Source organism: Caballeronia fortuita (assembly GCF_001544835.2).
GTDB classification, from domain to species: Bacteria; Pseudomonadota; Gammaproteobacteria; order Burkholderiales; family Burkholderiaceae; genus Caballeronia; species Caballeronia fortuita.
In genome coordinates this window covers 171465-227749 of the sequence record NZ_FCNX02000008.1, presented here as the reverse complement: position 1 = coordinate 227749, position 56285 = coordinate 171465, and the positions used below count along the sequence as shown (strand labels likewise).

Genomic DNA, 56285 nt, shown 5'->3' with positions numbered 1-56285 from the left:
CGCTCCGCATCCCGATTCCGCCCGCGCCCGCATGACCTTTCTCACTTCGCATCCCGAACTCGCCTGGACCCCGTCGGACGGGCCCGATCCCTTCATCGGCCTGGAAGCGCTCGACGACGCCCGCGTGCAAGCCTGGGTCGACAGCCAGAACCGCCGCACCGAAGCCGCGTTCGGCAGCACGCCCGAAGCGCGCGCGCTCGCCGAACGCCTCGAAAAAGCGTACACGTCGAAAGACCGCATCGTGTCGTGCTCGCGCTATGGCGACTGGGCCTACAACACCTGGCAGGACGACGCGCATCCGCTCGGCATCGTGCGCCGCACGCCGTGGTCCGCGTGGCTCGACGGCAAGCCCGCGTGGGAAACGATCCTCGATGTCGACGCCCTCGACCTGAACACGCAAAAGGACGCCGAATCCCGCTGGGCGCTCGCCGACTTCGACATGCGCTATCCCGACTACGACCGCGCGCTCGTGAGCCTGTCGCCGGGCGGCTCGGACGCGTGCATCGTGCGCGAGTTCGATATCCCGTCGAAAGGCTTCGTCGACGATGGCTTCGCCCTGCCCGATGTCGGCAAGCACGATATCTCGTGGATCGATCGCGACACGGTGTATGTCGGCTGGGACGACAGCAAGACGAACCCGCGCCCCGCGCTCACCACATCCGGATTTCCGCGCCAGGCGCGTCGCTGGAAACGCGGCACGCCGCTCGCCGATGCCCCCGTCGTTTTCGAAGGCAACCGGCGCGACGTATCGGCGGGCGTGGACTACGATCCCCTCGAAAAGCTGCATCTCGCATCGCGCGCGGTCACCTTCTACGACACGCTCAACTACTGGCTCGACGAAGCCGCGAACGAATGGCGCCAGTATGATCTGCCGTCGCACGTGGACATCGAGCACTGGAACGGCTGGCTCTTCGTCACGCCACGCAAGTTCTGGAACGCGGGCGGCCGCCGCTACGCGCCCGGCACGCTCACCGTCATCCGCCGCGACGCGTTTCTCGCCGGCTCGCGCCAGTTCACCGCGCTCTTCACGCCCGCCGATTGTCTCGTGCTCGCGGGCATCGATTTCACGAAACAGTTCCTCATCGTCTCGCAGATGGACGACGGCACGCCGCGCGTCACGCTGCTGCGCCCGGGCGCGAATCCGGATGATGCCTGGCACGCGCGCGAGTTCGCGCTGCCCGAAGCGAGCCAGTCCTGGGTCGATTCGATCGACAGCGAGCGCGACGACACCGTGCTCATCCACGTCGAACATTTTCTGATGCCGCCGTCGCTCTATCACGCGGATCTCGAAAGCAATGCGCCCTGGCAACTGCTCGCGCGCCTTCCCGCGCAATTCGATGCAAGCGGTCTCGCCGCCGTGCGCCGCCACGCGATCGCGCCGGACGGCGAGCGCATTCCGTACTGGCTGATCGGGCGGGACGTCGAATCGAACACGAGCACGCGCCCTTGCCTGCTCTACGGCTACGGCGGCTTCGAGGTCGCGCTCGATCCCGGCTACGACGCGACGACCGGCATCGCGTGGCTCGAGCGCGGCGGTCTTTACGCGGTCGCGAACATTCGCGGCGGCGGCGAGTTCGGGCCGGCGTGGCATCAGGCGGCGCTGCGTGAAAACCGCCAGATTTCGTTCGACGATTTCATCGCGGTCGCGCAGGCGCTCGTCGAGAGCGGCATCACGACGGCGAAGCAACTCGCCATTCGCGGCGGCAGCAATGGCGGCCTGCTCACCGGCGCGTGCATGGTGCAGCGGCCCGAGCTTTTCGGCGCGGTGCTGTCGGAGGTGCCGCTGCTCGACATGGCGCGCTTTCACTTGCTGCTGCAAGGCGCATCCTGGATCGACGAATACGGCGACCCCGACGACGCCGCCGATCTGCGCTATCTCATGATGTACTCGCCCTACCAGAACGTGAAGGCCGAGGTCGCGTATCCGCCGGCGCTCTTCACGTCATCGACGAGCGACGATCGCGTGCATCCCGGCCACGCGCGCAAGATGGCCGCGAAGATGCAGGCGCAGGGTCACGCGCGGGTCTGGTATCAGGAGACGGGCGAAGGCGGTCATGGCGCGGGCATCGAACCGGACGCGGTCGCGCAGGCCGAAGCGGCGGCCTTCGCGTTTCTCGCGGCGACGATCGGGCCGCTCGTCTGACTCTGGCTCAGACCTTCACGGGCGCCGCATGCGAGCGCAGCACCAGCGTGCGCCCGGCGAAGGTCAGCACGCCGGACACGCCGATCACGATGCCCATTCCGTGCGGCGATACATCGTGAAAAAGCCCGACGGCGAGACTCGCAAGCGCACCGAGCGCGAGCTGCATCGCGCCGAACACGGCGGCGGCCGCGCCCGCGTTGTGCGGATAGCGATGCATCAGCTCGGTCGTGCAGTTCGCCGACAGCAGACCCACGACGCCGACGACGAAGAACAGCGTCACGACGATCGACCACAAGCCGCCCCATCCCGTCAGCGACACGAGCGCAACCGCGAGCGCCGCCGCCACGCTCACGAACGACGCGGCCGAGATCATCTTCATCGCGCCGACACGCCCGACGAACTTCGTGTTGAGCACGTTCCCCGCGATGATGCCGACGATGTTCAGCCCGAACAGCAGCCCGTAGTACTGCGGCTTCACGTGAAAGTAGTCGATATAGACGAACGGCGTCGCGGTGATGTACGCAAACATCGACGCGAACGCCATGCCGCCGCACATCATGTGGCCCCAGGTGACCGGATCGGTCAGGAGATGCCCGTATGCGGCGAACGACTTGCCCACGGCCGCGCTCGCACGCTTCTCCTTCGGCCACGTCTCGGGCACGCGCAGAAACGCGGTCACCGCGCAGGTCAGGCCGAAGAGCGTGAGCGCGACGAACACCACGCGCCAGCCGCCCAGCAACAGCAATTGCCCGCCGATCAACGGCGCGAGCAACGGTCCGATCGATGTGACGATGGACAGCATCGACAGCACGCGCGCCGCGTCGGTCGGTTCATGGGCATCGCGGGCGATGGCGCGCGCGAGCACCGACGCCGCGCCCGCGCCGAGCGCCTGCAGAAAGCGCACGAAGACGAGCGCATCGATGGAATACGCCGCCGCGCAAGCGATGCTCGCGAGCGCATACAGCGCGATGCCGCCGAGCAGCACGGGCCGGCGTCCATAAGCGTCCGACATCGGGCCATAAAGCAGCATGCCGAACGAGAAGCCGAACATGAAACTCGTGAGCGTGCTTTGCGCGGCGGCCGGGCTCGTGCCGAACGAAGCGGCAAGCGTCGGGAGGCTCGGCAGATACATGTCGATCGACAGCGGGCCGCACGCGGCGAGTGCGCCGAGCAGCAGGATCAAACGGCCGTCGGGCCGGCGCCGTGGGGTGTCGGACATGGATTCGGGAAACGGGGAGAAGTGGATGCGACGCAGTTCATTTGCGGCGCGAGCGAGGGCTCATTGTACGCGACGCGCCGCCGCGATCCGGCCCTGAGCGCCGCGTTGCGCTAAGCTCGTCGCTCGTCTTCCGCTGATCCACCGTTCATCCGATGACCGCCTTCTTGCTGATCTGGAGCCCGAAAAAATGGCCGTGGCCAGAGTTGCCCGAGTTCGCGCGCCGGGTGGCCGCGGGCGAGGCCGTCGCCGACGCATGGGGCTGCGGCACCGCGCGCGGATTGCTGCCGGGCGATCGCGTGTTCGTGCATCGCGTGTCGCAGGAGCCGAAGGGCGTGTTCGCGTCGGGCTGGGTGACGCGCGCGCCGTACGAAGTGCCGGATGCGGGGTCGAAGCGCGGCTATCGGCTGTGTATCGACTTCACGTACGACTGGCTCGTCGATGCGCACGAGCAGGTCGTTGTCACGCGCGACGAATTGCGGGCGCATCCGTTTTCCGTGCAAACCTGGGACGCGCAGATGTCCGGCACGCTCATCAAGCCGATGGCCGAGGGCGCGCTGGAGAAACTCTGGGCCGAACGCACCGGACGGCGCGCGGCGCCGCGCTAGTCCGGGACGGCCCCCTGGCAACGACTCCGGTACAATTTCAGCATCGTTTTTCGCGTCGGACGGCGCGTTCCTCGCGACTCCCGCATTCACTTTTTCAGCGCAGGTCTTCATCCATGTCCAAGAATCAAGAACTCTTCGAACGCGCGCAGCGGACCATTCCCGGCGGCGTGAACTCGCCGGTGCGGGCGTTTCGCTCGGTCGGCGGCACGCCGCGCTTCATCGAGCGCGCGCAAGGCGCTTACTTCTGGGATGCGGACGGCAAGCGCTATATCGACTACATCGGCTCGTGGGGCCCGATGATTCTCGGCCACGTTCATCCCGAAGTGCTCGATGCCGTCCAGCGCGTGCTCGCGAACGGCTTCTCGTTCGGCGCGCCGACCGAAGCCGAAATCGAGATCGCCGAGGAAATCTGCAAGCTCGTGCCGTCGATCGAACAGGTGCGGATGGTGTCGTCCGGCACCGAAGCGACGATGAGCGCGCTGCGCCTCGCGCGCGGCTTCACGAACCGCAGCCGCATCATCAAGTTCGAAGGCTGCTATCACGGTCACGCGGACAGCCTGCTCGTGAAAGCGGGCTCGGGCCTGCTCACGTTCGGCAATCCGACGTCCGCGGGCGTGCCCGCCGATATCGCCAAGCACACGACCGTGCTCGAATACAACAACGTCGAGCAGTTGAACGAGGCGTTCAGCGCGTTCGGCGCGGAGATCGCGTCGGTGATCGTCGAGCCGGTCGCGGGCAACATGAACCTCGTGCGCGCGACGCCCGAGTTCCTCAACGCGCTGCGGGAGCGCTGCAACGAATACGGCTCCGTGCTGATCTTCGACGAAGTGATGTGCGGCTTTCGCGTCGCGCTCGGCGGCGCGCAGCAGGTCTACGGCATCAAGCCGGACCTCACGTGTCTCGGCAAGGTCATCGGCGGCGGCATGCCGGCGGCGGCATTCGGCGGACGCCGCGACATCATGGCCCATCTCGCGCCGCTCGGCGGCGTGTACCAGGCAGGCACGCTGTCCGGCAATCCGATCGCGGTGGCTGCCGGTCTCAAGACGCTGCAACTCATCCAGCGCCCCTGTTTCTACGACGACCTCGCAAAACAGACGCGCAAGCTCGTCGACGGCCTGACCCGCGCCGCCCGCGATGCGAAGGTGCCCTTCTCCGCCGATTCCATCGGCGGCATGTTCGGCCTGTATTTCATGGACAGCGTGCCGGGCAGCTTCGCGCAGATCCAGCAAGGCGACACGAAGCGCTTCAACGCGTTCTTCCATGCGATGCTCGACGCCGGCGTGTACTTCGCGCCGTCCGCGTTCGAGGCGGGCTTCGTGTCGAGCGCGCACGACGACGGCATCATCGATGCCACCGTCGACGCCGCGCGCGGCGCGTTCGCGTCGCTCGCCGCCTGACGCCGCCGGGCCGCGCCGATGTTCTCCCAAACCGACTTCACGCACATGGAGCGGGCGCTCGCGCTCGCCTCGAAGGGCATGTACACGACGACGCCGAATCCGCGCGTCGGCTGCGTGCTCGTCAAGAACGGCGAAGTGATCGGCATGGGCTTCACGCAGCCCGCCGGCCAGGATCACGCCGAAGTGCAGGCGCTGAAGGACGCCCGCTCGCGCGGCAAGGATCCGCGCGGCGCGACGGCTTACGTGTCGCTCGAACCGTGCAGCCATTTCGGGCGCACGCCGCCGTGCGCGCACGCGCTCATCGATGCGCGCGTCGAAAAGGTGATCGCCGCGATGGAAGACCCGAACCCGTCGGTGTCCGGGCGCGGTCTCACGATGCTGCGCGATGCGGGTATCGATGTGCGTTGCGGGCTGCTCGCGAACGAGGCGCACGAATTGAACATCGGCTTCGTGTCGCGCATGACGCGCCGCCGTCCGTGGGTGCGCATGAAAGTGGCCGCGACGCTCGACGGCCGAACGGGTTTGCCGACGGGCGAAAGCCAGTGGATCACCGGCGAGGACGCGCGCGCCGATGGTCACGCGTGGCGCGCCCGCGCCTGCGCGATCCTCACCGGCATCGGCACGGTGCGCGAGGACGATCCGCAACTGACCGTGCGCGCGGTCGACACGCCGCGCCAGCCGCAACGGATCCTGATCGACAGCCGGCTCGACGTGCCGATGCACGCGCGCATTCTCGATGGCGCGCCGCCGTGGATTTTTCATTCCGCCGACGCCGATCCGGAGCGCATCGACGCGCTGCGCGATAAAGGCGCGGAGCTGGTCGAGCTGTCGAACGAGCACGGCAAGGTCGACTTGCCGGCGATGCTCACGGCGCTCGCCGATCGCGGCATCAACGAATTGCATGTCGAAGCGGGCCACAAGCTGAACGGTTCGCTGCTGCGCGAAGGCTGCGTCGACGAACTGCTGGTCTATCTCGCGCCAAGCCTGCTGGGCAGCGCGCCCGGCATGTTCGATTTCGCGCCGCCCGACACGCTCGATGCGCGTCCGCATCTGAAATTTCATCGCATCGACCGGCTCGGCGACGATCTGCGCATTCTCGCGCGCTTCGCGCACGCCAACGTCACGCGCTGATCAACGACTCGAGGAAAGAAGCCGATGTTCACAGGAATCGTCGCGGCAGTGGGCCGCATCGAAAAGGTCTCGCCGCTCGGCACGGAGCCGGACGCGGGCGTTCGTCTGACGGTCGCCGCAGGCAGTCTCGATCTCGCCGATGTCGAACTCGGCGACAGCATCGCGATTCAGGGCGCATGCATGACGGTGGTGCAGAAATCGGCCGGCGCGTTCGATGTCGACGTGTCGCGCGAGAGTCTCAACAAGACCGTCGGCCTCGGCGATGCGGGTGCGGCCGTGAATCTGGAGAAGGCGTTGCGCGCCCACGACCGGCTCGGCGGACATCTGGTGTCGGGTCACGTGGATGGCCTGGGCGTCGTGTCGAAGTTCGAGCCCGTGGGCGAATCGCACGAGTTGCGCATCGTCGCGCCGAAGGACATCGGCAAGTATCTGGCTTACAAGGGTTCGGTGACGGTGAACGGTGTGAGTCTCACGGTGAATTCCGTGAGCGATCGCGCCGACGGCTGCGAGTTCTCCATCAACCTGATTCCGCATACCGTCGAAGTCACGACGCTCAAGGCGCTGGTTGTCGGCGCGAAGGTGAATCTGGAGATCGATCTCATCGCGCGGTATGTCGAGCGGATGATGAGCGCGGGGTGATTTGCGGAGTTGCTGCGAGCCAGGGCGTCAGGCGGTCGAATATCGAGCTTCCGGCGAGCGCAGCACGTGAGTCTCGAAGGCCGGTTGCCTGACGTCCTGCGGCCAACGTCTCGTCCGCGAGGGCGGGGACGATAAGTCTCCGATAGCGCGCCGAGGAAACGCCGTCCTATCGCCGGGAAAGATCGAAGCACCGGAAGCGCATCTCCACGCAATTCGTCCGAAAGGCATAGGCAAACTTCCCGCCCGCCTGCCCGCCGATTTCACCGACGCTCCATCAGCCGTGGCGTAAAATACGCGCTTTCCCCAAACCGGACCCGCACGGGACGTCATCATGTCGCTCGCCTCCACTCCTGAGATCATCGCTGAACTGAAAGCCGGCCGGATGGTGATCCTGGTCGACGAAGAAGACCGCGAGAACGAAGGCGATCTCGTGGTCGCCGCCGAATTCGTGACGCCCGAAGCCATCAATTTCATGGCGAAGCACGGGCGCGGCCTCATCTGCCTCACGCTCACGCAGGAACGCTGCAAGCAACTGAATCTGCCGCTCATGACGCATCGCAACGGCACGCAGTACGGCACGGCGTTCACGGTGAGCATCGAAGCCGCCGAAGGCGTGACGACCGGGATTTCCGCCGCCGATCGCGCGAAGACCATCGCCGCCGCGGTCGCGCACGACGCGCGTGCCGAGCACATCGTCCAGCCCGGCCACGTGTTCCCGATCATGGCGCAGCCCGGCGGCGTGCTCGTGCGCGCGGGCCACACGGAAGCCGGGTGCGATCTGACCGCGCTCGCGGGCCTCACGTCCGCCGCGGTGATTTGCGAAATCATCAAGGACGACGGCGAGATGGCGCGCCTGCCCGATCTCATCGAATTCGGCGAGCAGCACGGCATCATGATCGGCACCATCGCCGACCTGATCCATTACCGCAGCCGCACCGAATCGATCATCGAGAAAGTCTGCGAGCGGACCATGCAGACCGCGCACGGCGCGTTTCGCGCGGTGCTGTACCGCGACGAACCGACTGGCTCGCCGCACATCGCGCTCGTGCGGGGCACGCCGCGTCCCGACCGCGACACGCCGGTGCGCGTGCACGAACCGCTTTCCGTGCTCGATCTGCTCGAAGTCGACGCATCCACGCACTCGTGGACCATCGACGCCGCGATGAAGGAAATCGCCGCGCGCGATCTCGGCGCGATCGTCATGCTCAATTGCGGCGACACGAAAGAACACCTCGTCGACGTGTTTCGCGCGTTCGACCAGCAAGACAAGGCGGCGGAACTCAAGCGCCGCCCGATCGACTTCAAGACCTACGGCATCGGCGCGCAGATTCTGCGCGATATCGGCGTCGGCAAGATGGAAGTGCTCGCGAATCCGCGCAAGCTCGGCAGCATGTCGGGCTATGGGCTCGAAGTGACCGGCTTCGTGCCGATGCCCGGCTGCCCCGCCACCGCCGCACCCGCCGATACGAGCATCACGCAATTGCGCTCGGCCTGAACGCCAAAACCTATCTGACCCAACGGAAATCATTCATGGAAATCGGACAATACCAGCCGAACCTCGACGGTGACGGCTTGCGCATCGGCATCGTGCAGTCGCGCTTCAACGAACCGGTGTGCAATGGCCTCGCCGACGCCTGCATCGAGGAGCTGGAACGCCTCGGCGTGATCGGCGAGGACGTGCTGCTCGTCACCGTCCCCGGCGCGCTCGAAATTCCGCTCGCGCTGCAAAAGCTCGCGGAATCCGGCCAGTTCGACGCGCTGATCGCGCTCGGCGCCGTCGTGCGCGGCGAGACGTATCACTTCGAACTCGTGTCGAACGAAAGCGGCTCGGGCATCTCGCGTATCGCGCTCGATTTCGGCATTCCGGTGGCCAACGCCGTGCTGACGACCGAGAACGACGAGCAAGCCGTCGCCCGCATGACCGAGAAAGGCCGCGACGCCGCACGCGTGGCGGTCGAAATGGCAAACCTGTCCGTCGCGCTCGAGCAACTCGGCGGCGACGATGAAGACGAAGACGAAGAAGACGAGGACCGCGCATGAAAAGCGCACGACGCCGTTCGCGCGAACTCGCGACGCAAGGGCTTTACCAGTGGCTGCTGTCGGGCGCGCCCGCCGGCGAAATCGACGCGCAGCTGCGCAATTCGCAAGGCTTCGACAAGGCTGACAAGGACCATCTCGATGCGATCCTGCACGGCGTGATCAAGGAATCCGACGCGCTTTCCACCGAACTGCAGCCGTGCCTCGACCGTCCGATCGAGCAGTTGTCGCCGGTCGAGCGCGCGGTGCTGCTCGTTGCCGCGTTCGAATTCAAGCATCACATCGACGTGCCGTATCGCGTCGTCATCAATGAAGCGGTCGAGCTGACGAAAACCTTCGGCGGCTCGGACGGTTATAAGTACGTGAACGGCGTGCTCGACAAGCTCGCCGTCGTGATGCGGCCGGCCGAAGCGCAGGCGCGAGGACGCGGTGCCTGAATGAACCACGCGTCGGAACCGCTGGTCAGGCTCGCGTCGCGCGTCGGCGCAATCGAGCCGTTCTATGTGATGGAGCTGATGAAAGAGGCTCAGGCGCTTGAGCGCGCGGGCCGCGACGTCATCCACATGAGCATCGGCGAGCCGGATTTCACGGCGCCGGAGCCGGTCACGAACGCCGCCGCCGACGCGTTGAAGCGCGGCGTGACGCAATACACCAACGCGCTCGGCATTCACGCGCTGCGCGAGGCGATCGCGCGGCATTATCGCGATACCTTCGGCCTCACGGTCGAGCCGGAGCGCATCGTCGTGACGGCGGGCGCGTCGGCGGCGCTGCTGCTCGCGTGCATGGCGCTCGTCGATAACGGCGACGAGGTCCTGATGCCCGATCCGTGCTATCCGTGCAACCGGCACTTCGTGTCGGCAGCGGATGGCAAGCCGGTGCTGATCGCGAGCGGCCCGGCCGAACGCTTCCAGCTGACCGCCGAGCATGTCGAGGAAAACTGGAGCGACAAGACGCGCGGCGTATTGCTCGCGTCGCCGTCGAATCCGACGGGCACGTCGATCGAGCCGGACGAGCTTCGCCGCATCGTCGATACGGTGCGTGCGCGCGGCGGCTTCACGATCGTCGACGAAATCTATCAGGGCCTGAGCTACGACGCGAAACCGGTATCGGCGCTTTCGTTCGGCGATGACGTCGTCACCGTGAACAGCTTCTCGAAGTACTTCAACATGACCGGCTGGCGGCTCGGCTGGCTCGTCGTGCCGCACGCGATGGTGAGCGCGGTCGAAAAATTGTCGCAGAACCTGTTCATCTGCGCGTCGGCGCTCGCGCAGCACGCGGCGCTCGCGTGCTTCGAGCCGGAAACCATCGCGATCTACGAAGCGCGGCGGCTGGAATTCAAGCGGCGGCGCGATTACATCGTGCCGGCGCTGCGCTCGCTCGGCTTCGGCGTGCCGGTCGTGCCCGACGGCGCGTTCTACGTCTACGCCGATACGACGACGGTTCATCATCCCGCCGCCGGCAACAGCGACGCCCTCACGCACTCGATGCTCCACGACGCGGGCGTCGTGCTCGTGCCGGGCGCGGATTTCGGCTTCCATGCGCCGGAACGCTACATCCGGCTGTCGTACGCCACATCGCAGGCGAAGCTGGAGGAAGCGGTTCAGCGGCTGGGCGCGTTGTTCCGTCGATAATCCGGGCGGCACGCGCAACAAAAAGGGCACCCTCGGGTGCCCTTTTCTCTTCGCGTCCGCCAATACTTACGCGCCGAATTCCGCCGATGCAACGTGCTTCGCGTCGCCTTCGCCGTCTTCCTGCGAGGCCGATTTCTTCGACGGATCGATGGTCGCGTGCACACGCTTGTCCGCCGCGACGGACGCCAGAACCTGCTTCGGCGCAGCTTGAACCGGTGCTTGCGGCGCGTTGATCGGCACGTTGCGGCCGCGGGCGACATCGCGCAAACGCGTGCGCTCGGCCAGCACTTTTGCACCGTAACCGCCGTCGTCCTGCGTCGTCGAACCGACGTAGTAGCGCAAGCCGCCCGCCACCGAGCCGCCGCGCGCGATGCAATCCTTCAGCACCAGCGCGCCGACCTTGATGTTCGCAAGCGGATCGAGCGCCGCGTGCGAGCCGCCGAAGTACTCGAATTTGTCGGAATGCACCTTCGACATCACCTGCATCAGGCCCTGCGCGCCGACGCCGCTCTCGGCGTAAGGATTGAAGCCCGATTCGATCGCCATCACGGAGAGCAGCAGAAGCGGATCGAGGCCGACTTCCCGGCCGGTGTCGAACGCAGCGCGCACGAGCTCGGCGACCGGCTCTTCCGCGACACGATACCGCCGCGCGATGAAGTTCGACACGAGCTTCTGCTCGCGCGTCGAGACGAGCACGCGGTCGTCGCGCGCATCCGCGACGACGCGTTGCGCCGGAATCAGGCTCGCCAGCATGCCGACGGACGGCATCGTGCGCGGGTCGAGCCCGTTGGGCGACACGGCGAGGCTGATCCCGCCGGTGAGCTGGCGCACGCTGGCGTCGTCGCTGGCAGCGGCGCCGAGCGACGGCGTGAGGGCGGCAGGCGCCTTGACGTTATCCGCGGGCGGCGCGCTGGCGGCGACCTTCACAGGCAGCGCGGCATCGCCGGCCGGGCGATGCACCGCCGAAAACGGCGGAAGCGGCTGACCCGCGAGCAGACGCGCGGGTCCCGCCTGCACGGCGGCCGACACGAACGGCATGATCTTTGCGGCGAACGTCGTGCGCCACGAAGGCGCGAGCCAGAGCGCGAGCGCGCTGACGACGGCCGCGCAACCGACCACGGCGAAGAGATGGTGACTCAAACGGCGTCCGCGACGTAGCGCTACGCGCACGATCTGCGCGGCGCGGGTGTCGGAACCCCACCAAACCGAAGCGCTCATCGATACTCCCAATGTTGCATGATTTGGGCAGATGAATACGAATGAAGCACGTATTCGATACACAAATCAGACACCGCTCACTCTCGGTAAGCGTCAGCGGCATCGGGGATACGGCATGTGCCGTCTGGAAAGCCGATCCGGCTAAAACCGCCGGGTTGCGCGGCACGAACTGCATGCCCTGAACGCGCACGTGGCTTTCCACGCGAAAAACCGGCGTGAGAAACGCCGGCAATGACAAACCAACAGCCATGAGTCGCCGGGCAGGAGCGGCGCAGGCGACGCATGTGCGTCTGAAAGACCTGAGGCGAAGGTAAAAAGTTTCAAAACCTGCAATGGATGCCAAGCGATTCTAACAGGGTTTAATGATCCGTCAATGCTATAGACTTTAGTTTCAATTACTCACAGTTATAATGAACAGTGTTTAGCGCCCGAAAAGCACGTCTGATGGGCGATTCAAAGCGGATTTCGCTGAATGTCGCCCAACGCACGGACGCATGCGCAGGTAAAATCGACAATCGCTTAGCGCGCAGCCGTCCCGCCCGTCGAAATCTCTCAAGGGCGCCTTCGAGACTCATTTCCGACCATCGATGAAATACAAAGATCTGCGCGACTTCACCGCCCGCCTCGAAGCGATCGGTGAGCTGCGCCGCATTCGGCAGCCCGTTTCCCCCGTCCTCGAGATCACCGAAGTCTCCGATCGCGTGTTGCGCACGGGCGGACCGGCGCTGCTGTTCGAAGCACCGACCGGTCACACGATGCCCGTGCTCGCAAACCTGTTCGGCACGACGCGGCGCGTCGCGCTCGGCATGGGCATCGAGACAGAAGCGCAAAGCGGTTCAGATGTGAGCCTCGGCAGCGACGTCGCCGCGCTCGGTTCGCTGCGCGATGTCGGCAGGCTCCTATCCGCGCTGAAGGAACCGGAGCCGCCGAAGGGCCTGAAGGACGCGGGCAAGCTGCTCTCGCTCGCGAAGGCCGTGTGGGACATGGCGCCGAAATCAGTGAGCGCGCCGCCTTGCCAGGAAATTGTGTGGGAAGGCAACGACGTCGATCTGAGCCGGCTGCCGATCCAGACTTGCTGGCCCGGCGACGCAGGACCGCTGCTCACCTGGGGCCTCACCGTCACGCGCGGGCCGAACAAGCCGCGCCAGAATCTCGGCATCTACCGGCAGCAGTTGATCGGGCACAACAAGCTCATCATGCGCTGGCTCGCGCATCGCGGCGGCGCGCTCGACTTTCGCGAGTTCGCGCTTGCGAATCCGGGCAAGCCGTATCCGGTCGCGGTCGTGCTCGGCGCCGATCCCGCAACGATTCTCGGCGCGGTGACGCCCGTGCCTGATTCCCTGTCCGAATATCAGTTCGCCGGTCTCCTGCGTGGCTCGCGCACGGAACTCGCGAAGTGCCTCACGCCGGGCGTCGATACGCTCCAGGTGCCCGCGCGCGCGGAGATCGTGCTGGAAGGCTTTATCTATCCGCAGGACGGCACGCCGACGCCCGCGCCCGCTGGCGCGCCGCCGCGTCCGTCGTCGGGTGCATCGGCGAAATACGAGCACGCGCTCGAAGGCCCGTACGGCGATCACACGGGCTACTACAACGAGCAGGAGTGGTTTCCGGTCTTCACCGTCGAGAAGATCACGATGCGCCGCGACGCCCTCTTCCATTCGACCTATACCGGCAAGCCGCCCGACGAGCCCGCCGTGCTCGGCGTCGCGCTGAACGAAGTCTTCGTGCCGCTCTTGCAGAAGCAGTTCACCGAAATCACCGATTTCTATCTGCCGCCCGAAGGCTGCAGTTATCGCATGGCGATCGTGCAGATGAAGAAGAGCTATCCCGGCCACGCGAAACGCGTGATGTTCGGCGTGTGGAGCTTCCTGCGGCAGTTCATGTATACGAAGTTCATTGTCGTCGTCGATGAAGATGTGAACGTGCGCGACTGGAAGGAAGTGATCTGGGCAATCACCACGCGTGTCGATCCGACGCGCGACACCGTCATGGTCGACAACACGCCGATCGATTATCTCGATTTCGCGTCGCCGGTCGCGGGTCTCGGCTCGAAGATGGGACTCGACGCGACCAACAAGTGGCCCGGCGAAACGAATCGCGAATGGGGCCGCCCGATCGTCATGGACGAAGCCGTGAAGCGCCGCGTCGATACGCTCTGGACCGAACTCGGACTGGATAAATAATGATCGCGGCCACGCTCTATCGAGGCAATGTCATCGAGAACACGCACGCGGCGCACATCGCCGTGGTCGATGCGGACGGACGCCTCGTCCATTCGTTCGGCGATCCCTATCGCGTGACGCTGCCGCGCTCGGCGGCCAAGCCCGCGCAGGCGCTCGCCGTCATCGAGACGGGCGCGCTCGAACGCTTCGGCTTCACCGACGAAGACCTCGCGCTGATGTGCGGATCGCACAGCAGCGAGCCGCGTCACATCGAGCGCGCGCTCGCGATGCTCGCCAAATCGAACGCGAGCGAAGACGATCTGCGCTGCGGCGGCCATCCGCCGATTTCAGAGGCCGTGTACAAGGACTGGATCCGGCGCGACTTCACGCCGACCGCCGTGTGCAGCAACTGCTCAGGCAAGCACGCCGGCATGCTCGCGGGCGCGCGTGCGATGAACGCGCCGCTCGCCGAATACCACCTGCCCGGGCATCCGTTGCAGGCGCGCGTGAAGCAGACGGTCGCGCGCGCCGTCGATCTCGCGGATGACGACGTGCAATGGGCCATCGATGGCTGCAATCTGCCGACGCCCGCCTTCCCGCTCGAACGTCTCGCGCGGCTCTATATGAAGATCGCCGCCGCGCCGGACGGCTCGCCGCTCGCGCGCATCCATCGAGCGATGACATCGCATCCGGAACTCGTCGCGGGCGAAGGACGCTTCTGCACGCTGCTGATGCAGGCGTTCGGCGGCATGCTCGTCGGCAAGACCGGCGCTGATGCGAGCTACGCGATAGGCGTGCGGCGCGCGCAAGGCCCCATCGGCATTGCAGTGAAAGTCGAAGACGGCAATACGGCGGTGGTCAATGCGGTCGTCGTTCATGTGCTCGATGCGCTCGGCATCGGCACGCAAGCGCAGCGCGACGCGCTCGCCGCGTTCCGCAATCCGCCGACGCGCAATACGATGAACGTGCCGACCGGCCGCCTCGATGTCGGTTTCACGCTTCATAACCATCAATAAAAACATGCATTCGTGGTCGTTGCTGTCGGACGGTTTTTTTCTGTCGCTGTCGTTGTGTCTGGATATCGGGATCGCCAACGTCGCGATCATTTCGCTCGCGCTGTCGCACGGTTTCAAGCCGGGCATGGTGCTCGGCCTCGGCACCTGCTTCGGCGACCTGTTTTATGCGGCGCTCGCGCTCGCGGGCATGTCGGCGTTGCTGCAATTCTCCGCCGTGCGCTGGGTCGTATGGATCGGCGGCGCGATCGTGCTGCTCTTTCTCACCTGGAAGATGGCGCGTGAAGCCCTCTATCCGGCGTCCGCACCGCCCGTCGAGGGCGAGGCGGATCTCGCCGCGCCGCGACCGAAGCACTGGAGAAGCTTCGCTCGCGGATGCCTGCTCGCGGTGTCGTCGCCGAGCGCGATTCTCTGGTTCGCGGCGGTCGGCGGCGCGCTCATCGCCAAGGCCGGCGCGACGAGTCCCGTCAGTGCGTCGGTGTTTCTCATCGGTTTCTTCTGCGGCGGGCTCGGCTGGACGATCTTCATCTGCACGCTCGCGAGCCACGGCAGAAAGCGCGCCGGAACGCAGCTTCTGCGCGCGTGCCACGTCATGTCCGCCGTGCTTTTCGCGTACTTCTCGTATAGCGTGATCGTCAACGGCTATCGCGATCTGATCGTGAACGCGGCATCGTGACGATGCTTTGACGCGCGACGCAAAGAAGCGCGCCGTAAACGCAAAAGGCGATGCCGATCGCATCGCCTTCATATCGGACCGCCAGGATTGCCAGGCCGGTCAGTGACGCCAGTAGCCCGGCCCGTGGCGGTAATAGCCGTGATGCCGATAGTACGGACGGCCATAGTAACCGTAGCCGCCGTACCCGCCATAGACCACCGGCGGCGGCGGCGCGTACATGACCGGCGGCGGCGCCACGTAGACCGGCTGCGGCGGCGCCACATAAACCGGCGCGGGCGGCGCGGCATACACCGGATAGGCCGGCACCCCGATACCCACGCCGACGGAAACATGCGCCTGCGCGACCCCGACGAGCCCCGCACCGAGCGCACCTGCTACCAACAGACTACCGAGTTTTTTCACTTTCGTTCTCCTCGCCGCTTCGCGTGATGGCCGATCTGCGCGGGCTCACGGGCGACGGTGTGAGACGAATTTATCGAAAAAGCCGGCAGGCCGCCGAATCGATTTGTTGCAAATTGCAAGTTCCTTAACGTGCTATCGATGCTGAAAGCCAGCCGATGCCTGCCGGCAGGTTGCCGGCATTCGATGACGTCCGTGGGCGCGGCATCGACACTGAAAACCGCGTAACGTCTATTTACAAAAGAACGGAAAAGCCCCACCGGACAATGCGTCCGGCGGGGCTTTTCATGTAATGCGCGAGAGTCTTAAAAAAAACAGTCTAACGGCTCAGCCGACTTTCACGTAAGCGAATTCACGCGTGACATTGGGCGGCACGTAAGCCGCGCCGATCACCACCCGAGGAGTCAGCCGCTTTTTCTGATCCCACCAGCGGCGCCGCTGGGCCTGGCTCAGGAATCGCAGATGCTTCCGATAAGAGAAAATGCTCATGGCAACCTCCGAACGTAGCGAATGAAACTTTATTGGGAGCGCGCGGCCGGCATTCGCGCCGCGCATTCTCTCCCGCCTGATTCGTCTTCTCTTTAGTATTGAGCGCCTGTCCGTTCCCTCGTGTTCGCAAAGAAACCAAGTTCCAACGTCAATGTGCGATTAACCACATTCCGCAGAAAACCCGCTTTTTGTCCGGCCGAAAAAGAACCGCTGGTTTTTACCTCGCCTGCTTTTCGTAAAACCCCAAACTTGCCGCAACAGTGCGGCGCGCTTTTTCGCCAACCGTACTTATATACTGCCAGTTTTGCGTGTAATACGCTTTTCGCGATCGTCTCAAAATGGCAACACCAGGGTTTTTCGATGCGGGCGTGCTTCGCGCGAATGCGCGTTCGGACACTTTCACACGCCTTTCACCCGCCTTCCAACGGATTACCCCGACAATCGCTCGCACCGCGTGCGACAACGTCCCCAAGCGTTCCCGAAGCCATGTTATGGTGACGTCCGGCACCCCAGCGGCTAAGGCTGTCGGGCGGGGAATTCGAGCCGCCGTTGGCTTCGACAGGTTGGCTTCGACCAGATACTCAAGTCCAGAGAACGAACAATGATCAAGGTCCGCATTCACCATTCGCGCCGCCCGGACGGCCTCTTCCCCGACACCGTGCGCGAACGGCGCTTCGCCCGCTAGCGCCCTTCGTATTTCGTCACCTTTCGCTCAAACGACCCGGCGCACGTCGCGACACTGCGCACGCATTCCAGAGGACCCGAGATGTTCGGCGATATCGCCCGTTTTCTGCTCAACACCCTTTTCACCCTGTTCGGCGCGGCGCTCCTGCTGCGCGCATGGATACAGGTCGTGCGCATGCCGCCTTACAACCCCGTGTCGAACGCCGTGATGCAGGCGACCAACTGGCTCGTGCTGCCGCTGCGCAAGATTCTTCCCGGCGGGAAAATCGACTGGGCGAGCATCGTGGCGGCGTTCATCGCATCCGCGGTGTATGTGACGCTGATGGTCGTGCTGGCGGGCGTCGATCCGACGCTCATGGTGCCGATCCTGCTGCTCGTCGCGCTGCTGACCGTCGTCAAATGGGCGCTGAACCTCATCATCTGGGTGACGATTTTGATGGCGCTGCTGTCGTGGCTGAATCCGCAGTCGCCGGCGATGCCGCTGCTCTACCAGATCACCGCGCCGTTTCTCGATCCGCTGCGGCGCATCCTGCCGCGCCTGGGCGGCATCGATCTTTCGCCGATTCTGCTGTTCGTGATCGTGCAGGTGCTGCTGATGGTCGTGACGCGCGTCGCGGTGTCGATGACGCTCTTCGGCATCTGAGGCCGTGCGCAATTGCGTCGCAAGACGCGTTGCGCTTACAATAGCCGGCTCATGCGGGCGTCGTATAATGGCTATTACCGTAGCTTCCCAAGCTACTGACGTGGGTTCGATTCCCATCGCCCGCTCCAGCATTCCAGCGAAAGCCGCCCCGAATCACGTATGGGCGGCTTTTTAGTTTCCCGCATCCGTTCCCATCGCCTCATGAGCCACGATCCCCAAGACGACGCCGACGACAACGGCAGCTTCCGGCCCGACGTCACCGAAGACGCCACGCTGCGCCATCGCCGGATACGCAGCTTCGTTACGCGCGCGGGGCGTGTGTCGCCGGGACAGCAACGCGCCATCGACGATCTCGGTCCGCGCTACGTCGTGCCCTACGCGCCGCAGCCGGCCGACTGGGACGCGTGCTTCGGCCGCCACGCGCCGCGCGTGCTCGAAATCGGTTTCGGCATGGGCGCGACCACGGCGGAGATCGCGGCCGCGCGGCCGGGCGATGACTTCATCGGCGTGGAAGTGCACGAGCCGGGTGTCGGCGCGCTGTTGAAATTGATCGGCGAGCAGGGTCTCGGCAACATCCGCATCCTTCAGCACGACGCAGTCGAAGTGCTCGAACACATGATCGCGCCCGACAGTCTCGATGGCGTGCACATTTACTTTCCCGATCCGTGGCACAAGGCGCGTCATCACAAGCGCCGGCTGATTCAGCCGAAGTTCGTCGCGCTGCTCGTGTCGCGCATGAAGCCGGGCGGATACATGCATCTCGCGACCGACTGGCAGAACTATGCCGAGCAGATGCTCGAAGTGCTATCGGCGGAGCCGGCGCTCGAAAACACCGCGGACGGCTACGCGCCGCGCCCCGATTTTCGCCCGGTCACCAAGTTCGAGCGTCGCGGCTTGCGGCTCGGTCACGGCGTCTGGGATCTGATGTTCCGCCGCCGCTAAACGCATCGCTAAAACGACAACGCCACGGCAAGCCGTGGCGTTCTGCATTATGCGCGATGAAAGCCGGATCAGTCGGCCCAGCTCAGTCCGCCGCTATATCCGACGATCAGAATCAGCAGGCCGAAGCCGATGCGATACCACGCGAACGCCGTGAAATCGTGCGACGCGACGTAACGCAAAAGCCAGCGCACGCAGACGAAGGCGCTCACGAACGCCGCGACGAGCCCGATCGCGAAGAGCCCGAAATCGCTCACGGTGAGCGTGCGCCAGTACTTGGCCATTTCGTAGAGCGTCGCGCCGAAGATGATCGGAATGGCGAGGAAGAACGAAAACTCCGTGGCCACGCGCCGCTCGAGCCCAAACAGCATGCCGCCGATAATCGTCGCGCCGGATCGCGAGGTGCCCGGAATCAGCGCGAAGCATTGCGCGAGGCCGACCTTCAAGGCATCGGCGTAGGACAGGTCATCGACGGAATGCACGCGCGTCATGGCGCCACGCTCGCGCTGCCGCGACTCCGCCCACAAAATCACGATCCCGCCGACGATCAGCGCCACCGACACCGGCACCGGCGAGAACAGCACCGCCTTGATGTGCTTTTCGAGCAGAAGGCCGAGCACGATGGCCGGGATCGTCGCGATGATTACGTTCACCGTGAAGCGACGGGCGTCGGGACGCGAGGGCAGCCCCGTGACCACGGAGGCGATCTTCGCGCGATATTCCCAGCAGATCGCGAGAATCGCGCCGAACTGGATGACGACGTCGAAGGTTTTCGACTGCGCGTCGGTGAAATTCAGCAGACTGCCCGCCACGATCAGATGCCCCGTGCTCGAAACCGGCAGAAATTCGGTCAAGCCTTCCACGACGCCCAGAATGAGCGCCTTCACCATCAGTATCCAGTCCATCCGTCAGCCCTTGTTCGCCATGTTCGCCGTTGCTTGTGGAGCACATTGCGCAGAGATTTCGACTTACTTCTCGACGATCTGCACACGTATGCCGTTTGTAAGGACTGTGATTGTACCGGGTTCATACGACACGCCGGCGAACTGGAGTTCTTCGGGTTTGAAGGTGTGGATCGGATAGCGGTCGAGCAGTTGCGCGGCGAGCTGCGCGCCGACCGACGCAATCTGTTGGTTGTACTGCGCGGCGTCGCCGGTGAAACGGGCATCGTCGACGGATGGCGAGACGAGAATGACCGAGCGGCTCGGCGTATCGTAGCCGAGTTGCGTCGACAGCGTGAAAGCGCCGACGACCGGATTGGGCATGAACGGCGTCGCAAGACGCGCATCGACCTGCACCGTCACGCGATTGCGATCCGGCGCCATGCCGACGACAGGATTGCTCAGGACGACGTCGAATATCTGCGAGGCCGTACGTTGCAGCGGGAACTTGCGCGCGACCGCGTCCTGCACCTGCCGCGTCGAAAATGTGTAGTGGTCCGGAATGAAGGGAAATATCGAATTCGAGGCGGCCTGCGCCTTCGATCCGAGTGCGAGCGCCGGCAGCGACATCAGTCCTGCCAGCACGAACCGGCGCCGCAGCGGCGCGACGGTTTTCGTCATGCGTGATCCTCCAATGCTTTTATCTGAGTCTGCGCCGTCGTCCCCGGCGCGGTCCGCGGATTGGACCGCCGAACGTCACGACAGTTGCGCCGGCTGCGTCGCCGCTTCGAGCCGCTTGATCCACACCAGCGCATAGTCGCGCGTCTCGCCGCACATCTCGCTTGAGGGCTGCAGGCCGCTGCAGCACGCCGGCCTGCGCGGATCGCCGAAGATCTTGCAGCGCAGATCGTCGCCCAGTTGCACGCAACGTTCGCCCGCGCGCTTGCCGGCCGGCATTCCCGGAATTGGACTCGAAATGGACGGCGCGATGCAGCAGGCGCCGCAGCCTTCGCGGCAGGCGTGAGGCGATGAATCGATCGACATGGCGTTACTGAACAGCGCGAGAAGAAACAGCATTTTCGCACGCCTTTTCTTTGCGTTTCGTCAAATGCTGCCATCGCGCTGCGACCTTATCGCGCAACGATGGCGTTCATCGCCCGACTACACTCGGACCATCCCCAGAGGTTCGCCATGACGCCCGCCGCCCCGCTCTTCCGCCCCGATCTGCTCGCGCGCTACGATGCGCACGGCCCGCGCTACACGTCCTATCCGACCGCAGTCCAGTTCACCGACGCCTTCGACGCCGCGCATTATCGCGAGGCCGCGCGCCAGTCGAAAGCGAACGCTGATCTCTCGCTCTACTTTCACATCCCGTTCTGCGACACGGTCTGCTTCTACTGCGGCTGCAACAAGGTGGCGACAAAAAATCGCGCGCACGCACGCCCTTATCTCGATCGCATGAAGCGCGAGCTGGCGTTGCAGGCGGCGCTCTTCGATCCATCGCGTCCGGTCACGCAATTGCACTGGGGCGGCGGCACGCCCACTTTCCTCTCGCACGGCGAGATGGCCGAGCTGATGGCCGCGACACGCGAGCACTTCAAGCTCGTCGCGGACGAGCGCGCCGAATATTCGATCGAAGTCGATCCGCGCGAGGCGTCGGCGGATACGATCGCGCTGCTGCGCGAGCTCGGCTTCAACCGCCTGAGCCTCGGCGTGCAGGATTTCGACGAACGCGTGCAGCGCGCCGTCAACCGCATCCAGCCGCGGGCGATGACCGAAACCGTGCTCGACGCCGCGCGCGCGCACGGCTTCAAGTCGGTGAGCGTCGATCTGATCTACGGCTTGCCGCATCAGAACGTCGAGGGATTCTCACGCACGCTCGATGCGGTCATCGAACTCAAGCCGGACCGCGTGTCCGTGTTCGGCTACGCGCACATGCCCGCGCTCTTCAAGATGCAGCGGCAGATCGACGAGCACGCGCTGCCTTCGCCCGCCATGCGCCTCGCGATTCTAGAACGCGTGATCGCGCGCATGAGCGAGGCGGGATACGTGTACATCGGCATGGATCATTTCGCGCTGCCCGGCGACGAGCTCGCGCGCGCGCTCGAAACCGGCACGCTCCAGCGCAATTTTCAAGGCTACAGCACGCAGGCGGATTGCGATCTGATCGGCATCGGCGCGTCGTCGATCGGCAGGATCGGCGATGTCTACGCGCAGAACGCGCGCGAACTCGCGGACTACGCCGCGGCGATCGACGCGGGCCGGCTCGCCATCGCGCGCGGCGTGCGCCTCTCCGCCGACGACACGCTGCGCCGCGACGTCATCATGCGCATCATGTGCGGCGGGGAGTTGCGTTTCGACGATATCGCGCGCGCGCATCGCGTCGAGTTTTCCGCCGTTTTCGCCGACGAACTCGCGCGCCTCGCGCCGATGGCCGGCGACGGCCTCATCGATCTCTCGCGCGACGCGCTGCGCGTGCTGCCCGCCGGACGCATGCTGGTGCGCAACGTCGCATCGGTATTCGACCGCTATCTGGGCCAGGCGAGCCTGCGGCGCTTCTCGCGCACGATCTGAGCGGTGTCCGATCGACGCCGGTGGCTTAGAATGACAGCCACCTTGGGCGTCCGGGTTTCCTGTCGCGGCGCCCATCCACTCACTGCCGATGCGAAGCGCCGGGCATTGCCGGCTTCTCGCAGACGGCAACGCCACTGCCCGACGCCATGCCGACCACTTCGCCGCAGTTCGCCCCTCTCGCCCAACTCGCCGCCGATCTGAAAAGCGGCCGCACGACGAGCCGCGCGCTCATCGAGACCGCGCTCGAACGTATCGCCGATCCGGCTGGCCAGGGCGCGACCGTTTTCCTGCATGTCGATGCCGCCCACGCCCGGGCCGCCGCCGATGCCCACGACGCGCTGCGCCGCGCCGGCACCGTGCTCTCTCCGCTCGCGGGCATTCCCGTGTCGATCAAGGATCTCTTCGATATCGAAGGTGAAGTGACGCGCGCGGGCTCGAAGGCGCTCGCCGACGCCGCGCCCGCCAAAGCCGACGCCGTGGCCGTCGCGCGCCTGCGCCGCGCAGGCGCGGTGTTCGTCGGGCGCACCAACATGAGCGAGTTCGCGTTCTCGGGCCTCGGACTCAATCCGCACTACGGCACGCCGCGCTCGCCGTGGCGCGCCAGCGAGCCGGGCGACGCGCGCATCGCGGGCGGCTCGTCGTCGGGCGCGGCGGCATCGGTCGCGGACGGCATGGCCGCCGTCGCGCTCGGCACCGACACCGGCGGCTCGATCCGCATTCCGGCGGCGCTGTGCGGACTCACCGGCTTCAAGCCGACCGCGAGCCGCATCCCGAAGCAGGGCGGCGTTCCGCTTTCGAAGACGCTCGATTCGTTCGGGCCGATCGGCGTGTCGGTCGCGTGCTGCGCGCTCGTCGATCGCATTCTGGCGGGACGCGACCCCGGCGTGCCCGCGACGCGTCCGCTCGACGGCGTGCGTCTCGGCGTGCTGACGAACTACGTCACCGATGGCGTCGAGGCTCCGGTAGCGAGCGCGGTCGCCGCGGCCGTCAATCATCTCGCTGCGGCCGGCGCGCTGGTCGAAGACGTGCGTTTCGCGCCGCTCGACCGGCTGCCGGAGATCAACCGCTATCCGCTCGTCGCGATCGAGGCCCACGCGTGGCATCGCAAGCTGATGGCCGAGCGCGGCGGCGAGTACGATCCGCGCGTGCTTGCGCGCCTGAAACGCGCCGAAGCGGCGAGCGCGGCGGACTACATCGATCTGTGCGAGTCGCGCGACGCGATGATCGAAGCCGCGCGCACGACGCTCTGGCAACGTTTCGACGCGATTCTCTGCCCGACCGTGCCGGTGCTGCCGCCGCGCATCGCCGATCTCGAAACCGACGACGACGCCTTCACGCGCATGAACGCGCTGATCCTGCGCAATCCGACCGCCTTCAATTTTCTCGATGCCTGCGCGCTGTCGCTGCCCTGCCATCCGCGCGGCGAAGCGCCTGTCGGGCTGATGCTCGCGGGCGCGCCGAACGCCGATGACACCTTGCTGTCGATCGGACGCGCGGTGGAAGCCGTGCTGGACACGACGCGCTGAGCGCCGCGAGCGTTCCGCTGAACGCAGCTAATTCTGCGCATTCTGCGTTCGCGCTAGAATTCACCGCGATAGCCGCGCAACTCCGGTGCTTCCTTCTCGAATCGTTGCGAAACAATGAACAACTCTTTGAATCACTTCACGATGCATCAGGACGACCGGGCGATGCGCCGCGAGCGCCGCCTGCTCGTGCTGCTCGGTCTGATCAGTCTCGGTCTCGTCGGCGGCGCGCTGTATCTCCAGTTCTTCCATAACGAAGATCCGTGTCCGCTGTGCATCATCCAGCGCTATTTCTTCATTCTGGTCGCGATCTTCGCGTTTCTCGGCGCGGCTTTCCGCAACTGGCGCGGCATTGCGCTGTTCGAAACGCTCGTCGCCATCTGCGCGCTCGGCGGACTCGTCACCGCGATCCGTCATGTGTACGTCCAGTCGCATCCCGGCTTCAGCTGCGGTTTCGACGCGCTCCAGCCGATCGTCGACGGCCTGCCGCCCGCAACCTGGCTGCCGCAGGTGTTCAAGGTCGCGGGGCTGTGCGAAACGCCGTATCCGCCGATTCTCGGGCTTTCGCTGCCGCAATGGTCGCTAATCGCGTTCGCGCTGATCTTCGTGTTCGTCGCGGCCAGCGTGCGGCTCAAGCGCAAATTCCGCTCGGCGGTTCGATAAACCTTGCCGGGCGGCCGTTCGTGCCGCCCGCTCTCCCCGTTTCATCGCCTCCCGGCGCGCTTTTTCTTCCCCGCATCAGCGCATCCGCATAATCTTGATACGTGTCGCGCAATATTTTTGGGATATTGCGATGGTAAGGTCGTGTCTGGATGGCGATCTACGTGCGCGCAGTCCGTTTCGCTCGAAGGCAGCCCGTTTTTCTAGACGGCAACTCACGAAGCGAACGGAAACCGCGTAACGCGCGCCCGGTCCGCAATGTCTCCCCGAATCATGACAACGCACACCATCCGCCTTCTCCGGCTCCGCGCCCTGTTCCCTTGCGCCCGCGCGTTCAAGCGCGCGCCTGTCGCGCTTTTCACCCGCTGGGCGATGCCATGTTCATCGCCCGGTAAACTAGCGTCTGCGACGACGCAAATCCGCACGAATCACGCGCACATCCGACCACTTCTGGAGCTCACTCGATGCAAGTTTGGCTGAACGACCTGCAACACCTGCTCGCGCACGGCGATGCCGTCGTGCTCGTGACGGTCGCGCGTGTCGAAGGCTCCGCGCCGCGCGAGCCCGGCACGAAGATGATCGTCACGCGTGAGGACGCGCGCTATACGATCGGCGGCGGTCATCTGGAATGGAAGGCCATCGAAACCGCACGGCAAGTGCTGAAGGACGGGATGCGCACTCCGCGCATGCGCAAGCTCGAGCGCTTCGCGCTCGGCCCGAGCCTCGGCCAGTGCTGCGGCGGCGCGGTCGTGCTGGCGTTCGAGCGGCTCGATGTCGCGGATCTCAACTGGGTGACGACGCTCGGCAAACGCACGGCGCAAGGTTTATCGACCGTGCGCAGCGTTTCCTTCGCGCCGGATCCCGAGCTTCGCGACGCCGTCATGCTCTCGGATCCCGAACCGGGCGCGACCGGCGCCGACTGCCTGCTGTGGGACGGCGCTGGTTTCGAGGAAAGCGGCGCGCTGCTGACCGAAACCATCGCGCCGAACGACTTCGAGGTCGTGCTGTTCGGCGCGGGCCACGTCGGCGCCGCGCTGATCCGCGTGCTCGCGACGCTGCCGTGCCACGTCACCTGGGTCGACGAACGCGATGCCGCGTTTCCCGCACCGCAGTTCGTGCCGGACAACGTCACGATCGAGCCGAACGACGCGCCCGACGAAGCCGTCGATCGCGCGCCGCCCGACGCGTACTACATCGTGATGACGCACAACCACACGGTGGATCTCGCGCTCGCGGAGTGCATCCTGCGGCGCGGCGACTTTGCGTTCTTCGGCATGATCGGCTCGTTCACGAAGAAGAAGCAGTTCGAACACCGGCTCGCGGCGCGCGGCATCGACCCCGCGAAGATCGCGCGCATGGTGTGTCCGATCGGCATCGACGGCATCGTCGACAAAGCGCCCGAAGTGATCGCCGTTGCAGCGGCAGCCCAACTGCTGCAAGCGGTCGAAGCCAACGCTTCGAGCCACGCGTCGTCGCAACAGACCGCCTGACCCACAGGCGAATTCGCAGCCCCAAAAGACTGAAAAGCCCACATGAATCCCACACTCGCCGACAAGATTGCGCGCGCGCCGAAAGCCGAGCTGCATATCCATATCGAAGGGTCGCTCGAACCGGAGCTGATTTTCGCGCTCGCGAAACGCAACAACGTGAAGCTCGCGTACGACTCCATCGATGCGCTGCGCGCGGCCTACGCGTTCACCGACCTGCAATCGTTCCTCGACATCTACTACGCGGGCGCGAGCGTGCTGCTCACGGAGCAGGATTTCTACGACATGACGATGGCGTATGTCGAGCGCGCGCTCGCCGATCACGTCGCGCATACGGAAATCTTCTTCGATCCGCAGACGCACACGGAGCGCGGCGTGCCGATCGAAACGGTCGTCGCGGGCATCGATGCCGCGCTGGCCGAAGGCGAAAAACGCGGTCTGTCGAGCAAGCTGATTCTCTGCTTTCTGCGCCATCTTTCCGAAGAAGACGCGCTCGCCACCTATGAAAGCGCGTTGCCGCTCTTCGATAAATACGCGCATCGGCTGATCGGCGTCGGGCTGGATTCGTCGGAGCGCGGTCATCCGCCGTCCAAGTTCGAGCGCGTGTTCGCGCAGGCGCGCGAGCGCGGGCTCAAGCTCGTCGCGCATGCGGGCGAGGAAGGCCCGCCGTCGTATGTCTACGAAGCGCTCGATCTGCTGAAGGTGGATCGCGTCGATCACGGCGTGCGCAGCATCGAGGACGCGGCGCTGGTCGCGCGTCTCGCCGATGAGCGCATCGCGCTGACCGTGTGCCCGCTCTCGAACATCAAGCTCTGCGTGTTCGACGACATGACGAAGCACACGCTCAAGGATCTGCTCGATCAAGGCGTCGCGGTGATGATCAACTCCGACGATCCCGCGTACTTCGGCGGCTACGTCAACGCGAACTACTTCGCGATCGCCGATGCGCTCAAGCTTACCGATCACGAGGTCTACACGCTGCTGAAGAACAGCCTCGAAGCCTCGTTCGTCACCGAAGAAGAACGCGACGCAATGATCGCGCGCCTGGATCAGCACTGGAAGCAGTAAGCACGATGCAAACCACAGCCACTTCTCAACGCGACACGACCGCGCTCGAACGCTTCTTCGGCATTCGCGCGGCTGGCTCGCGCACGAAAACCGAAATCGTCGCGGGCATTACGACGTTCCTCACGGCGATGTACATCATCGTCGTCAATCCGGGCATCTTGTCGGCGGCGGGCGTGCCGTTTCCCGCGGCGTTGACGGCGACCGTCATCGTCAGCTTTCTCGGCAGTTGCGCGATGGGCCTCTACGCGCGCAATCCGGTGCTCGTCGCGCCCGGCATGGGCATGAACGCGCTCTTCGCGTTCGTCATGGTGCACGGCGGCAAGATGCCGTGGCAGACGGCGCTCGGCTGCGTGTTCTGGTCGGGCGTGATCTTCGCGATTCTCGCGGCGTTCAACGCGCGCAAGCTCGTCGTCGATGCGATTCCAGCGAACCTGCGCCATGCGGTGTCGTGCGGCATCGGCCTGTTCATCAGCCTGATCGGGCTCGTGAACGCGAAGTTCGTCGTCGGCGATCCGGTGACGATCGTGCACTCGGCGTCGCTCAATCCGGTCGTCGTCACGTTCCTGATCGGCCTTGCCGTCACGACGATTCTCGTCGCGCGCAAGGTCACGGGCGCGCTGATGCTCGGCATCGTGTTCACGACGATCATCGCGATTCCGATCGGCCGCTTCTACGGCGACGGCACCGCGTACTGGCCCGCCGCCATCGCCACGAAAACGCTCGTCAACTGGAACGGCCTCTTCGCCGCGCCGGACTTCTCGGCGGTCATGCAGCTCGACTTCATGGGCGCGCTGAAAGTCATCTACTGGCCGTTCATCTTCGTGATGCTGTTCACGTCGTTCTTCGACGCGCTCTCCACCTTCATGGCGATATCGGAAGCCGGCAAGCTCTACGACCGCGACGGCAATCCGCGCAACATCCGCCAGTCGATGATGGTCGATTCGTTCTCCGCGCTCATTTCCGCGCCGCTCGGCACGAGCCCGGCGAACGCGTACATCGAATCGGCAGCGGGCATTTCGGCGGGCGGGCGCACGGGTCTCGTCGCGGTCGTCGCCGGATTGTGCTTCCTGCCGTTCCTGTTCCTTTCGCCGCTGCTCTCGCTCGTGCCGGCCATCGCGACCGCGCCCGCCCTAGTGCTCGTCGGCGTGTTCATGATGGAAGCGATCACGAAGATCGAATGGCATCGTTTCGACGAAGCCATTCCCGCGTTCCTCGCGATGATCCTGATCCCGCTCACATACTCGATCACCGATGGCGTCGCGTACGGCTTTCTCGCGTTCGTCGTGCTTAAGTCGGCGACGGGCCGCGCGAAGGAAATCAAACCCGCGATGTGGATCATCGCGGCGTTCTCGTTAGTCCTGCTTTCGCAGCTTTGAAAATCCAATACGGAGACGTTGCATCATGACTCAAACCGCCTACCGCGCCCAGTTGCTGACCTTTCGCGAAGACCCCGCGCATGCCGCCGATGGCGCGGTCTACGAGGCCGACGGCCTTCTGATCGTCGAGGACGGCAACGTGGTCGCGGCAGGCGCGTATGCGTCGATCCGCGACAGGCTCGAGCCCGACGCGACCGTCCACACGATGCGCGACAAGCTGATCGTGCCGGGTTTCATCGACTCGCACATTCACTATCCGCAGACGGACATGATCGCGTCACCGGCGCCGGGCCTCTTGCCCTGGCTCAACACGTACACGTTCCCTACCGAACGCGGCTTCGAGAATCCGTCGATCGCGCGCGAGACGGCGAGTTTCTTCATCGACGAGCTGCTCGCGTGCGGCACGACGACGGCGCTCGTCTACTGCACGGTCCACAAGCAATCCGCCGATGCATTCTTCACCGAAAGCGAGGCGCGCGGCACGCGCATGATCGCGGGCAAGGTGCTGATGGACCGCAACTGCCCCGAGTTCCTGCGCGACACGGCGCAATCCGGTTACGACGACAGCGCCGAACTCATCGCTCGCTGGCACGGGCGCGGCCGTCAGCAATATGCGCTGACGCCGCGTTTCGCGCCGACGTCGACGCACGAGCAGCTCGAAGCGTGCGGCGTGCTTGCGAAGAAACACGACGACGTGTTCATCCAGACGCACGTCGCGGAAAACACCGACGAGATCAAATGGGTCGAGAGCCTCTTTCCGGGGCATCGCAGCTATCTCGACATCTACGATCACTACGGCCTGTTGCGCCGCCGCGCGGTGTACGGCCACTGCATCTATCTCGACGAACAGGATCGCGCGCGCATGGCGGAAACGGGCGCGGTGGCTTCGCACTGTCCGACGTCGAACCTGTTCCTCGGCAGCGGCCTGTTCGATTTCGAGAAGGCGGGCGAGTCGAACATGCCGGTCGCGCTCGCGACGGACGTCGGCGGCGGCACGTCGTTCTCCATGCTTCAGACGATGGGCGCCGCGCACAAGATCGCGCGTCTCACCGGTCATCATCTGACCGCGACGCGCATGTTCTGGCTCGCGACGACGGGCGCGGCGCAAGTGCTCGACCTGGACGACAGGATCGGCACGCTTCGCGCCGGCAGCGAAGCGGATTTCGTCGTGCTCGATCCGAACGCGACGCCGCTGCTTTCGCGCCGCACGGCGCGCACGGAATCGCTCGAGGAATTGCTGTTCGCGTTCGCGCTGCTCGGCGACGATCGCGCGGTCTTCGAAACCTATGCGGCCGGCAAGCGCGTGCATTCGCGCGACACGCGCAAGACGGCGAAGCTGGAACTGGCCGCCTGAGTTTCTTTTGCGCAGTCCGCAAGACGAGCGCCCTTCCTTCGAAGGGCGTTTTCGTATGGCGAGCCACGCAATCGGCGACGATTCGAGCACAATTAATGCAATCTCGTTAAAGTGCTGGCTTCACGTTCGGTGCGTCGCCATGATCGCCTTCCGGCCCATTCGTCTTGTCCTGCCGATGATGCTCGCGTCGATGAGCGCGCTCGCGCACGCCGAGGCGCTCGATGCGCAACTCGACTGCAAATCGACGCCGCACGATTTCATCGCGCCGCTGCAGGAAAACAATCTGCTGGAAAAGAAGCCGATGCGCGTCGAGCCGAACTCGATCAACGCGTTTCGCGCGGTGAAAGGCGCGACGCTGACGGCGTATGGATTCAAGGTGTACGCGCTGGTGGCGTATCAGAAGGACGATCCGCTCTTCCGGCAGGGCAAAGGCGAACCGATCGGAGATGCGGCGTATGGCGCGGTCGTCTGGGGCGGCGACGTCGAAGTGGAGCAGAAAGTGCGCGCGGCGGGCAGCGACGCGGTCGTGCACCACGTCGCGCCCTTTATTACGGCGATTTTCTGCAAGCAGTAGTCGACACAAACTCAGCGCAGCAATTCGACGAACGACGAAATCAGCCGGTCCATGTCGTTCGCATCGAGTGCGCCCATCGTCGAAATGCGGAACAGTTCCTTCGACAAACCGCCCTGCCCCGCGTAGATCACGAAGCCCTTCGCCTTGAGCGCGTCGTGCAGCGTTTCGTACGTGACGCCCTGCGGCAGCCGATACGCGCGCAGCACCACCGACGATTCTTCCGGCGGCAACGCGCTCTCGATGCCGAGCGAGGCCAATCCCGCGCGCACCTGCTCCGCCAGCTTCGCGTAGCGCCGATGCCGCGCGCGCCAGCCGCCTTCCTCCTCGAACTCGCGCAGCGCTTCGACGAGCGCGTAATACGCGTGCACCGACGGCGTGAACGGCGTGTTGCGCGCGTCCTGCAGCTTCGCGAGCCGCGCGATGCCGAGATAGTAGTTGCGGCTCGCGGCCTGCGCCAGCGCATCGCGGCGCGCGATGACGAACGCCGCGCCCGGCACGCCGTGCAGGCACTTGTTCGCGGTCGCCGCGATGGCCGCGATGCCGCCGCCGTCGAAATCGATCGCTTCCGCGCCGAAGCTGCTCACCGCGTCGAGCAGCAGACCGACGCCGCGCTCGCCGCACGCGCGCGAAAGCTGATCGATCGCGTTCAAGCGGCCAGTCGTCGTTTCATGATGGATGATCGCGACATTGGTGAACTCCTTCGTGTCGAGCAGCGCGATGATCGCGTCGATGTCCGGCGCCTGCATCCATTCGTACTTCACGACTTCGTGATCGATGCCGTATTGCTTCGCGATCTGCGCGATGCGGTCGCCATACACGCCGTTTTCCACGACGAGCAGCCGCCCGCCTTCCGGCACCAGCCCGGCGATCATGCTTTCGACCGCCGCGGTGCCCGAGCCGGTCATCAGCACGGCGCTCCACACCGCCGGATCGAGTTCGTAAGCCGCGACGAGACGCTTGCGCGCCTCATCCTGCAGATCGAAGAACTCGGGTTCGCGGTGACACAGATCGGTTTGCAGCAGGCTCTTGCGCACGCGTTCGCTCAGCGTGACCGGGCCCGGATTGAGCAGCAGCATCAACGGCCTCCAATGTGTTGTTGCAGACGCGCGCGCACGTCCTCGGGCGTGATCTTCGGACGCGGCAGGTCGGCGGGCGTGCCGGTCCTGATCGACAGACGCGCGAAACGCGCGCCGTCGACATCTTTCGCTTCGAAGAGACGATCGATTACGCCGATGTCGTTGCCGTCGAGCGCGAGCGCGTAACCGCACGCCGACGCGATCGACGCGAAATCGACTTCGCGCGACACCGTCGCCTGGCCGCCGGTCGATTCGTGCGCGCCGTTGTCGAGCAGCAGATGCACGAGATTCGACGGACCGTACGCGCCGAGCGTCGCAAACGCGCCCATGCGCATCAGCGCGGCGCCGTCGCCATCGAGCGCGACGACGGTCAGATCCGGGCGCGACAGCGCGAGGCCGAGCGCCATCGGCGTCACGCAGCCCATCGAACCGACGAGATAAAGCTGGTTCGCGCGATCGTCGATAGCGTAGAGTTCGCGGCCGCAAAATCCGGTCGATGCGAGCACGACGGTCGCGTCTTTCGGCGTGTTGGCGATGACCTTTCGCAGCGCATCGTGGCGCGTCGCGCGCTCGCATTCGTATCGCTGCACGCTCGCAGGATGCGCATTGACGCGCACGCCCGACAGGCCCGTCTTCTTCAACTCGTAAGGCGCGACGCTGCCCTTTTGCATGACGAGCGCGTACGGACGGCCGGTGCGGTCCATGTAGTCGGTCGCGCGATCGAGCGCCGGGCCGATCTCGCCGGCTTCCGTTGGGAAAAGCTCCCACGGGATTTCCATCGTTTCGAGCATCTGCGGCGTGATCGGGCCCATCAGCGCATGCTGCGGCTCGTCGTGCACGCCGGGCTGGCCGCGCCACGTGACGATCAGCAATTGCGGCAGGCGAAACGTCCACGTGAGCGACGTCAGCGGACTCACCGCGTTGCCGAGCCCGGAGTTCTGCATCATCGCGATGCCGCGACGTTTCGCTTTTCCGTTGCCCGCGCCGCCAAGCGCGACGCCCGCGATCAACGCGACTGCATCGCCTTCGTTCGCCGCCGACACGTAATGCAGCGAGTCGTCCTGCAGCACGTAATTGATGAACGGCGTGAGAAACGAGCACGGCACGCCCGCGTACCAGTCGAAACCGCGCTCGCGCGCGGCTTCGACGAACTGGGCGGCCTCAATCACGCGCGTTCTCCGTGCCTTCGGAACCGATCGGCGTCTGGCCGTGCGCGAAATCGCCCGCGCGACGGAAGTCGTCGAGATCGTTCACGCCGCGCCAGTGGCCGTGCACGTATTGCACTTCGATCTTCTGGCCATCGGCGATCAATGCGTTGAGGAGCGCGGCGGTATCGAGCGTGTCGAAATCGGCGCGCTGCTGCAGCGTGGCGAGCGTCGCGACGAGACGCTCGCGCGCGCCCGCGCGCACCTTGACGAGCCCCATCCAGCGGCCTTGCGGCGCACGTGCATCGGCGATTGTCTGACCCGCGCCGACCACGCTTTCGAGCCACACTTTCTGGCCGAAGAGCGCGCGGTCATCGGCGGTCGAGCAGTACGCGAAGTCAGTTGCCGCCGCGCCCGCTTGCGGCGTCTGCGACGAATCGACGACCACGCAGAAGTCGCTGTCCGACTCGACCAGATCGCGCAGGATGTAGCTGCGGAACAGCAGATCGCCGTAGGAAATGACGGTATCGCCGTTCATGTGCTTGACGGCGCACGCGAGCGACGCGAGTTCGCCGGTGGTTTCGTGCTTCTCGTTGACGACGAGACGAATGCCGCCCTTTTCGATCGCATCGGCCCGATATCCGCCGACGACCGTGATGTCGTTGATGCTTTCCTTCTTGAACGCCTCGACGAGATGACGCAGAAGCGGCTTGCCCGCGACCGGCAACATCACCTTCGGGCGTTCTTCGGTCAGTGCTTCGAGGCCCGCGCCGCGGCTCGCGGCGAGCACGATCGCGCTGCGTTTCTCGTTGGCCGCGCTCAGATAGATGTTCTCCGCGGCGGAATATTCGTCCGCGTCCTGCAGACGGAAGATCTCGTTCACCGACGCGATGCGGTCTTCCACGTTGACGAGCGTCTCGCTGTCGTGAATTTCTTTCGCGATTGCCTGCATTGCCGAAACCGCGCCGCGAATCAGATGGTTCGCCCAGATCACGCAGCTGATGCCAGCCTGACGGAACGCATCGGTCGGCGTGCTGTAGTACTTCGTCGGCACGATGACGAGCGGACCGCGACCCGCCCATTCGCGCGCGAACGTGAGGATTTCGTCGGGCTTCGAGAGCTTGCTGTGAATCAGAATGGCATCCGCGCCAGCCTGGCGATATGCCTCGGCGCGCTTGAGCGCCTCTTCCATGCCCCAGCCGGCGATCAACGCTTCCACGCGCGCGACGATCGAGAAATTCGGATCGCTCTGCGAATCCTTGCCCGCCTTGATCTTGCCGCAGAATTCGTCGATATCCGCGAGCGGCTGCGCTTCGCCGTTGATGAAGCTGTTGGTCTTCGGGAACTGCTTGTCTTCGATGCACACGCCCGCAATGCCGCGCTGCTCCAGCTTGCGCACGAGACGCCGCACGTTGTTGAAGTTGCCGTAGCCGGTGTCGCCGTCGAGCAGGATCGGCAGATCGCTCGCGTCGGCCATGAATTCGAGGTTGTCGACGACCTGCGTCCAGCTCGCTTCGTTGTTGTCGCGCACGCCGAACTGCGCGGAGATCGAGAGGCCCGAGCCCCAGATCGCCTTGAAGCCGGCTTCTTTCGCGATGCGCGCCGAAATGCCGTTGTGCGCTTCCATCAGGAATTCGAGGCGATTGCTTTGCAGCATCTCGCGCAGGCGCAGGGTGCGCGAGTAGCCGACCGGGATTTGCGTGGGTGCGTTCATTGTTGCGATGCTCCTGCAAACTGACTGAGCGCGTTGAGCGACGGCAACACTTCGTCGGCGGCGCGCTTCACGTCGTTTTGAAAATCGATTTCGATCCACGGCGCGCCGGTGACATCGGCGATATCGAACGCGTGGGTTTTTTCCAGCAACAGGTCGCGCACCGCCTCTTCGTGCGGCATCTTCGCGCGGCCGGTCGCCACGTAATCGGCGCAGATGTCGGCGAGACGCGTGGCGGTTTTTTCGTCGAAACGGAAGAAGCCGACCGATTCGCCGATCGTGTCGTACTTCAAACCCGCCGCGACCTGCTTGCGCAACTCGACCGGCACGCCGTTCTCGACGCACAGTTTCACCGGTTCGTCGCCGGCTTCGAAATCGCGATCGATCAGCAGGCGATTCACGCTGCCGCCCGCGACGAGCGGCTCGAAAATGCGTTCGTCGTAAAGCACGTCGGCGTCCATCAGCAGGACGTCGCCGCCGCGCGTCATCGCGTCGCGCGCGGTGTGCACGGAGAGCACGCTGCCGAGCGTGAACTCGTCGTTGACGACGATCTCGGTCTTCGGCTTCCAGTCGATCGCCGCGAGCTCCGCTTCGATCTGCTCGCTTTTGAAGCCGGTCACGAAGACGACTTCGTCGACGTTCGCGGCTTTCAGGAAGTGCAGATGGCGCTCGAGCAACGATGCATCGCCCGAATTGCCGCCGAATCGCAGCAGACATTTCGGCTTTTGCTGGCCTTCGGGCTGAACGAGGCGCAAGCCCATCCCGGCCGCAAGAATAATTGCGCGCATGCTTGTGTTCCCTTCGTGGGTGGGTCAGTCGATATCCGGCACGCGCGCGAGACGGCGGCGCTGCCAGCCTTTTTCAACGAAATGCAGATAGACGATGCCCGGCACGCCAAGCAGCAGTTCGCGCGCGCGCTTGACGAGCGACAGGGCGAGCGCCGCTTCCGGCGGCAGTCCGACGAGACGCGCGAGCAGCAGATAGCCGCCTTCCTGCACGCCGAGCGAGCCGGGAATGGCGAAGGCCGCGCCGCGAATCGCCTGGCCGAGACTTTCGAGCAGCAACGCTTCCGTCCAGCCGACCGGATGGCCGAGCAGATGCAGCGCGAGCCACACTTCGCCCGTGCCGACGATCCAGCCGACAAGACTCAGGCCGAAGCTCGCCGCGACCTTGCCGCGCTCGCGATACATCTCGTGGACGGCGGCATCGACCGCTTCGGCGCGCGTGACGAGCGACGACCAGTCGCGCTTCGCCGAGAACTTCGCTGCGATGCCCGACGCGAAGCGCATCGCGCGGCCAAAGAGACCGCGCCGCTGCGCCAGATAGAAACCGAAGATCATCAGGCCGATCACGCCGATCACCGCGAGCACGGCGAACGTCAACGTCGACGACGAGCCGCCCGCCGCGTAGCCGGTCAGCAGCACGACGCCGACGAGCGCGAAGATCAGTTGGGCGACGGTCTGCATCGTCGTACTGACAGTGATGACGGCGGCCGCGTCGCGCGCGCGCATGCCGCGCTGCGCGAGATAGCGGACCATCAGCATCGGCCCGCCGATCTGGCCTGCGGGCATGAGGCTATTCACCGATTCGCCCGCCCAGCGCGCGAGCAATGCATCGCGCAGGGAAACGTCGCGTTCCTTGTCGGAGAAGAGCACGCTGATCGCGCCGGCATCGACGACGAGCGGCACGAAATGAAACGCCGCGACCGCGACGAGGCCCCAGCCGGCCGCGGCCAGCGTCGATGCGACCGAGCCGAAGCCTTGCCAGCCGAGCAGCGCGATGAACAGCACCACGCCGGCTGAGAGAAGAAATGTGCCCGCGCGGCTCATGCCTGTCCGTTCTTGCCGCCCTTGCGGCGAAAGACCTGCCTGAATCCGAAATACGCGATCGAGTCCTTCATGTTCGAGATGAAGCGCTGGAACGGCCGCATGTTCGGGTTAGTCACGTACTCAAACGTGAGCGACACGCGCATCTCGTTCTCGCCGAGCGGCGTGACGCGATGGCGCAGCTTGTCGCCATCGAAGAACACGAACGCGCCGGGCGGATACTGCACCGAACCGGGTTGATCGGGCACCGCCGGATTCTTCGTGTGCAGTTCGTAGTCGAGCTTGCAGGAGGAATCGTCGATGACACCGAGCAGCAGCGTGTAGCGGCGCCCGTCGTAATACGAAGTGTCGTAATGCCAGCCGATGTGATCGCCCGGCTTCGTGTAGAAATACAGCGCGTAGGCGTGCGGATCGTCTTGCGGCGAGAGCTGCAGCTTGTCGCCGGTGATCGCTTCGAGCCACTTGATGAGCGCGTCCGAGCGATACAGATCCGCGATGAACGGCGCGAGCTTGTCGAGCGTGTGGCGGCTCACGCTGCCGCCCGCCTTGTGCCCCGGCAGATAGTTGCGGTTCACGGAAGGCATCACGTCGTGCACGGCGGCGATCAGGCGTTCGGTGTAATCGCGCGGCAGAAAGTCTTCGATATAGAGAAACGAGCCTTGCTGTCCGTACTCGTCGCGCAGCTTCGGCGCCGGGAACGCGGCGAGGCGCGCGCTCATCGTCGAATCGATGTCGCGCTGCGATGGGCGCGCGGCCTTCGCCGTGTGCACCGGTTGAATCAGCGTGTTGTCCGGAGTTGCCGTATCGCTCATCTCACCGCCTGAAAATCTTTGTCGTCTTTTGCGTGGGTCGCTTGCGCGCGCCGTTTCATCTGCGCGCTCACGCGCTGATAGTCCACCGCCACGTAGACGGCGAAGAGCGGCGCGCCGATCGCCGCCGCGATCAGAAACGGCGTCATGCCGTTCAGGATGGTCACGAGCGGCAGCAGATACAGCACGTCTTCGGTTTCGAATCCGGCCATCGACGCCTGCTTCGTGCCCGATTTGCCGACCATCGACTCGATGCGCATGCGCAGGAAAAAGATCAGCGCAACCGCCACGCCCGCGATGCCGCCGAGCCATTGGGCGGGCACGATCATCGACGGATGATGCACGGCGACGTAGAACCCGATGCCGAGAAACAGCAGCACGGTGACGAGCGCGTCGCACGCGAGGTCATAGAAATGGCCGATCTTGCTCGACTGTCCGCTGATGCGCGCGAGCTCGCCGTCGGTGTGATCGACGAAATTCGACAGCGCGATGAGCAGCGCGCCGAGCGTGCACATCCAGAACTGACCAAGCGACAGATAGTACGCGCCGGCGAGGCCGATCGCGAGGCGCAGCGTGGTCAGGTGATTGGGCGTGACCGGCGTGCCGACGAGCGGCGTGACGAGACGGCGTGCGAGCCGCGCATCCCATGTAGTGGGCTCGGGAACGGCTTGGGGATTGGGCGGACACGATTTTGTCATCCCGGGAATATATCGCTAAATCGCCGAATCTGCATATATTGCGGCCCGCCGGCGCGGCGGCGATTCCCCTGTTCGATCAAGGCCGGAGCACGGTTTTATAAACTTTCCTCGCGGCCGTGAACAGAATCGTTTTTCGCGTCTCCGGCAAAAATTGCCGGAAGACGCGTCGGCTTGGTTCTGCCGATCAATCGACGGTCTTGGCCGCGGGCGCGGGCGCTGCGCTGCGCTCGTTCGCTCCCGCCGATGCCGCCGTCTCGTTCGAGAAGCCGCCGTTCTTGTCGACCGGCAGCGTCACCGTGCGTACCGTGCCGTTGCCGAGCGGGAAGTCCGAAAGTGCGCTGCGCACGAGATACGGCATCGCCTGATAGAGCGATGGATCGCCCGTCGAATTGACCGCCGTCACCTTGTAGGTCTCGCGCCCGGTTTTCCGGTCGTTCATGCGGATCTGCAATGCGTGGACGTAGACCGGATAGCTCTGGTCGACGTATCCCGTCGGGCCCCACGGACCGTACGGACCCCAGCCGCCCCACGGTCCGCCCCAGTAAGGACCGGCGCCCCACGGACCGTACATCGGCCACGGATCGTAGTAGACCGGCTGGCGCACGGTCACCGTGTCGCCGCGAATCGAATAGGCAATCGCGATCTGATAGTTGGCGCTTGCCTCCGGCACCTGGCGGAAGTTGTACTTCGCAAGCTCGTTGGCGACGAGCGTCTCGTAGGTCGTCTGCTCGATGCTGTTCTGCTGCTCGGCCTTGCGCGCGAATGCGTAAGTGCGCGTGGTGTCGCTGCCGCTCCAGTCGGAGAACGCGGTGACCTGCGTCTGCACGTAGGTCGTGCAGCCGGCAAGCCATATCGCGGTGAGTGCGAGCGCCCATCTGACGAGCGCGTGGATCGGGAAAGTCATGGTCATCCTCACTTCGTTGAGCACCCTTCTCGGTTATAGACGGCTCCGCCATGCCGCGCGCGGCGGCGTCCTTGTTTTGTGGGTTCCACGACGCGGGGCGCCGCCCGATTCACGATCGCCGGACGGCTTGTACAATGGTTCGACCAGGCGCGCACGCGTTGGTGCGCGCGAAGCGCCAGACGTGGAACGCCGGCGCCGTTCAATCCAAACATGAAGATCTTGCCATGTCTACCACGACCGCATCCGCTGTGATTCGCCGCCAGGACTACACGCCGCCCGCTTTTCTGATCGACTCCGTCGCGCTCGAGTTCGATCTCGTGCCATCGCGCACGGTCGTGAAGAACACGATGAAGCTGCGCCGCAATCCGGACGCCCAAGGCGATGCATCGCGCCTCGAACTGATGGGCGAACAGCTCGAATTCGTGAGCGCGACGATCGACGGCGTCGCGCACGCGGATGTCCGCGTTCACGAAAACGGCTTGTCGATCGGCGGTATTCCTGCGGATCAGTTCGAGCTTAGCATCGAGAGCATCTGCAATCCGGCGGAGAACACGACGCTCTCCGGACTTTATGTCTCCAGCGGCAACTTCTTCACGCAATGCGAAGCGGAAGGCTTCCGGCGCATCACCTATTTCCTCGACCGTCCCGACGTAATGGCCACCTACGTCGTCACGCTGCGCGCCGACAAGGCCGCGTGCCCGGTGCTGCTGTCCAACGGCAATCTGATCGAGGAAGGCGATCTGCCCGATGGCCGCCACTTCGCCAAATGGGAAGACCCGTTCAAGAAGCCGAGCTATCTGTTCGCGCTCGTCGCGGGCAAGCTCGTGTGCATCGAGGAGCGCATCGAATCGGGTTCGGGAAAGGAGAAGCTGCTGCAGGTCTGGGTCGAACCGCACGATCTCGACAAGACCCGTCACGCGATGGATTCGCTCATCAATTCGATCCGCTGGGACGAAAAACGCTTCGGCCTGGAACTCGATCTGGACCGCTTCATGATCGTCGCGGTGAGCGACTTCAACATGGGCGCGATGGAGAACAAGGGCCTCAACATCTTCAACACGAAGTATGTGCTCGCGAATCCGGAAACCGCGACGGACACCGACTTTTCCAACATCGAGGCCGTGGTCGGCCACGAGTACTTCCATAACTGGACGGGCAACCGCGTGACCTGCCGCGACTGGTTCCAGTTGAGCCTGAAGGAAGGTCTGACCGTGTTCCGCGATCAGGAATTTTCCGCCGACATGGCCGCTGGCGATGTCGAAGGCGCGGCCAGTGCCGCCGCCCGCGCGACGAAGCGCATCGAGGACGTGCGCGTGCTGCGTCAGATGCAGTTCGCCGAGGACGCCGGCCCGATGGCGCATCCGGTGCGCCCGGAAAGCTACGTCGAGATCAACAATTTCTACACGATGACCGTCTACGAGAAAGGCTCGGAAGTCGTGCGGATGTATCAGACGCTGTTCGGCCGCGACGGCTTCCGGCGCGGCATGGACCTCTACTTCCAGCGTTTCGACGGCCAGGCCGTGACCTGCGACGATTTCCGCCAGGCGCTCGCCGATGCGAACCATCGCGATCTCGCGCAGTTCGAGCGCTGGTACAGCCAGGCGGGCACGCCGCGCGTGTCGGTGCGCGCGCATTACGATGCCGCGAAGAGACACTACACGCTGACTCTCACGCAGGGTTACGGCGAAGCGTCGGAAGCGGCGCGCGAAACGCAGAAGGGACCGCTCCTGATTCCGTTCTCCGTCGGCCTGATCGGACAGAACGGAATGGATCTGCCGCTTCGTCTCGAAGGCGAAAAGGAGCCGAACGGCACGACGCGCGTGCTCGAATTCACCGAGCGCGAGCAGTCGTTCACGTTCGTCGACGTGAACGAGGCGCCCTTGCCTTCGCTGCTGCGCAATTTCTCGGCGCCGGTGATCGTCGAATACGACTACACGAACGATGCACTCGCGTTCCTGCTCGCGCACGACAGCGATCCGTTCAACCGCTGGGAAGCCGGCCAGCGCCTCGCCACGCGCGAGTTGCTGGCGCTCGCGGAGCGCGCGGCGAAGGGCGAAACGCTCGCCATCGACGATCAGGTGATCGCCGCGTTCGCCCGCGTGCTCGACGACGTCACGCTCACGCCCGCCTTCCGCGAACTCGCGCTGATGCTGCCGTCGGAGAGCTATCTCGCCGAGCAGATGACCGTGTCCGATCCGGCTGCCGTGCATGCGGCGCGCGTTTTCATGAGCCGCCGTCTCGCATCGCAATTGCGCGACAAGTGGCTCGCGACTTACGAGGCGAACCGCACGCCGGGCGAATATCGCCCGACGCCGGAAGACGCAGGCAAGCGCGGCCTGAAGAATCTCGCGCTCGCGTATCTCAGCCAGCTCGACGATCCGCGCGACGCGGTCAGGCTCGCGCAGGCCCAATACGACGCCGCCGACAACATGACCGACCGCTCGGCGGCGCTCGCCGCGCTTCTGCTCGCGAGCGCGACCAAGGGCGCCGATGCGACCGTCGCGGACGCGGCGCTCGCGGACTTCTATCGCCGTTTCGAGAACGAAGCCCTCGTCATCGACAAGTGGTTCGCGCTCCAGGCGACGCAGCGCGGCGGGCCGGATCGCAAGGTGATCGAGATCGTGCGCAAGCTGATGCAGCATCAGGCGTTCAACATCAAGAACCCGAACCGCGCGCGCTCGCTGATCTTCAGCTTCTGCAGCGGCAACCCCGCGCAGTTCCACGCCGCCGACGGCTCCGGTTACGCGTTCTGGGCCGAACAGGTGATCGCGCTCGACGCGCTCAATCCGCAAGTCGCGGCGCGTCTCGCGCGCGGGCTCGAACTGTGGCGCCGCTTCACGCCGCAGTTGCGCGAGAAGATGCACGCGGCCTTGAGCGAGGTGGCGTCGAAGGTGAAATCGCGCGACGTGCGCGAGGTGGTCGAGAAAGCGCTCGCAGCTTGAGCACTGTTTCGACGGACGTTTTTGGTGTCTAGCGGCCGCCGCGCGACGATCTCGCGCGGCGGCCGTTCTCGCTTATGGCGGATGCCGGCGGTCGTTGTCACATGGAGCAGCCGGGTCGAGCGGTTAGAATCGTGAATATTCGTCTAACGCTCACGGAGCTTAAGCATGTCCTCCATTTCAAGCCGCACCACGCTCTCGAAATACCTGATCGAACAGCAGCGTGAACATCAGAACCTGCCGGCCGACCTGCGTCTCTTGATCGAAGTCGTCGCGCGCGCCTGCAAGCAGATCAGCTATCACGTGAGCAAGGGCGCGCTCGGCGAAGCGCTCGGTTCCGCCGGCAGCGAGAACGTTCAGGGCGAAGTGCAGAAAAAGCTCGACGTGCTCTCGAACGAAATCCTGCTCGAAGCCAACGAATGGGGCGGCAACTTGGCCGCGATGGCATCGGAGGAAATGGAAAAGATTTTCCCGATTCCGAATCGCTATCCGAAAGGCAATTATCTGCTGACGTTCGACCCGCTCGACGGCTCGTCGAACATCGACGTGAACGTGTCGATCGGCACGATCTTTTCGGTGCTGCGCTGCCCGGACGGCGCAGAGCCGAGCGAAGCGGCGTTCATGCAGCCGGGATCGCAGCAGGTCGCGGCCGGCTATGCCGTGTACGGCCCGCAAACCGTGCTCGTGCTGACGACGGGCCACGGCGTGAACTGCTTTACGCTCGATCGCGAACTCGGTTCGTGGGTGCTCACGCAGCGCGACATGAAGATTCCCGTCGAGACGCGTGAATACGCGATCAACGCGTCGAACAGCCGTCACTGGTACGAGCCGGTGCAGCGCTATATCGGCGAGCTGAACGACGGAAAGGACGGCCCGCGCAAGGAAGACTTCAACATGCGCTGGATCGCATCGATGGTCGCGGACGTGCATCGCATCCTGAATCGCGGCGGCATCTTCATGTATCCGGCCGACAAGCGCGATCCGTCGAAGCCTGGCAAGCTGCGTCTGATGTACGAGGCGAATCCGATGTCGTTCATCGTCGAACAGGCGGGCGGCGCGGCGACCAACGGCGAAGCGCGCATTCTCGATATCGTTCCGACGAGCCTGCATCAGCGCGTGGCGGTGTTCCTCGGCTCGAAGAGCGAGGTCGATCGCGTGACCCGCTATCATCTGGAAAAGAAAAATTGATCTAAGGTATTGCCAAAGGCAAAAAGGGTCTGCATAATCTCACTTCTTCGTTGCTGACGAACAAAACGAAAGCGAAACGAGGAAAGATTCGGAGCCGGAATAGCTCAGACGGTAGAGCAGCGCATTCGTAATGCGAAGGTCGGGGGTTCGATTCCTCTTTCCGGCACCATCAAGATTCAAGCAGTACAAAAGAAACCCGCGATCACGCAAGTGCCGCGGGTTTTTTGTTTTGCTCGCCGATCACGCCACGCAGATCCTCGCTCGAAAACTTCTTCGCGCTTTTCGCAACGTTCGGCGCCGCCGTACACAATTGCGACTTCAAACAAAAAGCAGCGTCAAGGATTTCACGATCGCCACCGCGAAGCGCCTGTTTATTCCCATATGTGCGCTTTCGTACAACAACGAGCTATTTTCCGCTCCGCACCATCAAGCGTCAACGCAGGTTTCCCGGTATCGTTATATCCATAGAGGAAAAGCTACAGTTTGAGCACGCGAGCGCGGCACTCCGTGCAGCGCCAAGCCTGGCGCGGCTCGTCGGGCGTCGTCCGAGAGCGGAAAACACGTACTTTTTGCAGCGAGGGATCAAAAATTGGCAATCGATTACCGATGTCATTCCAATCCGACACGAACGATCATGCGTTGAACAGTCAGGTGCGCCATTTCGCGCTCAAGCCGAAGCGGTGAATATCCGATAACGCATTCATAGAGGAAACCGTAACTGGTAATCGGTCGCATGCGGCGGCGCAAAACCGCATCGGCCAGTTTTAACGAAATTGTTGTAGTCATCGAGGAGAGAAATCATGGACGCGAAACCGACGAAAATCCCGACGCCCGACAAGGTGCACTGTCCGGATCCGGAGCCGGTCGCCGTCGAGTTTCTCGCGACGGAGCTGCCCGAGCACGTGCGCGCGTTCTTCGACGAACAGCGCAACCTTGCGCAGTCGAAATAGGCGGACACGCTGGATCACGCCGTCGTCGTGAGAACGACGCCTGCTGCGCGCGGCGCACCCGGACCGTCAGGTCCGCGCATGGCTTACGCCAGGATGCGTCGCGTCTCCTGTCCATAACCGCGAAAGGCGCGTCGTGCGATACGGCTCGCCTTGTCGAATCTCGTCGCGTCAGTTGGCTGCTGTCGTTCCGATGTGCGAGCGGTGCGCTATTCTGGCGCTTTTGCCCGGATACCGATGCGCCGCCGATCGAAGTCTTTCCTCTCCGCTTTCGCCGCCCTCGCCTGCGCATGCGCGCTCGCTGCGCCCGCGCCTGTCCATGCCGACGGCGACGATACGCCGTTCACCAATCTCATCGCCCTCGCTTCGCAAAGGCTCGCGCTCGCCGAGCCGGTCGCGCGCTGGAAATGGGCTCATCACGAGCCGATCACCGACGCGCCGCGCGAAGAGGCGTTGCTCAAGCACGTCGAGGAAAAGGCTGGCGCGGCGCAGGTCGATCCCGCATTTGCGCGGCAGTTTTTCCGCGATCAGATCGAGGCGAGCAAGGACGTGCAGAACGCGCTCTTCGCCAACTGGCGCGCGCTGAAGGCCGCGCCGGAAGAGACGCCGCCCGATCTCGCGAAAGACACGCGCCCCAAACTCGATCGGCTGACGCAGTCGATGGTGTCCGCGCTCGCGCATGTCGAACCGATTCGGCATGCCGAAGACTGCCCGGTGCGTCTCGCCGATAGTGTCGCGCGATGGAAGCATCTGACGCGCTACAACTCGTCGATGAACGCGCCGCTCATGCGCGCGCTGTCGCACGTCTGCGCATCGGGCGGCGTGGGCGCGGTCGGATGATCGTGCGTCAGATAGCAGGCGCGAGCGCTATCGGGGCAAGCGGCGTCACGGCGAGGCCGCGCGCAAGACGCTCGCTTAAAATGCGATAGGTCGACAGTTCGAACGCAGGCGCTTCGGCATTCGCACGCAGCGCACCGGCTTGCGACAGCGCGCTCGCGGTGCCGAGATAGCACCAGTTCTCGATCACATGCCACGCGCGCTGCCCCGATGCCTCATCGCGTTCTTCGATCGCGATGGCGCCGGCGTAAGGCCACGGCGCGCCGCGCATATCGCCGGAACGCAGCTTCGCCGCGCGATTGTGCGCGGGACGCGCGTTCGCGATCCACTGCGCTTCGGCAAGCAACGCGCCAATTTCGCCGCCCGTCGCCTTCCATTCGAGACGGCGCACGAGCGCGGCGAGTCGCAAATCCTTCGCTGAACGCCGCGGCCCGACCAGATGCGCGCGCACGCGCTGACGAAGACGCACGCTTCGACCCGCGTAAAGCGGCGTATCGTCATCGCCATAGAACATGTAGACGCCGCAGCCTGCCGCGATCTGCTCGATCGTGTCCTCGTCGATGTGCGCGGCGAGCTGGAACCGGCGCGTCACGCGTTCGAGATGCGCGCGCATGACATCGGGCGCGTGCGCGCGATGCAGATGCTGCCAGAACTGCCAGAGCAGATCGGCATCGGCCAGTGCGCGGTGGCGCGCGGCGGGCACGAGCGCATGACGCAGGACGAGCGCATCGAGACCATGACGGCTTTCGGCCGGATAAACCGCGCGCGAAAGTTGGACCGTGCACAGCACGTCGGGCGCGAAGCGCAGGCCGATGCGTTTGAATTCGCCCTTCAGAAAGCCGTGATCGAAGTGCGCGTTGTGGGCGATGAAAAGCCGGCCCTTCATGCGCTCGAGCAAATCCGATGCGAGTTGTTCGAAGGTCGGCGCGTCGCGCACCATCGCGTCGGTGATTCCGGTCAGTTGCTGGACGAACGCGGGAATCGACTTTTGCGGATTGACGAGCGACGTCCACTGCGAAACGCCCGACGGCCCCACTTCCACGATGCCGATCTCGGTGATGCGGTCCACGCCGAACGTGGCGCCGGTCGTCTCCAGATCAACGAAAACGATGGGCTCGGAAGGAAAGGCGAAGCTTGCGGTGGTGTTGGGATGCATCGTGAACGGCTAAAGGCGCCGCGATGAGCGCTGGGATAGAGCGTACGCTGGATTGCCCATTCTAACGCAGCCGGGGGTTGGGACTGCATTCGGCGTATATCCGGGCTTTTCGCGTAGGGCGTGATGCAGCGGTCGCTGAATTAATATTGACACAATGGCGGATAACCCGTAATTGGATTCCCCGATTATCAAAAGCGATTCAGGCTTCGATGAGGAACCGGGCGTTGACAAGGCGCGCGGGCCGCTGCGGCACACACCACAGGCGGCGCGGGCCTTGGCTTGCAGGCGACGCTATCGATCGGAAACGCGAAAACCATTACTGTGTTTATTCACATCGCTTGGCGACTAATAAGCGAGTATGGGCAAAAATCGTTTCAAACAATGGCCTCATGATAATCGCGCTGCGTTTCATCGTCAGTATTATTTAGATTGAGGTACGCCGACCGATTAATTCAAACGCACTCAATCGCCTTGCCTAAATCTCTGCCCTTGCGCATCTAGAAACTTTGTCGTGTCCTGACTGTAATCGCGGACATCAAGGATGCAGCTGCTCATTCGTTTCGGGCAGAATGCCGAGCTCGCCCCGTAGCGGATGGTCCACTCGGCGGAGAAGCCCGTCCACGCGGCGCTTGCGGGCAAAAAAAAGCGCGACCGGGAAGTCGCGCTGACAAAGTTTGGAGATCTTTTTCCGTCAACGAAAAAGTCTGCTTCGGAAAGCAGAAATGACAGTATAGCGATGCGGTCTGCATTAATTACCTGCAAAAATCGCAAACTTCTGTTTCTGATATCTCAACAATCCTTAACCAAGAAATTTTTTGTGATTTTCCATGCGATTCATGTCGCGCATGCGCAACGGCGCTTGGTTGACACCTTCGCGCTTACGACTTTATTCGTCGATAAGCCATTGTATATAAAGAAGAATATGCGTTAATTCGATCATTGCCGCATCAACAATGGTTTATTGTGGAAATTGGAACGCCACGCTTTGTAACGCCGTCTTTACACTTCGTCTGGTCCGGAAACACGTGTGTCGCGCAGCCGATGCCCTGCTCCTCCGCCCGCGCCTCTCGCAGCGCGACGGAGCGAGGTTTCCCTCAAAGCCTGGGTCCCGGCCCAATCTGCTCTCGGAGTTACAAAGATGAAAAAGACTCTCATGGTCGCCGCCCTGACGGGCGTTTTTGCCACCGCCGCCCACGCACAAAGCAGCGTCACGCTGTACGGCCTGATCGATGCCGGCCTCACGTACACGAACAACAACCGGAACGCCGCCGGCGAAGGCCACAGCAACTGGAAAGCGACGAGCGGCTCCGTGAACGGTAGCCGTTGGGGCCTGCGTGGTTCGGAAGACCTCGGTGGCGGCCTGAAGGCGATCTTCACGTTGGAGAACGGCTTCAACATCATGAACGGCACGAACAGCCAGGGCGGTCGCGAGTTCGGCCGTCAGGCGTACGTCGGTCTGTCGAGCAACCAGTTCGGCTCGGTGACCCTCGGCCGTCAATATGACTCCGTGGTCGACTTCCTCGGGCCTCTCGCTCTGACGGGCACGCAATACGGCGGCACGCAGTTCGCCCACCCGTTCGACAACGACAACCTCGACAACACCTTCCGTGTCGACAACTCGGTCAAGTACACGAGCGCGAACTACGCGGGTTTCAAGGCCGGCGCGATGTATGGCTTCTCGAACCAGGCTGGCGGTTTCTCGAACAACCGCGCATACAGCGCAGGCCTGTCGTATAACTACGGCCCGTTGAATGTCGCCGGTGCGTACTTCCAGGCGAATAACGGCGGCCAGGCTGCCGGCGCCCTGACGACCGACCAGACGCCGTTCGCGGCTGGCCGTCAGCGCATCTTCGGCGGTGGTCTGAGCTACGCGTTCGGCCCGGCGACGGTCGGCTTCGTGTTCACGCAAACGATGCTCGACAACGCTACCGCGCTGACGAACGTCGGCTCGCAAGGTCTCGGCAACATCGCACTGGGCGGCGGCAGCATCCGCTTCACGAACTACGAAGTGAACGGCCGCTACAACCTGACGCCGGCTCTGTCGATCGCGGGTAACTATACGTACACGGATAGCCGCATCGAAGGCGAAAAGCCGAAGTTCCACCAGTTCAACCTGCAAACGGCATACGCGCTGTCGAAGCGTACCGACGTGTACCTGCAGGGCGAATACCAGCACGTGACGGACACGGAAGGCCTGCCGATCGGCGCGACGATCAACGGCGTGGGCATTGCGTCGTCGAACAACCAGGTTTCGGCAACGGTTGGCGTGCGTCACCGCTTCTAAGTCTCACACTAAGCAACACGCCAAGCATCACAGGCAGTTCTACTGCGCGAGAAGCCGCTCCCCGGAGCGGCTTTTTTTCGTCCCGCGCTTCGTTCAGCGCGGATACCTCACGTCGAGGATATCGATCTGCTGCACGCCCGCGGGTGTGTAGAGCGCGACCGTGTCGCCGATTTTCGCTTTCAGGAGTGCCCGCGCGACCGGCGAAATCCAGCTCACATAGCCGCGCTCGAGATCCACTTCATCGACGCCGACGATCGTCACCGTCTTCACGTCGCCGTCGTCGCCCGCATAATCCACGGTCGCGCCGAAGAAAACCTGATCGACGTTTTCCTGCTTGGTGCTGTCCACCACTTCCGCGAGGTCGAGGCGCTTGCCCAGAAAGCGGATACGCCGGTCGATCTCGCGCAGCCGCCGCTTGCCGTAGATGTAGTCGCCATTCTCCGATCGATCGCCGTTGGACGCGGCCCAGGAGACGAGCCTGACCACTTCCGGGCGTTCGGTATCCAGAAGCTGCAACAGCTCGTCACGCAGCCGCTGATGGCCTTGCGGCGTGATGTAGTTCTTCGTTCCGGCCGGGACATCGGGGTGGCCGAGTTCGAGGTCGTCGTCGGTGTCGTCCGACTCTTTGACAAATGCCTTGTTCATGATGCGGGTCGCTGCCGAATGATGTCGATTTCTGTGAGGTACCTGCTTTCGAAACATCAAGTTACCATGTCCAGCGCACGCTTCGTCGACGGATCATCGACAGAAAACACGATAAATCGCCCGGAAGCCCTTCCTTTTCGGAACAGGCTTGGCTATAATTCCGCTTCTGCGTGCGGCTGTAGCTCAGTTGGATAGAGTACTTGGCTACGAACCAAGGGGTCGTGGGTTCGAATCCTGCCAGCCGCGCCACTTTTTCCGGTGTTTTCAAATGAAGGCACCATGCGCTAACCACAGCGCATTGAAGTAACATGAAGCAGTACCGTTTTGCGTGCGGCTGTAGCTCAGTTGGATAGAGTACTTGGCTACGAACCAAGGGGTCGTGGGTTCGAATCCTGCCAGCCGCGCCACTTTTTCCGGTGTTTTCAAATGAAGGCACCATGCGCTAACCACAGCGCATTGAAGTAACATGAAGCAGTACCGTTTTGCGTGCGGCTGTAGCTCAGTTGGATAGAGTACTTGGCTACGAACCAAGGGGTCGTGGGTTCGAATCCTGCCAGCCGCGCCATCTTTAGAAGGGCCTTCCGTTCGGAAGGCCCTTTTTGTTTTCGGCGTACGTATGCGCGCTTTTGGCTACTGACGCGGTGTCGAGCCGATATCGCCAATGTGCTTGTCCGGCGAAGGCACGTCCTCCACCGACACCACCGCGCTCGACTCCCCAATCGCCTCCGCGCGCGCGCCGAGAAGCGTCTGCGAGCGGCGTGGAAATTCGTCGTCGACGGTATCGCCGAATGCATGCCGCACGAACGCGCGCAGCAACGCGATACGCAGCGACGCGCCGCGCCCTTCCACCGGCGCGCCGTCCTTGCCGAACGTCACGGTGCAAACGACCTCGCCGCGCCCGTGATCGTGCATTTCGAGCTTGCAGGCGCGTTCCAGAACGACGGCAGCCGCGTCCCACGACGTCGACGGCAGAAAGCGTCCGTCCCACGGTTTGCCGCGGTCGTTGCCGCGAATGGAGAGCGTCTCTCCGCTATCGGTGAAATGAATCTCTCGGATGAATTCGTGCAGCCCGCGCGCGACCCAATAGTCGAGCGTGGCGTCTTCGAGATCGGATGTGTTCATTGCGGCGCTTTCTCCTGTTCGTCGGACGACGACAGGCATGCACGCCGCATTCCCGCGCCGCCTCAGTAGTCGGCGCGCTCGCGGTCGATGCGCATGCCGCCGTCCTGATTGCGGTGATGCGGTTCGTCACTCGGACGTTCGCGCGCGATACGCATCACGTCGTGGTTGGTACGCACGCGGCGCATGACGTTCGCCAGATGCACGCGGTCGCTCACTTGAATCACGAAGCGCAAGAGCTTCGCTTCCTGCGACACGTCTTCGTCCATCGCAATATGCACGATGTTCGCGTCTGCCGACGTGATATCCGCCGCGACGCGCGCGAACACGCCCTTTGTGTTCTTGACGAGCACCTTCACGGCAACATCGAACAGACGCCCCGGCTGCGGCGCCCACGCGACGTCGATCCAGCGGCCCGGATCGCGCCGATGAATACGCTGCGCGACACGACATTCGGTCGTGTGAATCGCCATGCCGAGCCCGATGCCGATATAACCCATGATGTCGTCGCCGGGAATCGGGCGGCAGCACGGCGACAACTGCACCGACATGCCCTCCGTACCGGTGATGACCACGGGCGGCGCCGTATTCGTGTTGTGATGCTCGCGATGCGGATGGTCTTCGTCGTCGGCGATGCCGTTCATCAGCACCTCGATGCGCTTCGCCATGACCGCCGCCACGCGCCGGCCAAGACCGATATCGGCGAAGATTTCCTGGCGCGTCTTATTGCCCGTCCACTGCACGAGCCTTTCCCACACTTCCGGCGTGACGTCCGAGAGCGCGAGCCCGTAACCCTTGAGACTCTGATCGACGAGCCGTTCGCCCAGCTGCACGGACTCGTTCAGGCGCATCGTCTTCAGATAGTGACGGATGGCCGAACGCGCCTTGCCGGTACGCACGAAACCGAGCCACGCGGGATTCGGCTTCGAATACGGCGCGGTGATCACTTCGACGATATCGCCGCTCTTCAGCTCCGTGCGCAGCGGCAGGAGTTCGTTGTTGATCTTGACCGCGACGCACTGGTTGCCGAGGTCGCTGTGGATCGAATACGCAAAGTCGAGCGCAGTTGCGCCGCGCGGCAGCGGCATGATCTTCGACTTCGGCGTGAATACGTAGACTGCGTCGGGAAACAGGTCGATCTTGACGTGTTCGAGGAATTCGCTCGAATCGCCCGCTTCGCTCTGAATGTCGAGCAGCGACTTGAGCCATTGATGCGCGCGCTTCTGCACGTCGTTGAGATCCGCGCCGCCGTTCTTGTACAGCCAATGCGCCGCGACGCCCGCTTCCGCGATCTCGTGCATCTTGCGCGTGCGGATCTGGAATTCGATCGGCGCGCCGAACGGGCCGACGAGCGTCGTATGCAAGGACTGATAGCCGTTCACCTTCGGAATGGCGATGTAGTCCTTGAACTTGCCCGGCACGGGTTTGTAAAGCGCATGCAGCGCGCCGATGCACGTATAGCATTCGAGCGCGCTCTCCACGACCACGCGAAAACCGTAGACATCGAGCACCTGCGAGAACGACAACTGCTTGTCGCGCATCTTCTTGTAGATGCTGTAGATCGTCTTCTCGCGGCCGGTGACTTCCGCGTTGATCTTCGCATCGGCGATCGTGCGCTGTACCGCTTCGAGAATCTTGCCGACCACTTCGCGCCGGTTGCCGCGCGCCGCCTTCACCGCTTTTTCGAGCGTCGCGTAACGGTTCGGATTGAAGTTCGCGAACGACAGATCCTGCAACTCGCGATACGTATTGTTCAGACCCAGCCGATGCGCGATCGGCGCGTAGATGTCCAGCGTCTCGCGTGCGACGCGCCGGCGCTTTTCCGGCGGCACCGCACCCAGCGTTCGCATGTTGTGCAGCCGGTCGGCGAGCTTGACGAGAATGACGCGCACGTCGCGCGCCATCGCGAGCAGCATCTTGCGGAAGTTTTCCGCCTGCGCTTCCTCGCGATTGCGGAATTCCATCTTGTCCAGCTTCGACAAGCCGTCGACCAGTTCCGCGACCTTCGCGCCGAAGCGCTCGGCGATTTCGGTCTTGGTCACGCCCTGATCTTCGATCACGTCATGCAGCAGCGCGGCCATGATCGATTGCGCGTCGAGCTTCCAGCCCGCGCAGATTTCCGCGACTGCGACCGGATGCGTGATGTACGGCTCGCCGCTCTGGCGATACTGCCCGAGATGCGCTTCGTCGCTGAAGTGGAAAGCCGCCTTGACTTCCTTGATCTCTTCCGGGGTGATGTAGCTCGCAAGCGCGTTCGTCAGTTTCGCGATGGAAACGACATCGTGCTTGCGTGGCTGCTCCGGCGTGGCGGTCGGCCCGAACAGATGGCGGAAGGACTGTTCGAGAACCGCGTCGATATATTTGCGCGCCGCGTGCGGCTTTTCGGCATCGAGCACGGAATCGGCGTCGATTTCGATATCGGGATCCACGGCGGAGGAGATGGGCAACGGTGTCTGACTCATCTTCCCCTCCGTGGTGACGTGACGCGCTGAGTGATCGGTTGCAAAAAATGAAACCGTGTGGACCGCAGCCCTTAGACGGGCACCTTCTTCAACATCTCGACACCAACCTGGCCCGCGGCGATTTCGCGCAGCGCGACGACGGTCGGCTTGTCGCGGCTTTCGATCTTCGGCGTGTGGCCCTGCGCGAGCTGGCGTGCGCGATACGTTGCCGCAAGCGCGAGCTCGAAGCGATTCGGGATTTGTTTCAGACAGTCTTCGACAGTGATGCGGGCCATGTTTGTTTCCTTCGGAATATGGGTTTTATTCTACCTTATGTGACCGATGGACCCGGCCACTGCAGTACGTCACGATTGCGGCGTGGAGTGGATGCCGAGGTCCACGAAAAGCTGCGTGTTGCGCGCGTATTGCGACGTGAAGCGCAGACGCGTCGCGGCCACGAGACAGCGCAGTTCGGTGAGCGCGCGATCGAAGTTCTCGTTGATGACGACATACTCCGCTTCCGATGCATGCGCCATCTCGCTGCCGGCCGCGAGCAGGCGCCGCACGATCACTTTCTCGGAATCCTGGCCGCGTTTCTTGAGGCGGTCTTCGAGCGCGTCCAGCGACGGCGGCAGGATGAAAATCTCCACCGCATTGCGGAACTGCTTCTTCACCTGCTGCGCGCCCTGCCAGTCGATTTCGAGCAGCACGTCATGGCCCTGCCTCATCTGCTCGGCGATCCACAGCTTCGACGTCGCGTAGTAGTTGCCATGCACTTCGGCGGATTCGAGGAACTCGCCCTTCTCGCGCCGCTCCATGAATTCATCGACGGAGACGAAGTGATACTGCACGCCGTTGGTTTCCTTCGAGCGCGCCTCGCGCGTCGTGTACGAAACCGACAGCAGAATGTCCGGATCTTCCGCGAGCAGCGCATTCACGAGCGTCGACTTGCCCGCGCCCGAGGGCGCGACGACCATGAACAGATTGCCCGGATAGATGCCCGTGTAATGGCTGTGCGAGCGGTGCGTGGTATTCGGCATGATGTTGCGTTACTCCAGATTCTGTACTTGCTCGCGCATCTGCTCGATGAGCAGTTTCAGCGTCATCGATGCGTCGGCGAGTTCCTTCGCGGCCGCCTTCGAGCCGAGCGTGTTCGCTTCGCGGTTCAGTTCCTGCATCATGAAGTCGAGACGCTTGCCGACCTTGCCGCCCTTTTGCAGCACGTGCCGCGTTTCGTTCAGATGCGCGGTGAGGCGCTGCAATTCTTCCGCGATGTCGATGCGGATGCCGTACATCGTCACTTCCTGACGGATGCGCTCGGCAATTTCCTCGCGCGGCACGCTCGTCGCGACCGTCGCGCCGCTGTCGTTGGTCGCGATGCCGAGCGCGTCCTGCAAACGCTCGACGATCTTCTGCTGATGCTTGGCGATGAGTTCGGGCACGAGCGGCGTGATGCGCGCGACGATCGCTTCCATCTCCGTCACGTTGTCGACGAGCACGCGACCGAGCGCCGCGCCTTCGCGCGCGCGCACTTCGATGAGATCGGCGATCGCCTGTTTGCCGCACGCGAGCACGGCTTCGCGCAGCGTTTCCTGCGACACCGAACTCTCCGCGAGCACGCCGGGCCAGCGCAGGATTTCGCCGGTGCGCATGCGTTCGGAATCGGGAAAGACATCGAGCACGGCGCGCTCGAGCGTGGCGAGCTGCGTGAGCGCGTCGCGATTGAGCGCGCCCGCGTTCGCCGTCTGCTCGACGCGATTCAGATTGATGCGGATATCCACCTTGCCGCGCGACAGCTTGTTCATCAGCATTTCGCGCAACTGCGGCTCGGTCGCGCGCACGTCTTCGGGCATGCGGAAATTCAGATCGAGAAAACGCGAATTCACCGTGCGCAATTCCACCGATACACCGACGCCCGAACCGCCCGCGCCATTGGGTCCCGCGCCATCCGCGACGACTTCGCGCGTCGCGCTGGCATAGCCTGTCATGCTGTAGATCATGGTACGTCTCGCGATTGAGAGCCTTCGTTGCGAAGACCCGTTCGATACGAAACGCCCGGCGCTGTCGAAAGTGCCTGTGAAGTGGCTTGCGTTGGGCCGCCGGGCGAGGAATCCGCATTATCCCATTTTTGCCGCGAGGCCCGCCCGGACGGCTGTGCACGAACGACGCCGCTTGGTGAATGACGATAAAATCGGCGGGTTCCGCCGGGTTTTCCCGTCCAATTCTCTCGAACACTATCCATGACCGACTCTCCCCTGCTCAAGTCTTCCCCTCCGCGCCCGAGCGGCCGCCGCGCGAATCAGTTGCGCGACGTGCGCATCACGCGGCATTACACGAAGCACGCGGAAGGCTCGGTGCTCGTCGAATTCGGCGATACGAAAGTGATCTGCACGGCGAGCATCGCCGAGCGCGTGCCCGAGTTCCTGCGCGGACGCGAGCAAGGCTGGCTCACGGCGGAATACGGCATGCTGCCGCGCGCGACGCACACGCGCAGCGACCGCGAAGCCGCGCGCGGCAAGCAGACAGGCCGCACGCAGGAAATTCAGCGGCTGATCGGCCGCGCGCTGCGCTCGGTGTTCGATCTGAACGCGCTCGGCGCGCGCACGCTGCACATCGATTGCGACGTCATTCAGGCCGATGGCGGCACGCGCACGGCGAGCATCACGGGCGCGTTCGTCGCCGCGCACGATGCGGTCGGCAAGCTGCTGGCGTCGGGCAAGATCGCGAAGTCGCCGGTGAAGGACTTCGTCGCGGCAATTTCGGTCGGTATTTTCGAAGGCGCGCCGGTGCTCGATCTCGACTACGACGAAGACTCGCAGTGCGACACCGACATGAACGTCGTGATGACGGGCGCGGGCGGTTTCGTCGAGGTGCAGGGCACGGCGGAAGGCGCACCCTTCACGCGCGACGAGATGAACGAACTGATCGCGCTCGCCGACAGCGGCATCAAGGCGCTGATCCTGAAGCAGAAGGAAGCACTGGGGATTCAAGGTGTCTGACGTCAATGGGCTTGGCCGCGTCGTGCTCGCATCGAACAATGCGGGCAAGCTGCGCGAATTCGCGTCGCTGCTGGATGCGGCGGGCATCGAATTGATCGCGCAGGGCGAGCTTGGCGTGCCCGAAGCGCCCGAGCCGCACGCGACCTTCGTCGAAAACGCATTGGCGAAAGCGCGTCATGCAGCAACGCTCACCGGCCTGCCCGCGCTCGCCGACGATTCCGGCCTCTGCGTGCGCGCGCTCGACGGCGCGCCGGGCGTGTATTCGGCGCGCTATGCGTCGATGAACGGCGGCGCCAAAAACGATGCCGCGAACAACGCGAAACTCGTTGCCGATCTCGCCGCGCACGAAGATCGCCGCGCGTACTACTTCTGCGTGCTCGTGCTCGTGCGTCACGCCGGCGACCCCGAGCCGCTCATCGCGGAAGGCCGCTGGCACGGCGAAGTGATCGATGTGCCGCGCGGCGCGAATGGCTTCGGCTACGATCCGCACTTCTTCCTGCCGGCACTCAACGCGACCGCCGCCGAACTCGATCCGGCGCGCAAGAACGCGCTGAGCCATCGCGCGCTCGCGTTGCGCGACTTGCTGCATCGACTGAAGGAACTTGCGTGAGCGCCGGGCCGAAGACCATCAACATCGTGCAGGCATTCACGTCGCCGGGCAGCATCCGGCTGACGTCGCTGCCGCCGCTCTCGCTGTACGTGCATTTCCCGTGGTGCGTGCGCAAGTGTCCGTATTGCGACTTCAACTCGCACGAGTGGAAGGACGACACGTTCCCCGAGGAACGTTATCTCGATGCGCTGCGCGCCGATCTCGAAAGTGCGCTGCCGCTCGTGTGGGGCCGGCAGGTGCATACCATCTTCATCGGCGGCGGCACGCCATCGCTGCTATCGGCGAAAGGGCTGGACCGCCTGCTGTCCGATGCACGCGCGCTGCTGCCCATCGACGCCGACGCCGAAATCACGCTCGAAGCCAACCCCGGCACGTTCGAGGCGGCCAAGTTCGCATCGTTCAGGGCGAGCGGCGTGAATCGATTGTCGA

53 protein-coding genes and 5 tRNA genes (1 of these 58 only partly in view) are annotated in these 56285 nt (G+C 64.0%); 35 read left to right on the top strand and 23 right to left on the bottom strand.

Annotated elements, in window-relative coordinates; translation table 11 throughout:
* The first annotated feature begins 31 nt into the window (after positions 1-31).
* A complete protein-coding gene (locus tag AWB77_RS17235; RefSeq protein WP_061135649.1) occupies positions 32-2143 on the top strand; it encodes a prolyl oligopeptidase family serine peptidase in 2112 nt (703 codons plus the stop codon).
* A 7-nt stretch (positions 2144-2150) separates the two neighbouring features.
* Here AWB77_RS17235 and AWB77_RS17230 read toward each other — a convergent pair whose 3' ends face one another.
* Positions 2151-3362, bottom strand: coding sequence for a Bcr/CflA family multidrug efflux MFS transporter (locus AWB77_RS17230; RefSeq protein WP_061135648.1), 1212 nt, complete (start codon positions 3360-3362; stop codon positions 2151-2153).
* A gap of 152 nt (positions 3363-3514) precedes the next feature.
* Between AWB77_RS17230 and AWB77_RS17225 the strand changes: the two genes are divergently transcribed.
* From AWB77_RS17225 to AWB77_RS17190, 8 genes are all read left to right on the top strand, one after another.
* Complete coding sequence (locus tag AWB77_RS17225; protein WP_061135647.1) at positions 3515-3967, top strand: hypothetical protein; 453 nt, start codon at positions 3515-3517, stop codon at positions 3965-3967.
* Positions 3968-4080: 113 nt separating this feature from the next.
* The gene (gene hemL, locus AWB77_RS17220) at positions 4081-5364 is read left to right on the top strand and encodes a glutamate-1-semialdehyde 2,1-aminomutase (protein ID WP_061135646.1); all 1284 of its coding nucleotides are present in this window, start codon (positions 4081-4083) and stop codon (positions 5362-5364) included.
* A gap of 18 nt (positions 5365-5382) precedes the next feature.
* Positions 5383-6495 (top strand): bifunctional diaminohydroxyphosphoribosylaminopyrimidine deaminase/5-amino-6-(5-phosphoribosylamino)uracil reductase RibD, encoded by a 1113-nt coding sequence (gene ribD, locus AWB77_RS17215; protein WP_061135645.1) that lies wholly within the window; start codon positions 5383-5385, stop codon positions 6493-6495.
* A gap of 24 nt (positions 6496-6519) precedes the next feature.
* Positions 6520-7134 (top strand): riboflavin synthase, encoded by a 615-nt coding sequence (locus AWB77_RS17210; RefSeq protein WP_061135644.1) that lies wholly within the window; start codon positions 6520-6522, stop codon positions 7132-7134.
* A 331-nt stretch (positions 7135-7465) separates the two neighbouring features.
* A complete protein-coding gene (gene ribBA / locus AWB77_RS17205) occupies positions 7466-8629 on the top strand; it encodes a bifunctional 3,4-dihydroxy-2-butanone-4-phosphate synthase/GTP cyclohydrolase II (RefSeq protein ID WP_061135643.1) in 1164 nt (387 codons plus the stop codon).
* Between the two features lie 35 nt (positions 8630-8664).
* Positions 8665-9174 carry a 6,7-dimethyl-8-ribityllumazine synthase gene (gene ribH / locus AWB77_RS17200; protein ID WP_061135642.1) on the top strand — a complete coding sequence of 170 codons (510 nt, stop codon included), beginning with the start codon at positions 8665-8667 and terminating at the stop codon, positions 9172-9174.
* The gene (gene nusB, locus AWB77_RS17195) at positions 9171-9608 is read left to right on the top strand and encodes a transcription antitermination factor NusB (RefSeq protein WP_061135641.1); all 438 of its coding nucleotides are present in this window, start codon (positions 9171-9173) and stop codon (positions 9606-9608) included. Before ribH ends, nusB begins: the two co-directional genes overlap by 4 nt.
* A complete protein-coding gene (locus AWB77_RS17190) occupies positions 9609-10802 on the top strand; it encodes a pyridoxal phosphate-dependent aminotransferase (protein ID WP_061135640.1) in 1194 nt (397 codons plus the stop codon).
* A 66-nt stretch (positions 10803-10868) separates the two neighbouring features.
* Here AWB77_RS17190 and AWB77_RS17185 read toward each other — a convergent pair whose 3' ends face one another.
* Entirely contained in the window at positions 10869-12020 is a 1152-nt protein-coding gene (locus AWB77_RS17185; RefSeq protein ID WP_061135639.1) for a lytic transglycosylase domain-containing protein, read from the bottom strand.
* A gap of 587 nt (positions 12021-12607) precedes the next feature.
* Here AWB77_RS17185 and AWB77_RS17180 point away from each other — a divergent pair.
* The 3 genes from AWB77_RS17180 to AWB77_RS17170 are packed head-to-tail and all read left to right on the top strand — an operon-like array spanning position 12608 to position 15871.
* Positions 12608-14203: a UbiD family decarboxylase gene (locus AWB77_RS17180; protein ID WP_061135638.1), complete on the top strand. Its 1596-nt coding sequence runs from the start codon at positions 12608-12610 to the stop codon at positions 14201-14203.
* Positions 14203-15198 (top strand): asparaginase, encoded by a 996-nt coding sequence (locus AWB77_RS17175; protein ID WP_061135637.1) that lies wholly within the window; start codon positions 14203-14205, stop codon positions 15196-15198. Before AWB77_RS17180 ends, AWB77_RS17175 begins: the two co-directional genes overlap by 1 nt.
* A 4-nt stretch (positions 15199-15202) precedes the next feature.
* On the top strand, positions 15203-15871 hold the full coding sequence (locus AWB77_RS17170; protein ID WP_061135636.1) for a LysE family translocator: 669 nt from the start codon (positions 15203-15205) through the stop codon (positions 15869-15871).
* A 99-nt stretch (positions 15872-15970) separates the two neighbouring features.
* Here AWB77_RS17170 and AWB77_RS17165 read toward each other — a convergent pair whose 3' ends face one another.
* On the bottom strand, positions 15971-16273 hold the full coding sequence (locus AWB77_RS17165; RefSeq protein WP_061135635.1) for a hypothetical protein: 303 nt from the start codon (positions 16271-16273) through the stop codon (positions 15971-15973).
* Between the two features lie 324 nt (positions 16274-16597).
* Complete coding sequence (locus tag AWB77_RS36390) at positions 16598-16759, bottom strand: hypothetical protein (protein WP_167354150.1); 162 nt, start codon at positions 16757-16759, stop codon at positions 16598-16600.
* A 766-nt stretch (positions 16760-17525) separates the two neighbouring features.
* Here AWB77_RS36390 and AWB77_RS17160 point away from each other — a divergent pair.
* From AWB77_RS17160 to trmB, 3 genes are all read left to right on the top strand, one after another.
* A complete protein-coding gene (locus tag AWB77_RS17160) occupies positions 17526-18086 on the top strand; it encodes a YggT family protein (protein ID WP_061135634.1) in 561 nt (186 codons plus the stop codon).
* Positions 18087-18139: 53 nt separating this feature from the next.
* Positions 18140-18214 (top strand) — tRNA-Gly (locus AWB77_RS17155).
* 73 nt (positions 18215-18287) lie between these two features.
* Complete coding sequence (gene trmB / locus AWB77_RS17150) at positions 18288-19028, top strand: tRNA (guanosine(46)-N7)-methyltransferase TrmB (RefSeq protein ID WP_061135633.1); 741 nt, start codon at positions 18288-18290, stop codon at positions 19026-19028.
* Positions 19029-19096: 68 nt separating this feature from the next.
* Here trmB and AWB77_RS17145 read toward each other — a convergent pair whose 3' ends face one another.
* The 3 genes from AWB77_RS17145 to AWB77_RS17135 form a co-directional block, all read right to left on the bottom strand.
* Complete coding sequence (locus AWB77_RS17145) at positions 19097-19930, bottom strand: undecaprenyl-diphosphate phosphatase (RefSeq protein ID WP_061135632.1); 834 nt, start codon at positions 19928-19930, stop codon at positions 19097-19099.
* Between the two features lie 63 nt (positions 19931-19993).
* Positions 19994-20587 carry a DUF1439 domain-containing protein gene (locus tag AWB77_RS17140; RefSeq protein ID WP_061135631.1) on the bottom strand — a complete coding sequence of 198 codons (594 nt, stop codon included), beginning with the start codon at positions 20585-20587 and terminating at the stop codon, positions 19994-19996.
* A 75-nt stretch (positions 20588-20662) separates the two neighbouring features.
* A complete protein-coding gene (locus tag AWB77_RS17135; RefSeq protein WP_061135775.1) occupies positions 20663-20950 on the bottom strand; it encodes a YkgJ family cysteine cluster protein in 288 nt (95 codons plus the stop codon).
* 147 nt (positions 20951-21097) lie between these two features.
* On the opposite strand from AWB77_RS17135, the gene hemN reads away from it, so the two are divergent.
* From hemN to AWB77_RS17095, 8 genes are all read left to right on the top strand, one after another.
* Entirely contained in the window at positions 21098-22480 is a 1383-nt protein-coding gene (gene hemN / locus AWB77_RS17130; protein ID WP_061135630.1) for an oxygen-independent coproporphyrinogen III oxidase, read from the top strand.
* A 146-nt stretch (positions 22481-22626) separates the two neighbouring features.
* Positions 22627-24006: an amidase gene (locus AWB77_RS17125; protein ID WP_061135629.1), complete on the top strand. Its 1380-nt coding sequence runs from the start codon at positions 22627-22629 to the stop codon at positions 24004-24006.
* Positions 24007-24147: 141 nt separating this feature from the next.
* Positions 24148-24666, top strand: coding sequence for a disulfide bond formation protein B (locus AWB77_RS17120; protein WP_061135774.1), 519 nt, complete (start codon positions 24148-24150; stop codon positions 24664-24666).
* A 461-nt stretch (positions 24667-25127) separates the two neighbouring features.
* Positions 25128-26153: a xanthine dehydrogenase accessory protein XdhC gene (xdhC, locus tag AWB77_RS17115; protein WP_061135628.1), complete on the top strand. Its 1026-nt coding sequence runs from the start codon at positions 25128-25130 to the stop codon at positions 26151-26153.
* A 42-nt stretch (positions 26154-26195) separates the two neighbouring features.
* Positions 26196-27218 (top strand): adenosine deaminase, encoded by a 1023-nt coding sequence (locus AWB77_RS17110; protein ID WP_061135627.1) that lies wholly within the window; start codon positions 26196-26198, stop codon positions 27216-27218.
* A gap of 5 nt (positions 27219-27223) precedes the next feature.
* Entirely contained in the window at positions 27224-28594 is a 1371-nt protein-coding gene (locus AWB77_RS17105) for an NCS2 family permease (protein WP_061135626.1), read from the top strand.
* A 25-nt stretch (positions 28595-28619) separates the two neighbouring features.
* On the top strand, positions 28620-29948 hold the full coding sequence (gene guaD, locus AWB77_RS17100) for a guanine deaminase (protein WP_061135625.1): 1329 nt from the start codon (positions 28620-28622) through the stop codon (positions 29946-29948).
* Between the two features lie 139 nt (positions 29949-30087).
* Positions 30088-30522, top strand: a complete 435-nt coding sequence (locus AWB77_RS17095; protein ID WP_061135624.1) for a hypothetical protein — start codon at positions 30088-30090, stop codon at positions 30520-30522.
* 11 nt (positions 30523-30533) lie between these two features.
* Here AWB77_RS17095 and AWB77_RS17090 read toward each other — a convergent pair whose 3' ends face one another.
* The 8 genes from AWB77_RS17090 to AWB77_RS17055 all read right to left on the bottom strand — a co-directional run bounded on the left by AWB77_RS17090 (position 30534) and on the right by AWB77_RS17055 (position 38691).
* Entirely contained in the window at positions 30534-31598 is a 1065-nt protein-coding gene (locus AWB77_RS17090) for a 2-aminoethylphosphonate aminotransferase (RefSeq protein ID WP_061135623.1), read from the bottom strand.
* Positions 31598-32767: a phosphonopyruvate decarboxylase gene (gene aepY, locus AWB77_RS17085; protein WP_061135622.1), complete on the bottom strand. Its 1170-nt coding sequence runs from the start codon at positions 32765-32767 to the stop codon at positions 31598-31600. The genes AWB77_RS17090 and aepY overlap by 1 nt, the downstream gene beginning before the upstream one ends.
* A complete protein-coding gene (gene aepX / locus AWB77_RS17080; RefSeq protein ID WP_061135621.1) occupies positions 32760-34457 on the bottom strand; it encodes a phosphoenolpyruvate mutase in 1698 nt (565 codons plus the stop codon). The genes aepY and aepX overlap by 8 nt, the downstream gene beginning before the upstream one ends.
* Positions 34454-35242 (bottom strand): phosphocholine cytidylyltransferase family protein, encoded by a 789-nt coding sequence (locus tag AWB77_RS17075; RefSeq protein ID WP_061135620.1) that lies wholly within the window; start codon positions 35240-35242, stop codon positions 34454-34456. Before AWB77_RS17075 ends, aepX begins: the two co-directional genes overlap by 4 nt.
* 24 nt (positions 35243-35266) lie before the next feature.
* Positions 35267-36283 carry a flippase-like domain-containing protein gene (locus AWB77_RS17070; protein ID WP_061135619.1) on the bottom strand — a complete coding sequence of 339 codons (1017 nt, stop codon included), beginning with the start codon at positions 36281-36283 and terminating at the stop codon, positions 35267-35269.
* Positions 36280-37092, bottom strand: coding sequence for a HalD/BesD family halogenase (locus AWB77_RS17065; RefSeq protein ID WP_061135618.1), 813 nt, complete (start codon positions 37090-37092; stop codon positions 36280-36282). The genes AWB77_RS17070 and AWB77_RS17065 overlap by 4 nt, the downstream gene beginning before the upstream one ends.
* On the bottom strand, positions 37089-37787 hold the full coding sequence (locus tag AWB77_RS17060; protein ID WP_061135617.1) for a CDP-alcohol phosphatidyltransferase family protein: 699 nt from the start codon (positions 37785-37787) through the stop codon (positions 37089-37091). Before AWB77_RS17060 ends, AWB77_RS17065 begins: the two co-directional genes overlap by 4 nt.
* 184 nt (positions 37788-37971) lie before the next feature.
* Positions 37972-38691 (bottom strand): DUF4136 domain-containing protein, encoded by a 720-nt coding sequence (locus AWB77_RS17055; protein ID WP_061135616.1) that lies wholly within the window; start codon positions 38689-38691, stop codon positions 37972-37974.
* Between the two features lie 224 nt (positions 38692-38915).
* On the opposite strand from AWB77_RS17055, the gene pepN reads away from it, so the two are divergent.
* The 3 genes from pepN (at position 38916) to AWB77_RS17040 (ending at position 42987) form a co-directional block, all read left to right on the top strand.
* Entirely contained in the window at positions 38916-41633 is a 2718-nt protein-coding gene (gene pepN / locus AWB77_RS17050) for an aminopeptidase N (protein ID WP_061135773.1), read from the top strand.
* 165 nt (positions 41634-41798) lie between these two features.
* Positions 41799-42818, top strand: coding sequence for a class 1 fructose-bisphosphatase (locus AWB77_RS17045; RefSeq protein ID WP_061135615.1), 1020 nt, complete (start codon positions 41799-41801; stop codon positions 42816-42818).
* Between the two features lie 93 nt (positions 42819-42911).
* Positions 42912-42987, top strand: a tRNA-Thr gene (locus AWB77_RS17040).
* A gap of 440 nt (positions 42988-43427) precedes the next feature.
* Here AWB77_RS17040 and AWB77_RS35835 read toward each other — a convergent pair.
* The gene (locus AWB77_RS35835; RefSeq protein ID WP_157694825.1) at positions 43428-43604 is read right to left on the bottom strand and encodes a hypothetical protein; all 177 of its coding nucleotides are present in this window, start codon (positions 43602-43604) and stop codon (positions 43428-43430) included.
* A gap of 14 nt (positions 43605-43618) precedes the next feature.
* Here AWB77_RS35835 and AWB77_RS36385 point away from each other — a divergent pair, with 14 nt between their 5' ends.
* Complete coding sequence (locus tag AWB77_RS36385; RefSeq protein ID WP_167354149.1) at positions 43619-43768, top strand: hypothetical protein; 150 nt, start codon at positions 43619-43621, stop codon at positions 43766-43768.
* 234 nt (positions 43769-44002) lie between these two features.
* Positions 44003-44605 carry a chorismate mutase gene (locus AWB77_RS17035; RefSeq protein ID WP_061135614.1) on the top strand — a complete coding sequence of 201 codons (603 nt, stop codon included), beginning with the start codon at positions 44003-44005 and terminating at the stop codon, positions 44603-44605.
* A gap of 7 nt (positions 44606-44612) precedes the next feature.
* On the opposite strand, the gene AWB77_RS17030 is transcribed toward AWB77_RS17035, so the two are convergent.
* On the bottom strand, positions 44613-45758 hold the full coding sequence (locus AWB77_RS17030) for an exonuclease domain-containing protein (RefSeq protein WP_061135613.1): 1146 nt from the start codon (positions 45756-45758) through the stop codon (positions 44613-44615).
* 1138 nt (positions 45759-46896) lie between these two features.
* Here AWB77_RS17030 and AWB77_RS17020 point away from each other — a divergent pair.
* Positions 46897-48042, top strand: coding sequence for a porin (locus AWB77_RS17020; RefSeq protein ID WP_061135611.1), 1146 nt, complete (start codon positions 46897-46899; stop codon positions 48040-48042).
* Between the two features lie 93 nt (positions 48043-48135).
* On the opposite strand, the gene greB is transcribed toward AWB77_RS17020, so the two are convergent.
* Positions 48136-48687: a transcription elongation factor GreB gene (gene greB, locus AWB77_RS17015; protein WP_061135610.1), complete on the bottom strand. Its 552-nt coding sequence runs from the start codon at positions 48685-48687 to the stop codon at positions 48136-48138.
* Between the two features lie 172 nt (positions 48688-48859).
* Here greB and AWB77_RS17010 point away from each other — a divergent pair.
* From AWB77_RS17010 to AWB77_RS17000, 3 genes are all read left to right on the top strand, one after another.
* Positions 48860-48936: transfer RNA gene (locus AWB77_RS17010), tRNA-Arg, on the top strand.
* A gap of 81 nt (positions 48937-49017) precedes the next feature.
* Positions 49018-49094, top strand: a tRNA-Arg gene (locus AWB77_RS17005).
* An 81-nt stretch (positions 49095-49175) separates the two neighbouring features.
* Positions 49176-49252: transfer RNA gene (locus AWB77_RS17000), tRNA-Arg, on the top strand.
* Between the two features lie 65 nt (positions 49253-49317).
* Here AWB77_RS17000 and AWB77_RS16995 read toward each other — a convergent pair.
* The 5 genes from AWB77_RS16995 to AWB77_RS16975 form a co-directional block, all read right to left on the bottom strand.
* Positions 49318-49809 (bottom strand): phage protein NinX family protein, encoded by a 492-nt coding sequence (locus tag AWB77_RS16995; protein WP_061135609.1) that lies wholly within the window; start codon positions 49807-49809, stop codon positions 49318-49320.
* A 62-nt stretch (positions 49810-49871) separates the two neighbouring features.
* Positions 49872-52268, bottom strand: coding sequence for a RelA/SpoT family protein (locus AWB77_RS16990; protein WP_061135608.1), 2397 nt, complete (start codon positions 52266-52268; stop codon positions 49872-49874).
* 71 nt (positions 52269-52339) lie between these two features.
* On the bottom strand, positions 52340-52543 hold the full coding sequence (rpoZ, locus tag AWB77_RS16985; RefSeq protein ID WP_006025620.1) for a DNA-directed RNA polymerase subunit omega: 204 nt from the start codon (positions 52541-52543) through the stop codon (positions 52340-52342).
* A 69-nt stretch (positions 52544-52612) separates the two neighbouring features.
* Complete coding sequence (gene gmk, locus AWB77_RS16980) at positions 52613-53287, bottom strand: guanylate kinase (protein ID WP_061135607.1); 675 nt, start codon at positions 53285-53287, stop codon at positions 52613-52615.
* Between the two features lie 9 nt (positions 53288-53296).
* Positions 53297-54247, bottom strand: coding sequence for a YicC/YloC family endoribonuclease (locus AWB77_RS16975; RefSeq protein WP_061135606.1), 951 nt, complete (start codon positions 54245-54247; stop codon positions 53297-53299).
* A 240-nt stretch (positions 54248-54487) separates the two neighbouring features.
* On the opposite strand from AWB77_RS16975, the gene rph reads away from it, so the two are divergent.
* The 3 genes in view from rph to hemW are tightly spaced (each overlapping or abutting the next) and all read left to right on the top strand, a layout consistent with a single transcriptional unit that may run on beyond the window.
* Entirely contained in the window at positions 54488-55246 is a 759-nt protein-coding gene (gene rph, locus AWB77_RS16970) for a ribonuclease PH (RefSeq protein ID WP_061135605.1), read from the top strand.
* Complete coding sequence (gene rdgB, locus AWB77_RS16965) at positions 55239-55856, top strand: RdgB/HAM1 family non-canonical purine NTP pyrophosphatase (RefSeq protein WP_061135604.1); 618 nt, start codon at positions 55239-55241, stop codon at positions 55854-55856. The genes rph and rdgB overlap by 8 nt, the downstream gene beginning before the upstream one ends.
* A protein-coding gene (gene hemW, locus AWB77_RS16960; protein ID WP_061135603.1) for a radical SAM family heme chaperone HemW crosses the window boundary here: on the top strand, positions 55853-56285 show its start. 791 nt of this gene lie beyond the right edge of the window; 433 of the gene's 1224 nt are visible here — the first part of the coding sequence; its start codon is at positions 55853-55855; the stop codon falls past the right edge of the window. The genes rdgB and hemW overlap by 4 nt, the downstream gene beginning before the upstream one ends.

Coding starts and splice junctions, on each gene's coding strand:
- AWB77_RS17235 (WP_061135649.1), top strand. CDS start 32: ATGACCTTTCTCACTTCGCATCCCGAACTCGCCTGGACCCCGTCGGAC.
- AWB77_RS17230 (WP_061135648.1), bottom strand. CDS start 3,362: ATGTCCGACACCCCACGGCGCCGGCCCGACGGCCGTTTGATCCTGCTG.
- AWB77_RS17225 (WP_061135647.1), top strand. CDS start 3,515: ATGACCGCCTTCTTGCTGATCTGGAGCCCGAAAAAATGGCCGTGGCCA.
- hemL (WP_061135646.1), top strand. CDS start 4,081: ATGTCCAAGAATCAAGAACTCTTCGAACGCGCGCAGCGGACCATTCCC.
- ribD (WP_061135645.1), top strand. CDS start 5,383: ATGTTCTCCCAAACCGACTTCACGCACATGGAGCGGGCGCTCGCGCTC.
- AWB77_RS17210 (WP_061135644.1), top strand. CDS start 6,520: ATGTTCACAGGAATCGTCGCGGCAGTGGGCCGCATCGAAAAGGTCTCG.
- ribBA (WP_061135643.1), top strand. CDS start 7,466: ATGTCGCTCGCCTCCACTCCTGAGATCATCGCTGAACTGAAAGCCGGC.
- ribH (WP_061135642.1), top strand. CDS start 8,665: ATGGAAATCGGACAATACCAGCCGAACCTCGACGGTGACGGCTTGCGC.
- nusB (WP_061135641.1), top strand. CDS start 9,171: ATGAAAAGCGCACGACGCCGTTCGCGCGAACTCGCGACGCAAGGGCTT.
- AWB77_RS17190 (WP_061135640.1), top strand. CDS start 9,609: ATGAACCACGCGTCGGAACCGCTGGTCAGGCTCGCGTCGCGCGTCGGC.
- AWB77_RS17185 (WP_061135639.1), bottom strand. CDS start 12,020: ATGAGCGCTTCGGTTTGGTGGGGTTCCGACACCCGCGCCGCGCAGATC.
- AWB77_RS17180 (WP_061135638.1), top strand. CDS start 12,608: ATGAAATACAAAGATCTGCGCGACTTCACCGCCCGCCTCGAAGCGATC.
- AWB77_RS17175 (WP_061135637.1), top strand. CDS start 14,203: ATGATCGCGGCCACGCTCTATCGAGGCAATGTCATCGAGAACACGCAC.
- AWB77_RS17170 (WP_061135636.1), top strand. CDS start 15,203: ATGCATTCGTGGTCGTTGCTGTCGGACGGTTTTTTTCTGTCGCTGTCG.
- AWB77_RS36390 (WP_167354150.1), bottom strand. CDS start 16,759: ATGAGCATTTTCTCTTATCGGAAGCATCTGCGATTCCTGAGCCAGGCC.
- AWB77_RS17160 (WP_061135634.1), top strand. CDS start 17,526: ATGTTCGGCGATATCGCCCGTTTTCTGCTCAACACCCTTTTCACCCTG.
- trmB (WP_061135633.1), top strand. CDS start 18,288: ATGAGCCACGATCCCCAAGACGACGCCGACGACAACGGCAGCTTCCGG.
- AWB77_RS17145 (WP_061135632.1), bottom strand. CDS start 19,930: ATGGACTGGATACTGATGGTGAAGGCGCTCATTCTGGGCGTCGTGGAA.
- AWB77_RS17140 (WP_061135631.1), bottom strand. CDS start 20,587: ATGACGAAAACCGTCGCGCCGCTGCGGCGCCGGTTCGTGCTGGCAGGA.
- AWB77_RS17135 (WP_061135775.1), bottom strand. CDS start 20,950: ATGTCGATCGATTCATCGCCTCACGCCTGCCGCGAAGGCTGCGGCGCC.
- hemN (WP_061135630.1), top strand. CDS start 21,098: ATGACGCCCGCCGCCCCGCTCTTCCGCCCCGATCTGCTCGCGCGCTAC.
- AWB77_RS17125 (WP_061135629.1), top strand. CDS start 22,627: ATGCCGACCACTTCGCCGCAGTTCGCCCCTCTCGCCCAACTCGCCGCC.
- AWB77_RS17120 (WP_061135774.1), top strand. CDS start 24,148: ATGCATCAGGACGACCGGGCGATGCGCCGCGAGCGCCGCCTGCTCGTG.
- xdhC (WP_061135628.1), top strand. CDS start 25,128: ATGCAAGTTTGGCTGAACGACCTGCAACACCTGCTCGCGCACGGCGAT.
- AWB77_RS17110 (WP_061135627.1), top strand. CDS start 26,196: ATGAATCCCACACTCGCCGACAAGATTGCGCGCGCGCCGAAAGCCGAG.
- AWB77_RS17105 (WP_061135626.1), top strand. CDS start 27,224: ATGCAAACCACAGCCACTTCTCAACGCGACACGACCGCGCTCGAACGC.
- guaD (WP_061135625.1), top strand. CDS start 28,620: ATGACTCAAACCGCCTACCGCGCCCAGTTGCTGACCTTTCGCGAAGAC.
- AWB77_RS17095 (WP_061135624.1), top strand. CDS start 30,088: ATGATCGCCTTCCGGCCCATTCGTCTTGTCCTGCCGATGATGCTCGCG.
- AWB77_RS17090 (WP_061135623.1), bottom strand. CDS start 31,598: ATGCTGCTGCTCAATCCGGGCCCGGTCACGCTGAGCGAACGCGTGCGC.
- aepX (WP_061135621.1), bottom strand. CDS start 34,457: ATGAACGCACCCACGCAAATCCCGGTCGGCTACTCGCGCACCCTGCGC.
- AWB77_RS17075 (WP_061135620.1), bottom strand. CDS start 35,242: ATGCGCGCAATTATTCTTGCGGCCGGGATGGGCTTGCGCCTCGTTCAG.
- AWB77_RS17070 (WP_061135619.1), bottom strand. CDS start 36,283: ATGAGCCGCGCGGGCACATTTCTTCTCTCAGCCGGCGTGGTGCTGTTC.
- AWB77_RS17065 (WP_061135618.1), bottom strand. CDS start 37,092: ATGAGCGATACGGCAACTCCGGACAACACGCTGATTCAACCGGTGCAC.
- AWB77_RS17060 (WP_061135617.1), bottom strand. CDS start 37,787: ATGACAAAATCGTGTCCGCCCAATCCCCAAGCCGTTCCCGAGCCCACT.
- AWB77_RS17055 (WP_061135616.1), bottom strand. CDS start 38,691: ATGACTTTCCCGATCCACGCGCTCGTCAGATGGGCGCTCGCACTCACC.
- pepN (WP_061135773.1), top strand. CDS start 38,916: ATGTCTACCACGACCGCATCCGCTGTGATTCGCCGCCAGGACTACACG.
- AWB77_RS17045 (WP_061135615.1), top strand. CDS start 41,799: ATGTCCTCCATTTCAAGCCGCACCACGCTCTCGAAATACCTGATCGAA.
- AWB77_RS35835 (WP_157694825.1), bottom strand. CDS start 43,604: ATGACTACAACAATTTCGTTAAAACTGGCCGATGCGGTTTTGCGCCGC.
- AWB77_RS36385 (WP_167354149.1), top strand. CDS start 43,619: ATGGACGCGAAACCGACGAAAATCCCGACGCCCGACAAGGTGCACTGT.
- AWB77_RS17035 (WP_061135614.1), top strand. CDS start 44,003: ATGCGCCGCCGATCGAAGTCTTTCCTCTCCGCTTTCGCCGCCCTCGCC.
- AWB77_RS17030 (WP_061135613.1), bottom strand. CDS start 45,758: ATGCATCCCAACACCACCGCAAGCTTCGCCTTTCCTTCCGAGCCCATC.
- AWB77_RS17020 (WP_061135611.1), top strand. CDS start 46,897: ATGAAAAAGACTCTCATGGTCGCCGCCCTGACGGGCGTTTTTGCCACC.
- greB (WP_061135610.1), bottom strand. CDS start 48,687: ATGAACAAGGCATTTGTCAAAGAGTCGGACGACACCGACGACGACCTC.
- AWB77_RS16995 (WP_061135609.1), bottom strand. CDS start 49,809: ATGAACACATCCGATCTCGAAGACGCCACGCTCGACTATTGGGTCGCG.
- AWB77_RS16990 (WP_061135608.1), bottom strand. CDS start 52,268: ATGAGTCAGACACCGTTGCCCATCTCCTCCGCCGTGGATCCCGATATC.
- rpoZ (WP_006025620.1), bottom strand. CDS start 52,543: ATGGCCCGCATCACTGTCGAAGACTGTCTGAAACAAATCCCGAATCGC.
- gmk (WP_061135607.1), bottom strand. CDS start 53,287: ATGCCGAATACCACGCACCGCTCGCACAGCCATTACACGGGCATCTAT.
- AWB77_RS16975 (WP_061135606.1), bottom strand. CDS start 54,247: ATGATCTACAGCATGACAGGCTATGCCAGCGCGACGCGCGAAGTCGTC.
- rph (WP_061135605.1), top strand. CDS start 54,488: ATGACCGACTCTCCCCTGCTCAAGTCTTCCCCTCCGCGCCCGAGCGGC.